This window comes from Chromobacterium piscinae, assembly GCF_021129175.1.
Lineage (GTDB): Bacteria > Pseudomonadota > Gammaproteobacteria > Burkholderiales > Chromobacteriaceae > Chromobacterium > Chromobacterium piscinae.
In genome coordinates this window covers 166,762-224,432 of the sequence record NZ_JAJOHV010000020.1, presented here as the reverse complement: position 1 = coordinate 224,432, position 57,671 = coordinate 166,762, and the positions used below count along the sequence as shown (strand labels likewise).

49 protein-coding genes and 1 pseudogene (2 of these 50 only partly in view) are annotated in these 57,671 nt (G+C 55.6%); 24 read left to right on the top strand and 26 right to left on the bottom strand.

The window, feature by feature from the left end; all coding sequences use genetic code 11:
- The 4 genes from LQR33_RS07130 to LQR33_RS07115 form a co-directional block, all read left to right on the top strand.
- Window positions 1–406: the 3' portion of a transaldolase family protein gene (locus LQR33_RS07130; RefSeq protein WP_231468153.1), read on the top strand. Its footprint begins 269 nt before the window's first position; the window shows 406 of its 675 coding nt (coding positions 270–675); its start codon lies beyond the left edge, outside the window; the stop codon is at window positions 404–406.
- 16 nt (window positions 407–422) lie between these two features.
- Window positions 423–1,649 (top strand): sugar MFS transporter, encoded by a 1,227-nt coding sequence (locus tag LQR33_RS07125; protein WP_231468151.1) that lies wholly within the window; start codon window positions 423–425, stop codon window positions 1,647–1,649.
- A gap of 226 nt (window positions 1,650–1,875) precedes the next feature.
- The gene (locus LQR33_RS07120) at window positions 1,876–2,100 is read left to right on the top strand and encodes a hypothetical protein (protein WP_166440584.1); all 225 of its coding nucleotides are present in this window, start codon (window positions 1,876–1,878) and stop codon (window positions 2,098–2,100) included.
- 659 nt (window positions 2,101–2,759) lie between these two features.
- Window positions 2,760–4,073, top strand: coding sequence for an aerolysin family beta-barrel pore-forming toxin (locus LQR33_RS07115; protein WP_231468150.1), 1,314 nt, complete (start codon window positions 2,760–2,762; stop codon window positions 4,071–4,073).
- A gap of 72 nt (window positions 4,074–4,145) precedes the next feature.
- On the opposite strand, the gene LQR33_RS07110 is transcribed toward LQR33_RS07115, so the two are convergent.
- The 5 genes from LQR33_RS07110 to LQR33_RS07090 all read right to left on the bottom strand — a co-directional run bounded on the left by LQR33_RS07110 (window position 4,146) and on the right by LQR33_RS07090 (window position 9,945).
- Complete coding sequence (locus LQR33_RS07110; protein WP_231468148.1) at window positions 4,146–5,204, bottom strand: RNA methyltransferase; 1,059 nt, start codon at window positions 5,202–5,204, stop codon at window positions 4,146–4,148.
- Window positions 5,205–5,440: 236 nt separating this feature from the next.
- Window positions 5,441–6,115 carry a hypothetical protein gene (locus tag LQR33_RS07105; RefSeq protein WP_231468146.1) on the bottom strand — a complete coding sequence of 225 codons (675 nt, stop codon included), beginning with the start codon at window positions 6,113–6,115 and terminating at the stop codon, window positions 5,441–5,443.
- Window positions 6,116–6,434: 319 nt separating this feature from the next.
- Entirely contained in the window at window positions 6,435–7,571 is a 1,137-nt protein-coding gene (locus LQR33_RS07100) for a ferritin-like domain-containing protein (RefSeq protein WP_221667654.1), read from the bottom strand.
- Window positions 7,564–9,462, bottom strand: coding sequence for a GMC family oxidoreductase (locus tag LQR33_RS07095; RefSeq protein ID WP_221667655.1), 1,899 nt, complete (start codon window positions 9,460–9,462; stop codon window positions 7,564–7,566). Before LQR33_RS07095 ends, LQR33_RS07100 begins: the two co-directional genes overlap by 8 nt.
- Window positions 9,463–9,498: 36 nt before the next feature.
- Window positions 9,499–9,945 (bottom strand): hypothetical protein, encoded by a 447-nt coding sequence (locus LQR33_RS07090; RefSeq protein WP_221667656.1) that lies wholly within the window; start codon window positions 9,943–9,945, stop codon window positions 9,499–9,501.
- Between the two features lie 601 nt (window positions 9,946–10,546).
- Between LQR33_RS07090 and LQR33_RS07085 the strand changes: the two genes are divergently transcribed.
- Window positions 10,547–11,524, top strand: a complete 978-nt coding sequence (locus LQR33_RS07085; protein ID WP_231468144.1) for an alpha/beta hydrolase — start codon at window positions 10,547–10,549, stop codon at window positions 11,522–11,524.
- A 73-nt stretch (window positions 11,525–11,597) separates the two neighbouring features.
- Here the strand turns inward: LQR33_RS07085 and LQR33_RS07080 are convergent, their stop codons facing one another.
- Both LQR33_RS07080 and LQR33_RS07075 read right to left on the bottom strand, forming a co-directional pair.
- On the bottom strand, window positions 11,598–12,020 hold the full coding sequence (locus LQR33_RS07080) for an SRPBCC domain-containing protein (protein WP_166440576.1): 423 nt from the start codon (window positions 12,018–12,020) through the stop codon (window positions 11,598–11,600).
- A 210-nt stretch (window positions 12,021–12,230) separates the two neighbouring features.
- Complete coding sequence (locus tag LQR33_RS07075) at window positions 12,231–12,689, bottom strand: hypothetical protein (RefSeq protein WP_221668955.1); 459 nt, start codon at window positions 12,687–12,689, stop codon at window positions 12,231–12,233.
- 150 nt (window positions 12,690–12,839) lie between these two features.
- Here LQR33_RS07075 and LQR33_RS07070 point away from each other — a divergent pair, with 150 nt between their 5' ends.
- Both LQR33_RS07070 and LQR33_RS07065 read left to right on the top strand, forming a co-directional pair.
- On the top strand, window positions 12,840–13,304 hold the full coding sequence (locus LQR33_RS07070) for a MarR family winged helix-turn-helix transcriptional regulator (RefSeq protein WP_231468141.1): 465 nt from the start codon (window positions 12,840–12,842) through the stop codon (window positions 13,302–13,304).
- Window positions 13,305–13,715: 411 nt separating this feature from the next.
- On the top strand, window positions 13,716–14,138 hold the full coding sequence (locus tag LQR33_RS07065) for a hypothetical protein (RefSeq protein ID WP_221668953.1): 423 nt from the start codon (window positions 13,716–13,718) through the stop codon (window positions 14,136–14,138).
- A gap of 78 nt (window positions 14,139–14,216) precedes the next feature.
- Here LQR33_RS07065 and LQR33_RS07060 read toward each other — a convergent pair whose 3' ends face one another.
- Window positions 14,217–14,885: a BRO-N domain-containing protein gene (locus LQR33_RS07060; protein WP_231468140.1), complete on the bottom strand. Its 669-nt coding sequence runs from the start codon at window positions 14,883–14,885 to the stop codon at window positions 14,217–14,219.
- Between the two features lie 210 nt (window positions 14,886–15,095).
- Between LQR33_RS07060 and LQR33_RS07055 the strand changes: the two genes are divergently transcribed.
- Window positions 15,096–16,682: a hypothetical protein gene (locus LQR33_RS07055; protein WP_231468138.1), complete on the top strand. Its 1,587-nt coding sequence runs from the start codon at window positions 15,096–15,098 to the stop codon at window positions 16,680–16,682.
- A 47-nt stretch (window positions 16,683–16,729) separates the two neighbouring features.
- Here the strand turns inward: LQR33_RS07055 and LQR33_RS07050 are convergent, their stop codons facing one another.
- Window positions 16,730–17,398: a BRO-N domain-containing protein gene (locus tag LQR33_RS07050; RefSeq protein ID WP_231468174.1), complete on the bottom strand. Its 669-nt coding sequence runs from the start codon at window positions 17,396–17,398 to the stop codon at window positions 16,730–16,732.
- Between the two features lie 677 nt (window positions 17,399–18,075).
- Between LQR33_RS07050 and LQR33_RS07045 the strand changes: the two genes are divergently transcribed.
- Both LQR33_RS07045 and LQR33_RS07040 read left to right on the top strand, forming a co-directional pair.
- Window positions 18,076–18,288 (top strand): hypothetical protein, encoded by a 213-nt coding sequence (locus tag LQR33_RS07045; protein WP_231468136.1) that lies wholly within the window; start codon window positions 18,076–18,078, stop codon window positions 18,286–18,288.
- A complete protein-coding gene (locus LQR33_RS07040) occupies window positions 18,285–18,689 on the top strand; it encodes a hypothetical protein (protein ID WP_231468134.1) in 405 nt (134 codons plus the stop codon). Before LQR33_RS07045 ends, LQR33_RS07040 begins: the two co-directional genes overlap by 4 nt.
- A 389-nt stretch (window positions 18,690–19,078) precedes the next feature.
- Here LQR33_RS07040 and LQR33_RS07035 read toward each other — a convergent pair whose 3' ends face one another.
- The 9 genes from LQR33_RS07035 to LQR33_RS06995 form a co-directional block, all read right to left on the bottom strand.
- Window positions 19,079–19,627 (bottom strand): hypothetical protein, encoded by a 549-nt coding sequence (locus tag LQR33_RS07035; protein ID WP_231468132.1) that lies wholly within the window; start codon window positions 19,625–19,627, stop codon window positions 19,079–19,081.
- Between the two features lie 721 nt (window positions 19,628–20,348).
- On the bottom strand, window positions 20,349–20,972 hold the full coding sequence (locus tag LQR33_RS07030) for a hypothetical protein (protein WP_231468130.1): 624 nt from the start codon (window positions 20,970–20,972) through the stop codon (window positions 20,349–20,351).
- Window positions 20,973–20,981: 9 nt separating this feature from the next.
- Window positions 20,982–22,073, bottom strand: coding sequence for a ComEC/Rec2 family competence protein (locus tag LQR33_RS07025; RefSeq protein WP_231468128.1), 1,092 nt, complete (start codon window positions 22,071–22,073; stop codon window positions 20,982–20,984).
- A 1,220-nt stretch (window positions 22,074–23,293) separates the two neighbouring features.
- Complete coding sequence (locus tag LQR33_RS07020; protein ID WP_231468126.1) at window positions 23,294–24,823, bottom strand: hypothetical protein; 1,530 nt, start codon at window positions 24,821–24,823, stop codon at window positions 23,294–23,296.
- A gap of 515 nt (window positions 24,824–25,338) precedes the next feature.
- Window positions 25,339–27,423 (bottom strand): TniQ family protein, encoded by a 2,085-nt coding sequence (locus tag LQR33_RS07015; protein ID WP_231468124.1) that lies wholly within the window; start codon window positions 27,421–27,423, stop codon window positions 25,339–25,341.
- A complete protein-coding gene (locus LQR33_RS07010) occupies window positions 27,420–28,388 on the bottom strand; it encodes a TniB family NTP-binding protein (protein WP_231468122.1) in 969 nt (322 codons plus the stop codon). The genes LQR33_RS07015 and LQR33_RS07010 overlap by 4 nt, the downstream gene beginning before the upstream one ends.
- Before the next feature lie 5 nt (window positions 28,389–28,393).
- Complete coding sequence (locus LQR33_RS07005; protein WP_231468120.1) at window positions 28,394–30,367, bottom strand: Mu transposase C-terminal domain-containing protein; 1,974 nt, start codon at window positions 30,365–30,367, stop codon at window positions 28,394–28,396.
- On the bottom strand, window positions 30,364–31,083 hold the full coding sequence (locus LQR33_RS07000) for a TnsA endonuclease N-terminal domain-containing protein (RefSeq protein WP_231468118.1): 720 nt from the start codon (window positions 31,081–31,083) through the stop codon (window positions 30,364–30,366). The genes LQR33_RS07005 and LQR33_RS07000 overlap by 4 nt, the downstream gene beginning before the upstream one ends.
- 239 nt (window positions 31,084–31,322) lie before the next feature.
- Window positions 31,323–31,748: a helix-turn-helix domain-containing protein gene (locus LQR33_RS06995; RefSeq protein ID WP_331282862.1), complete on the bottom strand. Its 426-nt coding sequence runs from the start codon at window positions 31,746–31,748 to the stop codon at window positions 31,323–31,325.
- 657 nt (window positions 31,749–32,405) lie between these two features.
- Here LQR33_RS06995 and LQR33_RS06990 point away from each other — a divergent pair.
- From LQR33_RS06990 to LQR33_RS06950, 9 genes and pseudogenes are all read left to right on the top strand, one after another.
- Window positions 32,406–32,621 carry a hypothetical protein gene (locus tag LQR33_RS06990; RefSeq protein WP_231468114.1) on the top strand — a complete coding sequence of 72 codons (216 nt, stop codon included), beginning with the start codon at window positions 32,406–32,408 and terminating at the stop codon, window positions 32,619–32,621.
- Between the two features lie 17 nt (window positions 32,622–32,638).
- Window positions 32,639–34,195 (top strand): B12-binding domain-containing radical SAM protein, encoded by a 1,557-nt coding sequence (locus LQR33_RS06985; protein WP_231468112.1) that lies wholly within the window; start codon window positions 32,639–32,641, stop codon window positions 34,193–34,195.
- Complete coding sequence (locus LQR33_RS06980; RefSeq protein ID WP_231468110.1) at window positions 34,195–34,893, top strand: SDR family NAD(P)-dependent oxidoreductase; 699 nt, start codon at window positions 34,195–34,197, stop codon at window positions 34,891–34,893. The genes LQR33_RS06985 and LQR33_RS06980 overlap by 1 nt, the downstream gene beginning before the upstream one ends.
- Window positions 34,886–35,665, top strand: a complete 780-nt coding sequence (locus LQR33_RS06975; protein WP_231468108.1) for a class I SAM-dependent methyltransferase — start codon at window positions 34,886–34,888, stop codon at window positions 35,663–35,665. Before LQR33_RS06980 ends, LQR33_RS06975 begins: the two co-directional genes overlap by 8 nt.
- A complete protein-coding gene (locus LQR33_RS06970) occupies window positions 35,658–36,686 on the top strand; it encodes a class II aldolase/adducin family protein (protein ID WP_231468106.1) in 1,029 nt (342 codons plus the stop codon). The genes LQR33_RS06975 and LQR33_RS06970 overlap by 8 nt, the downstream gene beginning before the upstream one ends.
- Before the next feature lie 139 nt (window positions 36,687–36,825).
- Window positions 36,826–37,605, top strand: a pseudogene (istA, locus tag LQR33_RS06965) (IS21 family transposase); the annotation flags it as partial.
- 506 nt (window positions 37,606–38,111) lie between these two features.
- Window positions 38,112–39,332, top strand: coding sequence for an exonuclease subunit SbcD (gene sbcD / locus LQR33_RS06960; protein ID WP_269326214.1), 1,221 nt, complete (start codon window positions 38,112–38,114; stop codon window positions 39,330–39,332).
- The gene (locus LQR33_RS06955) at window positions 39,329–42,748 is read left to right on the top strand and encodes an AAA family ATPase (protein WP_231468100.1); all 3,420 of its coding nucleotides are present in this window, start codon (window positions 39,329–39,331) and stop codon (window positions 42,746–42,748) included. The genes sbcD and LQR33_RS06955 overlap by 4 nt, the downstream gene beginning before the upstream one ends.
- Before the next feature lie 21 nt (window positions 42,749–42,769).
- Window positions 42,770–44,530 (top strand): ATP-dependent nuclease, encoded by a 1,761-nt coding sequence (locus LQR33_RS06950; RefSeq protein ID WP_231468098.1) that lies wholly within the window; start codon window positions 42,770–42,772, stop codon window positions 44,528–44,530.
- Between the two features lie 288 nt (window positions 44,531–44,818).
- On the opposite strand, the gene LQR33_RS06945 is transcribed toward LQR33_RS06950, so the two are convergent.
- From LQR33_RS06945 to LQR33_RS06910, 8 genes are all read right to left on the bottom strand, one after another.
- Complete coding sequence (locus LQR33_RS06945) at window positions 44,819–45,901, bottom strand: ribonucleotide-diphosphate reductase subunit beta (protein WP_021476702.1); 1,083 nt, start codon at window positions 45,899–45,901, stop codon at window positions 44,819–44,821.
- 46 nt (window positions 45,902–45,947) lie between these two features.
- A complete protein-coding gene (locus LQR33_RS06940) occupies window positions 45,948–46,169 on the bottom strand; it encodes a hypothetical protein (RefSeq protein ID WP_021476703.1) in 222 nt (73 codons plus the stop codon).
- Window positions 46,170–46,183: 14 nt separating this feature from the next.
- Window positions 46,184–46,579 (bottom strand): hypothetical protein, encoded by a 396-nt coding sequence (locus tag LQR33_RS06935; RefSeq protein ID WP_166440561.1) that lies wholly within the window; start codon window positions 46,577–46,579, stop codon window positions 46,184–46,186.
- A gap of 61 nt (window positions 46,580–46,640) precedes the next feature.
- Window positions 46,641–47,066, bottom strand: a complete 426-nt coding sequence (locus LQR33_RS06930; protein ID WP_231468096.1) for a nuclear transport factor 2 family protein — start codon at window positions 47,064–47,066, stop codon at window positions 46,641–46,643.
- A gap of 350 nt (window positions 47,067–47,416) precedes the next feature.
- Window positions 47,417–50,263, bottom strand: coding sequence for a ribonucleoside-diphosphate reductase subunit alpha (locus LQR33_RS06925; RefSeq protein WP_231468095.1), 2,847 nt, complete (start codon window positions 50,261–50,263; stop codon window positions 47,417–47,419).
- A 924-nt stretch (window positions 50,264–51,187) separates the two neighbouring features.
- Window positions 51,188–51,649: an RICIN domain-containing protein gene (locus tag LQR33_RS06920; protein WP_166440558.1), complete on the bottom strand. Its 462-nt coding sequence runs from the start codon at window positions 51,647–51,649 to the stop codon at window positions 51,188–51,190.
- Window positions 51,650–51,869: 220 nt separating this feature from the next.
- Window positions 51,870–53,132: a Y-family DNA polymerase gene (locus LQR33_RS06915; RefSeq protein ID WP_231468093.1), complete on the bottom strand. Its 1,263-nt coding sequence runs from the start codon at window positions 53,130–53,132 to the stop codon at window positions 51,870–51,872.
- Window positions 53,129–53,539 (bottom strand): LexA family protein, encoded by a 411-nt coding sequence (locus tag LQR33_RS06910; RefSeq protein WP_231178190.1) that lies wholly within the window; start codon window positions 53,537–53,539, stop codon window positions 53,129–53,131. The genes LQR33_RS06915 and LQR33_RS06910 overlap by 4 nt, the downstream gene beginning before the upstream one ends.
- 321 nt (window positions 53,540–53,860) lie before the next feature.
- Here LQR33_RS06910 and LQR33_RS06905 point away from each other — a divergent pair, with 321 nt between their 5' ends.
- The 5 genes from LQR33_RS06905 to gyrA all read left to right on the top strand — a co-directional run.
- Window positions 53,861–54,610 (top strand): endonuclease/exonuclease/phosphatase family protein, encoded by a 750-nt coding sequence (locus LQR33_RS06905; protein WP_021476761.1) that lies wholly within the window; start codon window positions 53,861–53,863, stop codon window positions 54,608–54,610.
- Between the two features lie 310 nt (window positions 54,611–54,920).
- Complete coding sequence (locus LQR33_RS06900; protein WP_166439269.1) at window positions 54,921–55,658, top strand: methionine ABC transporter ATP-binding protein; 738 nt, start codon at window positions 54,921–54,923, stop codon at window positions 55,656–55,658.
- Window positions 55,659–56,345 carry a methionine ABC transporter permease gene (locus tag LQR33_RS06895; protein WP_021476763.1) on the top strand — a complete coding sequence of 229 codons (687 nt, stop codon included), beginning with the start codon at window positions 55,659–55,661 and terminating at the stop codon, window positions 56,343–56,345. It begins immediately after the preceding gene.
- A 24-nt stretch (window positions 56,346–56,369) separates the two neighbouring features.
- Window positions 56,370–57,179: a MetQ/NlpA family ABC transporter substrate-binding protein gene (locus tag LQR33_RS06890; RefSeq protein WP_166439268.1), complete on the top strand. Its 810-nt coding sequence runs from the start codon at window positions 56,370–56,372 to the stop codon at window positions 57,177–57,179.
- 279 nt (window positions 57,180–57,458) lie between these two features.
- Window positions 57,459–57,671 carry the 5' portion of a DNA gyrase subunit A gene (gene gyrA, locus LQR33_RS06885; RefSeq protein WP_221668933.1) on the top strand. It continues 2,493 nt past the right edge of the window, so 213 of the gene's 2,706 nt are visible here — the first part of the coding sequence; its start codon is at window positions 57,459–57,461; its stop codon lies off the right edge, out of view.

Below are 57,671 nucleotides of genomic sequence, written 5' to 3'. Positions count from 1 at the left end.
CTTCCGCGCGATATCTATTCTCGAGCGCGAAGGCATCGCCACATTGGCGACCACCATTTTCGAAACCCGGCAGCTGGCGCTGGCGGCGCTGGCGGGCGCCAGCTACGCGGCGCCGTATGTGAACCGGATCGAGCTTTCCACTGGCAACGCCTTCGAGGTGCTGGAGCAGTCGCAGCGGCTGTTGGATGCTTACGGCTACAAGACCTCCATCCTGGCGGCGGCGGTCAAAACGGTGGATCAGTTCCTGCGCTGCGCGCAAACCGGGGTGGCCGCAGTCACGCTGCCGGTGGCGGTGTTCCAGCAGCTCCACGCGTCCAGCGAGGACATCGAGCAGAGCCTGCGCAAGTTCGACGCGGCCTGGCAGAGCAACGGACTGACGCGGGACGCCGCGCTGTTCAAGGCGTGAGAAGGCAAGAAAGCAAATGATGAATCGTGATGACGCGCTGTTGAAGAAAACCATCATCCTGGTGACCTGCACCTTCTTCCTGTGGGGCATGTCCTACGGCTTGCTGGATGTGTTGAACAAGCATTTCCAGCAGGCGATGCAGTTGTCCAAGGCGGATTCCGGCTGGCTGCAGACTGCTTATTTCCTGGCTTATTTCGTGATCTCCATCCCGGCGGCCTTGTTCAACGAGCGCTTCGGCTACAAGCGCGGGCTGATCGCCGGCTTGTGCTTCTTCGCCGCCGGCGCGCTGTTGTTCATCCCGTCGCTGCTGAACGCCAGCTTCCTAGCCTTCGTGCTGTCGCTGTTCGTGCTGGCTTGCGGATCGGGCTTCCTGGAAACCACCGCCAACCCCTATATTTCTCTGCTGGGCGACGAGAACCGCTCCGAGCGACGGCTGAACATGGCCCAGGCTTTTTGCGGGCTGGGCACGGTGGTGGGGCCGCTGATCGGCGGGGCCTTCTTCTTCAAGCTGGGCAATAGCGCGCCCTCTGGCGCGCAGCACGACATGGTGATGCAAGTCTACGTGTGGATCGCCGCATTCGTGGCGCTGCTGGCGCTGGCCATCGCCAGAACGCCGATGCCGGATGTGGGGCGGTATGAGGCGATCGACCGGGAGGAGGGCCGGCCGTTGATCCGCAACGGGCGCTTCGTGTTCGGGGTGCTGGCGCAGTTCCTCTACGTGGCGGCGCAGGTGGGGATCGGGGCCTTCTTCATTAATTACGCGATGGAGAGCGGCATGCGGCTGAACGCGCAGTCAGCGGCCTGGCTGCTGTCGCTGGCGATGATGCTGTTCATGGCGGGGCGTTTCGTCGGCACTTTCGCCATTGGCCGCCTGTCTGCCGGCCGCTTGCTGATGCTGTTCGCCTTCGCCGACATTCTGCTGTCGCTGGTGGTGGTGACTATGGGCGGAGCCATCGCGGTGGGGGCGTTGACCTTGATGTTCTTTTTCATGTCCATCATGTTCCCCACCATTTTCTCGCTGGCGATCAAGGGTCTGGAGCGCCAGACCAAGCGGGCGAGCTCCATCCTGGCGATGTCGGTGAGCGGCGGGGCCGTTTATCCCTATTTGATGGGCTATGTGTCCGACCATTACGGCACGTCGCTGGCGTATGCGATCCCCTTGGCCAGCTTTATCGTGATTTTCCTATACAGCGTATATCTGGAGAAGGAGAGGACCGCTCAGGTCGTGGTCGGCTCGATTTGAAGTAGTAGGCGCAAGGAAGCCGGCGAAAGCCGGCTTTATTTGTTTTGGCGCGCAAACTTTCGCAGTTGCTCGGCTTTTGGGACAGGAAGAGGGAAGACTACAGAAATCTGTACTTATTTGCCGGCGCGGCATGGGATATCTTGGCGTCGTAAGATTTTTTTCATGCTGCACGGCAGTTTGATTAAGTACTGAACGATGCAGGAAAATCCCACTAGGAGCAACAGTGATGAATCCAAGCAGACTTGTCAAGAAAATAGCGGACGATGATTATGCTCTGGATGTGATTCAGGGCGACCACGTGCTGGTCACCAGTCCGGTGATCGTCGGCGAACAAGGATCGGAATGGGAAGGCTCGCTGGTATTCACCAAGGAGTACTTGCTTTCCCTGATGCAGCTGGGGCTTAAGCACCGGCTATTGAATCCGGACGATATTCATACCCCCTCCCTGTGATGTCGTAGCCCGTCCTATTGTCGTCGGAATGGACTGGCGGCTGTCTTACCCCAAGCGCTGCGGCGGGATGTCCGCGCAGCGCCAGCTTACCATCTGCATGCCGGCGACCCTCCGGCCGACATAGCCTGCTCTTCATGACTCCCGTCCACACGCGCGAGCGCAGTCCAGCGCTGCGCCCAGTTTCCCACCAGTAATCCCCCGCAGCCATTGGAAGACATCCGCTAACTACGCATGGAGTCGTCCAAGGTTGGCGTACTTTTGCGCTGCCAGACACGGACGTTGTGGCCATGTCTGGGCGGCCAATTATGTGGCGAATGCGACACCTGTTCTAAAGGATGGATTTGGTGCGACGCAATGCATGGGGACGCGGCTAGGCGATTACTGACTTTCTGCGCGGGTTAACCTGCCACTGCTAGCTTCAGGACATAAGCATTTTTACTTAGCCTTTTTCATTCTGGCAATATGTAAATAAATTTTGGTGAATGTTTACAAAAGCGGCGTTAAGAATTATTGCGATTCATATCCGGTGCTAATTAGGATTCTTCATGCAAAGTAAAGTATTTGCTCTGCATCGCAATGGTGTAAAAGCCGGGGTATTCCATTGGCAGATTGGATGACCGGCGCTTGCATTGATTCATTTCTTACGCAGGGAATAAAACATGAAATTGATAAAAGCCACGCTTCCCGCTTCAATATTGTTCATTGCTTGCCAGCAGCAGGCATGGGCGGCGGATACCGTGCCACAATTCAGCGACGTGGTGTATACGGAGATGTCCCCGGATAATGAGTCCACCATTCAGAAAATTGTGACGTCGGACGCATTTTTCAAACCATGGGCGTTACTGGCGCATTATCTCGGTTATGGCTGGGTAGGCGGCAATACCAACGGTAATACCGCCGTGGGCAAGGAGTTTGAATACCGGCGCATCGACACCATGCTGGATAATCTGTCGATGCCCGACAATAAATACCGCTACATGATGAATGCCAAGTACGATCCGAAGGGGCCGGGCGGGTATTGGGCGGACAAGCGTTTCCGCATGGCCTTTTCCAACATCCAGTGGATGATGGAACCGGACGACATGAAACTGGGCTCGCCGGAGCTGTATAACAAGAAACCGCTGAAAGTGGTGACGGTGGTGCTGGAAAATCACAGCGACCAGTCCGACACCGGCGTGGCCAACCTGAAATACGATTCCACGGTCAGTTGGTCCAAAGCCGACAAGATCAGCGTCAGCGGCAAGGTGACGATGACCAACAAGTGGACGGGCGGTCTGCCGCTGATCGGCGGGGCGGAAACCTCGGTAGCGGTAGAGATCGCTTCCGGGGCGGACTGGACCACCACCAACGGCACCAGCAGCACCACTTCGCAAACGGCGGAGTACCGGGCGGTGTTGCCGCCCAAGAGCAAACGCCTGATCACGCTGACGCTGTTCGAGCAGAAAGCCAATATTCCCTATACCTCCAAGATGTTCCTGACTTACGAGGCGGAGCTGTACAACTTCCTGCGCTACAGCGACAACGCGCTGAACGGCCATCCGTCCAACCGTCCGTTTTATCTGAGCAAGTTCGGCGGCAAGGACGGCCTGAACGGCGCGCAGGATCTGCTGTCGCAATACCTGAATCCGGCGACGTCGAAATGGGATTGGCCGTGGGCGGTGAACCAGTACTCGCGAAGCACCATCGAGTACTACATCGGCTCGATTTCCAAACGCAAGTTCAAGCAGCAGTTCACCGGGGTCTTCAGCGCGGTGGACTCCACGGCCTACACCATCACGGCCGGTCCGGTGGAACCGCTGAGCGCGCAGGCGCAGACCGCCCGCTCGGCCAGCCTGGGCGCGGCGGCCTCCGGCGGAATCCAGTATCGCGTGGTGAGCGGGGACCTGAAGGATGTGCCGGGCCGCTTGAAGAACCTGCGCTTCACAGTGGGCAAGCCGCAGGCTGCGCCATCCGCCGCATCGCCGATCCGGTGATCAGACCCAGAAAGGTTTGATTTGCCGCAACAGCGCCTGTGTCCGGACAGACATGCCGGGCGCAGGCGTATTTTATTGACTGGGGGGGGATTCGCCGCGGCGTTTTCGCAGCCGGCTGGTATCGATGACGCCGGCCGCCCGCGCGCGCAGCTGGCCACAGCCGCCGTCCACGTCCTGGCCGGCCGAGTCGCGCACCTTGGTCAACACGCCGCTGTCGTGCAGATAGCGTTTGAACTGGGCGATGCGTTCGTCGCTGGGGCGCTGGTAATCGTCGCCCTCCACGCTGTTGTAGGGAATGATATTGAGCACACCGTACTTGCCCTTGAGCAGGCGCGCGGCGGCATCCATCTCTTCCATGCTGTCGTTGACGCCGGCCAGCAGCGTCCACTGGTATTGGATGGGATAGCCTGAACCACGGGCATAGGCCTCGCCCAGCTCCACCAGCTCGTCCGGCGCGATGCGCGGCGCGCGCGGCAGCAGCTGTTCGCGCAGATCGGCGCGGGTGGTGTGCAGCGACAGCGCCAACGCTGGCTTCACCTGCAACTGGGGCAGGCGTTCGAACACGCGCGGATCGCCCACGGTGGAAAACACCAGGTTCTTGTGTCCGATATTGCCGTCGGTGCCCAGCCATTGAATGGCCTCCAGCACGTTTTCCATATTGTGGGCCGGCTCGCCCATGCCCATGAACACCACTTTTTTCACCGGACGGATGCGCCGCGCCAGCGCCATCTGCGCGGCGATCTCCGCGCTGCCCAGCTGGCGGAGCAGGCCGCTTTTCCCGGTCATGCAGAAGGTGCAGCCCACCGCGCAGCCAACTTGGCTGGACACGCACAAGCCATCGCGGGGCAGCAATACGCTTTCCACCATCTGGCCATCGTTCAGTTCGACCAGCAGCCGCAGCGAGCCATCGTCCGCCGTGTGTTGCGAATGGATGCGGGCCAATGCCTCCACCTGGGAGGCGATGGGAGGCAGGCCGTCGCGCACGGATAGCGGAAAGTAGTTTTCGCTCTTCTGATGGCGGGTGCCGGCGTCCAAGGGCTGCCCCTTGAGCCAGGCGCGGTTGATGCGGCCGATATGGCAGGGGCGGGCGCCGATGCCGGCGAGGGCTTGATGGAATTCCTGGATACGCATGCGCTGCTTCTGAATACGGTTGCTGCCCGCGCGGCGACGGCGCGCGTTTCGGCACAAAGCGCGTAGCGTAGCGCAAGTTGATCCGGCGCGGGTGGGGATTTTCGCCGGCGTCGGGTGGCGAGGTGGGGACGGGCTGAAAACCGCGGCTGAAAAGCAGATTTGGATAAAACCGGCGGCCGCATCTTGTGATGGATGCGGCCGCCGGTTTCAGGCTTGAACGGCCGGGGAGGCCTAGATCAGTTTTCGCGCGGGTGGCGCAGCTGCACGAAGATCGCCGGGTCGCCGGCCTCCTTGGTGATGAAGACGGCCGGGATGTGGAACGGCTTGCCGGTGGCGACGTTGGTGCCGCTGATGGTGGCGGTCATGCCTGGGTGCAGCGGATTCACGCGTTCGCCGCCGGCCACGCTGACCGACCACGAGCCTCCCGGCAGCAGGCCGGCGAAAGTGGCGACGCCCTTGCCGCCCTCGATCAGCGGGATCAGCAGCGGCTCGGTCGGCGGCACGTAAGCATTCACTGCGATATCCGACAGGTGGATCTGGTAGGCGATGTCGGGGCTGGCGACCGCCGCGTCGGAACCGGCGTCGGCTCCGGTCTGATGCATGGGATGACCCAGATGGGTGGTGCGTCCGAACTGGGGCTGCGGGCCGGCCTTCAGGCAGGTCATCCACGGCGTGGTGAATTCCTTGCCGGAGGCGTCTTTGCACACGGCGTAATACTTGTTGCCCGCGTGGGGGCCGCCGTTTTCGGCTTCTCCGGAGGTGAGGTCGAGATTGTAGAAAATGTTCGTCGTCAGCGTGCCTACCGAGTAGGTGCCGGCTCCGCCGGTGAAGACCGGAGGCACGATGATGGGCGCATCCGGGATGTAGGGGTAGACGCGGACTTGGGTGACGGGTGTAGGAAAGGGGGCCACGGTTATCTCCAGAAGGCCTGCGGTTGACGTGGATTTCGTTGATGCGGAACGCTGCGTTGCGCCTATGGCGGGAAGCGGCGGCAAATCCGGGCAGAAATGGCTCTGCGAGGCCTGGGCAAGGGAGGCCGCCTTCCGGCGTCGAGCCGGTTTCCCGCGTCAATGACCAATCAACAGTAGATCAGGAAGAGCAGGAAGGCCCTGCCCTAAAAGATGGATTCGGCATTCTTGCGGTTACTACTGAGTTCATTCCGCCATGATCTGGCAGGCGCTGGAGCCTTGCCCCGGCGGCGCCCATTCCGGCGCGCCGTCGAGGCAAGGCCTAGGCGATGTATTCAAAGCTGGGCCCGGCGCGCCCGCCGCGGCCGTTGGGCAGGTTCAGCAGCGCCTGGGCCTGGTATTTCAGCTGGTACATGATGGGGATGGCCCCGGACAGGCTGGCCGGCTGGCCGTTGCAGGCGATGTGCAATTGGTCGAGCAGGCTGGTGTAGATGCGATTGAACTCCCGGGTTTGCTTCCATACCGGCGAACCTTCCGGATAGTCGGCCATCTTGGGGTTCGGCGCCATGTCCGCCGCCGCTTGCCAGTCCACCTCCACCGCCGGCCCGGTGGGCGGATATTTGGCATTGTCGTCGGGCCGGTAGCGCCGGCCATATTTGACCTCGTTGAAGCGGAAGTAATGGGCGTATTCCACGTCCTGGCCGAACAGAACGCTGTCGGTGTCGATGATGGTGCCATCCACCCCTTCGCCCTGGCCGACGATTTCTTCTATGCCCAGCAAGGCGTCCTGCAACTCATGCACCGGCAGCAGTTTGCCGCCGCCGCCGTAGTAATGTTCGGGCAGCACCTGGCGGGCGGGATCGCCGGTGAAAATGCCGGGGCCGCCGTGCAGCCGGTTATGCGCGTCCAGCTCCACCAGCGCGATCCGGATCGCGTGGTAGAACTGGCCGATGGTGGCGTAGTGGTTGGCTTCCGGAGGCGCGCACTTGCCGGCGGGCATTTCTATCTTCAGGAAGGTGTCGATGGCGTCGGGCGAGAATTTCTGCAGCGACACCAGGAAGGCGTCGTCGCTGTGCGGCAGGGGCGTCGGATATTTTGGGATGAAGTCCGGCTTGTTGATGGCGGGGCAACCTCCCACCGCGTTCAGGATGTTGCACACCTGGATCATGTGCAGCATCTCTTCCATCGCCACGCCCTGAATGGCCTGGCAGGCGAACCGGTTTTTGCGTTCGTCCAGCGTGTACAGCGTGGTCAGGTAGACGGGGATGGTGGAATGCTCCAGCTCGATGGCGGTTTGCAGATGCTCGCGCAGCTGCTCGATGGTTTTGATGGTGCCGCTGATGCGGAAGCCTTCCGGCACGGGCGAGAGCAGCAGCGCTTGCAGCGCCGGCTCCAGAGGCCGGATCAGGCGCTGGCGGAGGCGGCCGCGGGAGGTTTGCGTCGCGTAATTGTTATTCATGGCTTCCTCCTTGGCGGGCCGGCGCATCCAGCTGCCTGATGATGTTTTCCGCGGCCATGAAGGCGAGCGCGGTTAGGGTGAGGGTGGGATTGGAGGTGCCGAGAGTGGGCATGTTGCCGCAGCCCACCAGGTATAGATTGTCGTGGTCCCAGGTTTGTTGCGTCGGCTTCACCACCGAGGTGGCCGCGTCGCTGCCCATGCGATGGGTGCCGACGATGTGGCCGGCGCCCCAGAATTCATACCATACGCCCTCCCATTGCACCGAATCCGGCTGGCCGGACTGGTATTGGGTGAAGTCGTGGATCTGCGCCTGGGCGAAGATCTGGTCGGACGCCTGCTTGGCGGCGGCGAAGGCTTTGCGCTCGTAGTCCGAGACGCTGTAGTGGATGACCGGCCTGGGATTGCCCAGCTTGTCCTTGAAGCGAGCGTCTATCGTGATCCGGTTGTCCGGCGACGGCAGCTGCTCGCACTCGAAGTGCAGCAGCGCCTGGCGCGGCACGCGGTCCGCCAGATAGGCGCGCAGCTCCTTGCCGAACAGGCCTTCCTTCATGCCCTGGCTCACATCGCTGCCCGGCGCATTGGTCGGCCACGACCAGCCCCAGTTGTCCACCGGCGAGATCCAGGCCGCGAAATCGCTGCGGAAGGCGCCGTCGCGGAAGGTGGGGATGTAGGTGGTACAGCCCGGTCCGCGGTAGGGATAGACCTTCTCGTGCTTGAACAGGCCCCAGGTCAGCATGACCAGGTGGTCCATCAGGTTGCGGCCCACTTGATCGCTGGAGTTGGCGACGCCGGACATCAGCAGCAGCTTGGCGTTTTCCAGCGCGTTGGCCGCCAGCACGTACAGCGCGCCATGCGCGGTATGCGTGGCGTAGTCGCCGACGTCCGGGTGGCGGTAATGCTTGTACTCGATGCCGGTCACCTGTTTGGTGGCGGGGTCGACCAATACTTTGGACGCCACCGCCTGGGTGATGACGACAAGCCGGTTCATGTCGGCCTGCTTCAGGGTTTTCAGCGCGTTGTACTTGGCCTGGACCGGACAGAGCGGCACGCAGCTGGCGTTGCCCTCGCAGCGTTCGCCGGTGTAAGGCGACCAAGTCGAGCCGACAACCTGGTAAACGCCGCGGGTTTTCTCGATGACGAAGCGCTGCGTCGCCGGCGACCACTGGATAGCCCCCTGGCCGTATGCAGGGTTGGGGTTGGAATTGCGGCCCTGCGGCATGCTGACGAAGCTTACCTGGTAATCCACCCCGTCGACGCTTACCTTGGCGCCGTCCGCGTTCCTGATCCACGCCAAATCCTGATAGGACTGCGGGATCGCGTGCATCGGGAACACATAGCGCTCGCCGTAATTGGCGCGGCTCATGTCCGGGCCCACTTGGGCGGCCACGTCGCCGGACACGCCTATCTCCAGCTCGGCCAGCTCGTAATAGGGCTTGAGGTCGTCATAGCTGATCGGCCAGTCCACCGCGCGGCCATACAGGGTGCGCATGCGGAAATCGTTGGGCAGCATGCGCGGCACGTTGCCCAGCCAGTGCAGCGTGGTGCCGCCGGGCGTGCGCAGGCAGTCGCTGCCGAAGGCCTGCGGCCCCATTTGCACCAGATAACCAGGCTGTTCCGCCGGGATGTCTAGCGTGATGTCCAGCACATTGGGCGCCGGCGCGTCCTCCAGCGCGGGATAAGGGCCGTTGGTGGCCGGGGCGGCCTTGTAATGGAAGGTGTCCAGATAGGACTGGTAATTGGAGAAGGCGGCCTCCGCGTCCAGCTCCATCCCGGCTTTCAGGCCTGCCTCCAGCATCAGCACCCGCTTGCCTGCCCGGGTGAGATTCTTGGCCAGCACGGCTCCGGCAATGCCCGTGCCGACGATGACGACATCGAAATGTTGATCGCTCATGGTGTGCTCGCTTGATGGTGTTCTTGATCGCGCCGTTCAACCGTCGCCGAGCGGTTTTTCCGCCCAGGAGCCGAAGCCGGGTTGCTTGGCGCCGGGTGGGTGGGTTTGCGACGCGTTCCACACTAGGCCCTGGACATAGGCCTCGGGGCTGACGTTGTGCTGCATGGCCAGGCTGAGGTTCTGGTTGGCCGGCGGCCATTGGCCGAAGTACCAGAGATTGATGATGTTCTGCGCCAGCCCATCGAACTTGTCGGTGGGAAACAGCTGCGAGGCGATCATCTGGTGGATTTCTTTCTCGTTGTCGCGGCCATCTTTCAGGATTTGCCTGGAGCAGTTCAGGAAACCGTCGAGTGTTGTCGGCGCGTTCTGGTATTGGACGGTGTCCCAGTAGACGCCGGACATGCCGGTGGCTTCCAACTCCGTTACGCTGAAGCCGGTGAGATGAGATGAAATATCCAAAAACAAAGGCAGGGGCTCGTTCATTGGCTTCTCCCTCTAGATGCGTGGATGGCGGCATGCCTGCGCTGGAAACGCCAGGCGCGGTCCTGGCGGGCATGGCGCGGGCGAGTGTTGATTTTTACGGACTGATTCGGTCGGAGCGGCGCGGTGTGGATGAAGCTGAATGAAGAGTATGCCGCCATATGACAAAAACGGATATGCGACTCATTTGTATTCGACCCCTCTTGTTGTTCTATGAATGGCCAAGCTTGCCGGGCATTTTCTTTTCACGACATCTTGGTTATAAATTTCGCCGCGCCGGAAATTCAATTGGTACTAATACGCAGCAATAAAGCCTTAAAACGTCGGCGTGGAGTTTGAAAAGAGTCCGGAGAGCGAAAACCATGCGCGCTTATACGGCGCTGGCTTTCCAGTTGGCTTATCATTTCGTCGCTGCGCTTATATGAACCGCCCATAAAGCCGCGCTGAATGGCATTGCCGCCGACGCTGCTTGCTTATGTTGGCGTTTTGTAAAATCACACGGGGAGGCGGGGAATGCGAATGACAGAAGATGAGGGGTTTGGGACAATATATTCATTCTTTTGTCATTTTGCGGCGCGCTTGAGGCGCCGTGGGGGAGCGGACAATGAGCGATTACGTCATGTCGGTGCGGGCGGTTGACGGCGATGCTTTTACTGCCAGCGTGGGAGAGACGAGATTTCTGCTGGTGCCGGACGGCCAAAGCCCCGCGCCTTCGCAGGCGATTCCCGCGGCTACCTGGTTTGATAGGGTCAGACAGGATGCCATGTGGAGCAATAACGATGACGAGCCCAGAGGCGACGTGTTGTTCGTGGTGCATGGCTACAATATGGACGCGGCCGATGTCATGGATCGCCACCGCCGCCTGCGCGGCGATCTGGAGCATTGGGGATTCAAAGGCGCGCTGGTGTCGTTTGATTGGCCCAGCGGCAATAAGGCGCTGGCCTATCTGCCGGATCGGTGCAATGCCAAGCAATCGGCCTTGCGCCTGGTTTCGGACGGCATCGCCTACCTGTCCGCGCAGCAAAGCCAGGACTGCGCGATCAACATCCATGTGCTCGGGCATTCAACTGGCGCGCTGGTGATCCGGGAGGCGTTTGACGACGCGGACGACAACCACTTCCAGAACATGGCCTGGCTGGTAAGCCAAGTGGTCTTCGCCGCGGGCGACGTGTCCGCCGCGTCCATGTCGCGGAGCGACGGCGGCGCCGAGTCTGTCTATCGCCATTGCGTGCAGCTCACCAACTATTCCAACCATCACGACATGGCGCTGGATCTGTCCAACGTGAAGCGCGTAGGCCTGGCGCCTAGGGTGGGGCGGGAGGGTTTGCCGGCGGACGCGCCGCCAAAGGCGATCAATGTGGATTGCACCGCCTACTACCAGCAACTGGACGCGCCAGACAGCGTCGTCGCGGCCACGGATCAGCCACGCACGCCGCCTTTTGTCGGCGTGCAGAGCCATTCCTGGTTTTTTGGCAACCGGACCTTCGCCCGCGACCTGTTCTGCGTGCTGATCGGGCAGGACAGCCACGTCATTCCGACGCGGTTGCGGGCGGATGGGGCGTGGACGCTGCGGCAAGTTTGATCGGTGCAGGGGGAAGAAATGGCAAAAGGGACTTCCCGAGAAGCCCCCTTTGTTCGCCGGACGGCCTCGCGCGCTAGCGGCCCAAGACCTCCGCTTCCAGCCGTTTCAGGTTTTGCTCATTGGCGGGGATGACGATGGACGACATGCGCTCGGCCAGGCCGGCATCCTCGAACTGCTGGGACCAGAGCACCCGGGTGGCGCCCAGCCGGACTTCCAGCGCAATCGTCAGGCGGAATTCCGGGCTGGATACATGCTGCACCACCACTCTTTCCGGCTCGGTGACTTCGGCGAACACGCTTTCATTGGGGTAGCTCATGCCATCCGGGCCATGCATGGTGAACACCCAGCGTCCGCCGGTTTGAAGCTCGCATATGTCGAAGGTATTGCTGAAACCTGCGGGGCCCCACCAGCGCGCCAGCCGCTCGGGCGAGCTGATCGCGGAGAACACTTGCTCCCGACTGGCGGGAATTTCGCGGGAAGCGGTGAAAGTGGTCATCGTTTGCTCCATCTTTGGTGGAAGTCAGGGAGAGACATCTACTGCTCGAGCTTCATCGTATTCTAGCAGCATGCGGGCAGCGCCGTTTTCTGCGTGGTTGGATAAGAGCGGAAGGGCTGTTCAGCGTCGATCGGCCAAGCGTCATGCAGCGGCTGCTTTCTGTTATGAGAAAAGCCCCGCCATGGCGGGGCTTTCGCTTTCGAGGCGGTTTCAGATCGCCTGCGGGCGAGCGCGCAGTTTGCCGGCCAGCTTTAGGCCATCGCGGAAGTTTTTCCCCATCATCGTCAACTGCGCCAGCCCCACTGCCAGCTCCAGTGCCTGGACCGCGTAGAACGCCGAGTCGAAAACGCCGGCTTGCGCGCGCAAGTTTAGAAACAGCGCGCAGGGGATCATGATCAACAGGCCGTTCATGGCGATGAGCGGCATCCGCTTCTTTTTGCTCTCCACCAGTTTGCCTTTTCGACCCTTGGCCAGCATGGCCCCGCTGGCGCCCGTCAACGCCATGGCTGTTACCAATATCGGCACACCGATGAAGGCGATGGCATGTTTGACGGCGGCGATGCCGCCATGGCCTAGGAACAGCTCGGAGGCGACGGTGGCGCTCCAGAAGACGGCAATGGCCAGGGCGGCTACCGTGGCGGCGACGGCGTGAAGAAGAGATTTGTTCATGCTTGAATCCTTGCTGCGAATGAAACGAAACGGCAGTGTCGCCGCGCGCGCAGACAACAAGCGCGACATCGGTTAACATGGTTCATGTTTTCATATTGACATCATGATGTCAAAAAAGACATTTTGTTGTCTGTTTGCAAGGTGGGGGAAATGCAACAGCAAAACGAAAGAACGGCCGCCGGCGCGGCGTTGTCGGATGTGGTGCTAGATTTGTTCAGGGTAAACAACGGCTTGCTGGCGCAGGGTGACAGGCTGGTGGCGCCGTTGGGCCTCACCAGCGCCCGCTGGCAGGTGCTGGGCACGATAGTCGCGGCTGAGCGCCCGCAGCCGGTGGCATGGCTGGCGCGAGACATGGGCGGCAATCGCCAGAATGTGCAGCGCATCGTCAATGATCTGGCGAAAGAAGGCTGGGTGGCGTTTGCCGACAACCCCCACCATCGCCGCGCCTCGCTGATTGTGCTGACCGATCTGGGCCGGGAGGCCTACAACGCCGCGATGAAGCTGCAAGCGCCGTGGATCAACCGGCTGGCGGAGGGCATGGGCCTGGAGGAAATCGCCGTGCTGCGGCGGGTGCTGTCCATGCTGCAGGCGCGGTTGGCGGAGGACGTGGTTTGAGCCGTTCGTTCCGTCAGCTTTTGCCGATTCCGCGCCATAGACGCAGGGCATGACTGATAGGCAGAGATGAATATCCATAGGACGGGCTTGGCGAGATGCGGATAACCCGGCTCCGGACTGGCGATAGGCATCTTGCCGGGTTCGGCAATCAGCTCCGTCATGTCCCCCAGGGGGCAATGCTGGGCAGGCAGTTCAACCTGCCGCGCGGCCGGCGCAGCTTGTTATGCGGCGCGTAACACGGGTTCCATCACTGTGCGGTTGGCTTGCCGCGCTAGCCTCATGCAGCAAGGCCGGGCAAGCTTCTTCTTTTGATAGGGCATCGATTTCTAAATGATCAGGGCTGGTTGATAATGAAATGCTCACGTTGCCGCATAAGGGATTGAATCGAGCACCATGCGCAAAGGAGGAGAAATGCTGTTATCCGCAATTTCAAAGCAAGAAACGATAGCGACTAGGCCCATTTTTGAACGCGGGGCTACACCCAGTTTCTTCCAGCTACTGGATGCTGCAAAGCCTAAAATTAATTTTCCCGCGGTGGCGGCGCCATCTGAGCATCTCAACCTGAAAAGCATTACGACGGGAGAGGCTTATGATGTGTTGTCAGGCTTGGCCAATACGGGAAAGTTGAGTTCGGAAGAGTTCCAGAGCATTGTGCCTGCGGTTTATCTCCGCTTATTTAACGAACAGCAAGGCGCGCCGCAAGCGGAACGGTTTGATTTGCTGGCCGGTACGCAAAGCCTGATAGACAGCAGCAAGGCGTTTGGAACCCTGACCCAAGTGCGCGACGAAAGTCGTGGCCTGGAAGTGTTGAAGGCTTACCAGGCCAATAGCTGATGCTTGTGCTGGCGCCCCGCATAAAATGAAAACACCGCTTCGCAACGCTGAAGCGGTGTTTCTTATTGAGATTCGCGCTTAACTGGCGAACTTGTCTATCCGCTCCGACAAACGCAGCTGGCAGGCGGTGGCCAGCTTGAGCAGCTCCGCGCTGGTGGCCGGCATCTTGCCGGGCGGGGCAATCAACTCCTCCATGCCGCTTAGCGTGGAGACGCTGCTGTTTAGGCCGATCAGCCTGCCGTGCGGCCAGCGCTGTTTGTTATTGGGCGCGTAGTCCAGCGCTACCACCCAGCGAGAGTGCTGCCAAGTGCCAGGCTCGCGCAGCACCGCCTCCATCACCGCGCGACTGACCTGCTGCGCCGCCTCCGCGGCGAGGGCCAGCGCCAGATGCAAGGTGTCCGCAGTACTGGCCGCGCCGGCCTCCTGCAGCAAGGCCGGACGGGTTGCTTCCCGCCACCAGCGTCGCAACCGCCGCGCGCCGGGCTTCTTGATGCGGCGGAACACCTCGTCCAGCTCGCCTTCGGACAGGCACAACACCGGCTCCGCCTCGTCCGCCAGCCGCAAGGGCCGGCCCAGCGGCTCGCCCAAAGCCTTCAGCAAATCCTTCACCTCCAGCTTCATGGACGCCGCCACCTCCGCGGCCACCAGCCAAAACCCCTCCGGCCGCCGCACCACCCGCATGGCCAAACCCTTGGCGAAATCCAGCCGCAGCGGTGCACTCGTCTCCATCTCGATAACAGCTGTCATGGAGAGCCCTCATTGGGAAGTGCGTCAGGAGGACGAGCCGGGGATGCCGAGTGATGACAGGAATCAGAGCAGCATCAAACAATTAAAAGCTAATTTGCGCAGGAATTTTCTAAATTGCAAAGATATGTTAATGTATGACATTTTCATTTTTATGGGTGGCTCGTCCACAGGGCCGCTTAGAGCAACGCATCCTTAAGATGGGGAAGTGCTTTGAAATATCAATTTGCAACATATGGCTTGATTGCACTAGCACTCAGCGCATGCGGCGGTGGAGGTGGGGGCACGGCTTCTGGCGAAGCAAATACAAAGGCGGATATCAAAACTGACACATTAAATGAAGCCGATGGCTTAGGCAGCTCAGGACAAGCCGCAGGAACAGCAAACTTGGGTTCCGCGGCGCTACCCAATTATTTCCAATACCAGCCTGCAATCACCGTAGCGCTGTCTGACCAAGGACAGGCACTCGCAGCTTGGCATGTTGTAGCGCCCAGCGACCAGAGTGATACTGCGTCATGGGCGCAAGCATCTTCAGATGGAAAGTGGAGCTCAGCACAACCCGTTCCTGAAGCACGCAATATCGACAATCTCTATGGCATGACTTTGAGAATGAATACTGCTGGAAATGCGGTTCTCGGCTGGGTCAATCGGGAGCAAAAAGCCCCATCTACAGAAAAATCTGGTTATCGTGCAACTCGGTATATTCAAAATAAGGGTTGGGAGGCCAAGGTTTTTGATGCAGGAGGCGGATCTTCAGCCTCGACTTGGGGAAGCATGAATACTTGGGATCTAGCGCTGCTAGACGATAACTCGTTTACAGCATCCGTCATCTTGTCAGGCTTTGGAGCCTACGGTAGTAGTGCGGTGCTGAGGACTAGTCTTGATGGATTGAATAGCGTGCACTTCCGGGCTGACGGCCAGCAGGCTATCAGTTATTACCCCTATGCCGCTTTTAAGCCAAAGAGCAGCGACGGCTTTGGATTGCTATATCAACTCAGTAACTCCCTTATCAAGCCAGGTCAAATCGATATCAATGTCAGAATGGCGAGCGTCAATGGCTCCAGCTTTCTTGCCTTTCCGGTCGCAACCTACCCAGGACTTTGCTATACCTCGGCGCATGATGGGGGACTGGTCGCGGCAGGCACACCCCACACAGGAGGCGTGCTAGCTGCGTTGGTTGCAAAAGAACTGCCCAATAACGTGGCAAGTTGCGACACAAATAGCCTGCAGGTTAGCCGCATTAGTACAAGGGACTCCCTCCGTGTCGATTCGATACGTTTAAGCGCAGAGGATGCCTCCGTACCGATTGCGCCAGCATTGGCGGTGGATCAGTCAAACAATGCTCTGATTGTCTGGAAGGAGACAACGGGCAAAGCTTTCTATGATGCAACACCGAGCACCACGCGGCTTATGTGGTCTCAATCGATTAATGGCGGAGCTTGGACCACGCCGGCATCTATTGATTTAAGCTCACTTGGCAAGCTATCCCGTGATGGCCATATTTCGCTAGCTATGAATGTGGGAGGTGATGCTGTAGTAAGTTTGAAATTGAATGATAAGAACAACAACGCTGTATGGAACCAGGTAATTGCGCTGGGGCGTTTCAATTTTGCTAGTGGCTGGGCGTCATGGCGCGCCGTCGCAAACAAGCATGATATGTCTGACCCTCAAGTAGCGATTAACTCTTTCGGCAAAGCCATTGTCGCTTACACCGCGTTACCCACAGTACGAATCAATGGAAAAGTGCCTGATAGTTATAGTGGAAGTCCGCTTCCATATGCTTTTGCATACCTGTTTTGATTAATGCGGTAAAAGCCGCTCTGGTGAGCGGCTTTTTTTGACATCCCTTATTCAGAGATGCGGCCGACCCGCTCGGACAAGCGCAGCTGGCAGGCGGTGGCCAGCTTGAGCAGCTCCGCGCTGGTGGCCGGCATCTTGCCGGGCGGGGCAATCAACTCCGCCATGCCGCTTAGCGTGGAGACGCTGCTGGATAGGCCGATCAGCCTGCCGCGCGGCCAGCGCTGCTTGTTATTGGGCGCGTAGTCCAGCGCCACCACCCAGCGCGAATGCTGCCAAGTGCCGGGCTCGCGCAGCACTGCCTCCATCACCGCGCGGCTGATCTGCTGCGCCGCCTCCGCGGCGAGGGCCAGTGCCAGGTGCAGGGTCTCCGTCGTGCTGGCCGCGCCGGCCTCATGTAGCAAGGCCGGGCGGGTTTCTTCCAGCCACCAGCGCCGCAGCCGCCGCGCGCCGGGCTTCTTGACGCGGCGGAACACGTCGTCCAGCTCGCCTTCAGACAAGCACAGCACCGGTTCCGCCTCATCCGCCAGCCGCAAGGGCCGCCCTAGCGGCTCGCCCAAGGCCTTCAGCAAATCCTTCACCTCCAGCTTCATGGACGCCGCCACCTCCGCGGCCACCAGCCAAAACCCCTCCGGCCGCCGTACCACCCGCATGGCCAAACCCTTGGCGAAATCCAGCCGCAGTGGCGTGTTCACCTGCTGATCGATAGCCGCGCTCATGGCCGAGCCTCCCCAATCAAACGCGCAAACCGCGCTGTCAAAAACGCAGGGCGATATGCAGCGCGTAGGCGCAATGATGAACGTGATAAGCGGCGAAGAGGGCGAATTGGGGAAGGGGAGATAGGCACGACAAACACAAGACGAGCATCCATGATCATGGACTCCTGACGGTTTTGTCTAAAGCGCCCCCTGTTGAGAGGGGCGGCCGGGTACTTCAACACCGCCGTCAGACGGCCCGCAGATTTCCCCCGTTGCCGGGGTCTTGTATGGCTGCACGCTACCCGGCCATAAGCTTTGGGCGCGCCGGGATAGCGGCACGACAGGAAACCTATGGACGCAAAAAAGCCACGACTTACGGGCGCAGGCTAGACCGCTGACGGAAAGGTGTGTTGAGCACCAGACCTCAATTTAACAGCGGCGCTGCTTGGGGTCAATCCAGTCAGGTAGAATGGACAGTAACTTGGCTTTGGAGATGGCTATGTCAGTTTTATTTGCCGAATGTTTGCAAGCTTTGGGCGGTGATGCGAAGGTTATAAGTGCCAGCGATGCTGAGGTTATTTTTTCTGATATTGAAGAGAAATTTCGATTTTCAATATCTGGCAGTCTTCAAATTGGTGATGGGTGCCTCTCGAGGAGAGGAGAGGTCAGGAGGCTGCTAGACCAGTTCAATAAGGAAAGTGGAAGACTCTATATTTTTTTGGGATGATGCTGCTGTTCCAGTTTTAGAAATTCCAGCTTCGTGCATTTCAAAAGTTATAAGTTTTATTGATGATATTCTTGCCGTTGGATTCAAAACTTACATCTATCAATCTGAGGTAGTGGCAATTATGGAAGCATCGTCATCTGGAACTGGGCTTTTGGTTAGCCATAACTCTGCTGGAGAGGAGTGAGAGCGTTGTTAGTGGATGAGCGGGAGAGGTTAAAAGCGCAGCTTAATGAATTTCATGAAAATTTCTATGGGATGGGAGTTGCTGCTATTTGGTGTCAGATTGAACCAACTCTAAGTATGGAAAAGAAAAGGGAGATATTTCTTTACATCTTACGTTTGTTGTTTGATTCAAATCTAGTTAAATGGGGTTGTCGATCTGAGATTGTCCAAGATTTTAGTCTTGTTCTTGAGATGATGGAGAGCTGCTGGCCTGATGATGATGAGTTTGATGATGATCAATTTTTGACTGTACTGCCATACGACAGTGATGGAGTATTAAAGACGCATGCTTGGATAGAGGGTGATTTAGTCTGGGTTGATGATTGTGGGAAGTATTTATGGTCTACGGATGCTGAATTATAAGCTTAGAAGGGTGATCGAACCAATTTGCCAGCAACCCCCTTCAGCGCAAGCCGGCTTCCGAACCAGATTCGGGGTTTTAAGCTGCCGGCTGTTCGACGCGGCGAGACGGTAGCGCGCCGCTAGTTCCGGCAGCTCCCCGAGGCTGATTTGAAAGCCGGGGTTTCGCAGCGCTGTAGGGGCGCCTGGGGTTGCAAGGGGATTGGCCGCGCAATCCCCTTGCCCGTCCGCTGGACGGAACCGGCATGCCAAATATTATCCGAGAAGCGGACTCAAAAATATAACGGCTATTTCAATGGATTGCCGCAATTTCGCAGTAAATGTTAGGCTTCACAAGATCTGCCTAATCTACCGTACTGGCGTAAGTGACAACCTGGTTTTTAGGTTTTAATTTATTTGCGAATAAGACCTTGGCAGGCTTCTTCAAATAGCTTTACTGTACCAGTCTTTGCATTTATTTCTTGGCATACTTTTATGTTTTCCTCAGTTGGAGGGATAGATGCCTTTGAGCATGCCGCATATTTTTGCGGATGCCTTGTCTCACTTAGTGATGCGGTTTGATCCAACTCTGCGATGCAAACTTCCGACATCATTTTGTCTTGTGGTAGATTGTAATTAAAAATGGGTGCGTAAAATTTTCCTGCTGCCACTTTAAACGTTACATCATAGTATCCTTGGAAGTTTCTTATTGACATGTTGGTTAGATTTGGCGCAATGATCGCGGGAATCACATTGTCAAAATCCTGAAATGTAATTCTTACGGTTTTCTCTCCGGGCAGCATCCCGATATAAGGTCCAAATGGATGGTCTGGTGGAAAGTATGTCTTAATTATCTTACCGTCAATGTGAGTGGTCGTGATTGATGGGCCATTAAAGTCTGCTCTGTTCAGTGGGGAGTAAATTGCAATTTCACTATTAGGGCGAGTATCGCCACCGTACATGTTTGATATGTTGGTTGCACAGCCTGCTATGGATGTGACGGTTAATATTATTAGTATGGTTTTTAGCTTCATTATGGTAAAAATATTTATTGATTGGTTATGCTGGCAGGTTAAAGTGAATAAGCTGGTGGTAAATCTTAATTTTACGTAAGGTAGACGTTGACGTTCAAGAAAATTAGGGTGTTTTGTTGGCTTTTTGAGAGTTGAAACCGAACTAACTTATCAATTTCCTTTCGGGCAAGCCGGCTTTCGAATCAGACTCGGGGTTTTAAGCTGCAGGTTGTTTGACGCGGCGCGACGGTAGCGCCTATCGCTGAGCGAATCAAAGATTCGCACGCATGTAGTTCCGGCAGCTCCCCGAGTCTGGTTTGAAAGACGGGGTTTCGCAGCGCTGTAGGGGCGGCCTGGGGTTGCAAGGGGATTGGCCGCGTAATCCCCTTGCCCGTTTGCCGGGTGGAACCGGCATGTCAAACATTATCCGCGTAGCGGATTCCAAAAGATAATGACGATCTCAATGGATTGCTTCAATTTCGCGGTAAACGTTGGGCTTCACACGTTCAGCCCAACCTACCGTGCTATTGTGCTTGCATGTTCGGCGGAATGCCCCGATGAAATCGGTGCTTCCACCCTACGCGAAGTATGCTGTAGGACGGAAGCCTCGAAGAGGCATTTCGCCGCGATATGCGAATACTGAATCCGACGTGTGCGATGCTTTTCGATTTTATACGGACTCTACAATGGCATTTACAACCATGCGATTCCCTGAATTTTGGGCACTTACAATGGCAATGATGAGAATAATCGCTTGGATGAATAATGCGGGCAGTTCAATCGATCCTAGTAGTGGAAATTTATAATTACTCCAATAACAAGCTAGGCTTGCAATGAAGATAATTAACATGCCAGAAGTGGCGTCTCGGTACAATAGAAAGTTTTTGTGAGAGCTTTCTACTTGTGGTCGATCTCTTACTTTTCGATAAATTTCATGATACCAAAGGCTATTTCTTTTGGATTTTGGTGTGCTATCACTAAATATGCTTGGCCATTTAGCATTTATTGCGTTGAAGTCTAGTCTATTGTCTTTTTTGCAGATTACATGACAGCGACAGCCCGGAAGTTCATCACGTATTCGCAAAAATACCAATTTATGTTTTATCGCTTGCGGTATTAGATTGGCGACCATTGTTAAGATGGTTGTTGCTATTAGAGTCAATCCAATCAACTTTCCAGCGTTTAATATATCGATGACTTTTTGATAGCCAAGTTGTATGGCGAGTGTAATTAGTATTGGCGTTCCAATTAGAATTGAAAGCTGGAGTTTGTTTTCATCTTTTAGACTTTTCATAGGAAACCTCTACTCTTCACTTTCATACGTGTAATGGTATGGTTCCGGGTTGAGGCTTGTCCATCCTGAGCGATTAGGCGCGTCATTTTTATGACGAATACCATCTCCTCTTGTTGCTAATACTTTAGCTCCTCGGTGGGTGAATGCATTGAGGACTGCCTTATGTGGATGTTTTGGTTCCCCTTCTTTTGCAGTTGACGCGATAGCTGTTATGCCTTTCTGCTCATTTTCTTGAACAGGTTCACCAAGAATACGATTAAGCACTGATGGGCCAACATTTCTACGACTACCATGGTGTGGAATTTGAATAAAACTCAATTTTGCACCAGACATGCATGCGTCAATTTCGTCAGCAGCCTTGTGCAGTGCCGTTATTCCTGCATCGCCCGTGAATATTAGACGCTTTCCGTCGATAATAATTTGCGTTATTACGCTGGAATTATTTTTTGCAGAAGTTTCATCTTTATCATCAAGCTGATCCTCTCCCCAGGCAGAGAAAATTTTCTTGATGGTTTTAACTGTCGAGTCAATGACGCTGTCAAGCCACGATCGCTGTTCTGCTGCAACTTTAAGAGCGGGCATTCCATCAAATAATGGAATCAGCTCTTCATAGTAATCTAATGTTGGACCTATAACCTTTACATTTCCGAAACTTATTCCTGTGAAAGGCTCTTTAATTTTGATGCCTTTTTTCTTGGCTTGCTCTGTAATTTGATAGGCAGTCTCTAAATTTTCCTTAAGGCGTTCGCCTATGCTGCTATCTGTTATTCGGCCATCATTGAATTTGCTTGCCAATCCTTTATTGTGGTTCCAGGGTTGATGAATCCAGAGTTCGGCAACATCCATCTGTTCAATAACAGCGCTTAATCCATTTATATGATCTTGATCTGGGTGTGTAGAGATAATGAGATCAATTTTTTCTGTTTGATAGTGCGTCTTTAAGTGGTCAACTAATTTTTGACCATTTTCTTTGTAGCCACCGTCAATGACAATTACAGTCTGCTCATGACGTTGTCCATGTAAATTCCCATACCTCACGGTGATAGCGTCGCCACTATTGGATTTTTCACCAACACCAAGAACATCGATTTCGTATCCCATAATAAACATCCTTTCTTCAGCACTGAACTGCATGTCTATTGTTGATTTCGCATGAGGCGTATTTAGATTACGCCTCATGCCTTACCGATTGAATCGACCCGTTGGGTGGCAGAATCGCTGAGCGACACATAAGCTAGCACTGCCTACCTATGTGAATCAGTTACTTACTAGGTGTGGTGACAGATGAAGCATCAAGCCAGCGACACATAACCATGCATATTTTTTATGAGCGACAGATAAGGTTGCCTATTCTGATATGGCAGAGCAGCTGCAGGTTTGTGATTGTTGAATTCAGCTTCTCTGCAACTCTATTGCTGACTTAATTTTAAGAATTTCTTACATAAATCTTGCTCTTAGGAAAGCCATATCGTCCGGAACTGATCCGTGAAATGAGAGACTGAAAGGTAAGTTTAACAGATAAAATCCATGGAAGATTTCCTTTGCAGAAAAATGTTCTACCGCACTCAAGTTGTACGCAATAACCGTATGTACTTTGTTTTTTAGGAAATTCAGGGCCATGCACTACAGTGCAGAGATAAGTGCTGCGCGGATCTATCCTGATTGGGTATTTAACATGCTTATTCTCACGATATTCACCCAAATCAGTTAGTCATTTAATACCTCCGGCGAGGTTTACATGACCTACGGCAGAAATGCCCACGGGAAATGAGGCGTCATTATTAATTGATAATATATCGTGATAATAATTTTTCCGATAATCAATGGCGGTGCGTAAACGATGCATGTCCTTTTTGAAGGTGAAAATAAGTGCGATTGATGAAAATATTATAGAGATAATAGATATATAGATTTGCATGAAAATCCTGGATTGATGTTTTTGATATGCAGTATGAAAATCAACTACACCTGAACGGCATCTCAGATGGTGGTCAAGATATGTGATCCTGAGTAGACGCTCAGAGAGTATTATGGGGAGGATCGATCTGTTCAACTTGCGGCTGACCAAGGGGTATCACAGGCAGATCGTTGCCATTTCTGCCATTCGGCCTCTCCAGTTTGAAGGGCCAGTTTGGGCTGCAATACCGACAAGCCGGTAATGTGGCACCAAATATGGACAGGTTGGACTAATAAAAAAAGTAGTGGAGTTGTCGGGAAGTTGATAGGTCCCCGTTGTTGAACAAGAATTTCGTTGACCTATCTTCTCGTAAGAATAATTAAATCCTGTCTTATATTTGATAATGGATTAGGTTTTGATTTGATTAAATTATGCTATTCTCCCTTTTTGAATATTCACGTCTTTCCATGCGATTTATCATGTCTTCGTCGTATGAGAAGTGTAGTTTTCCTGCGTGAAAGTTTTCGAATTTAATAATCCGGTCTGAGACCCACTGCCCGTCAGGCTTTCTGAATCGAGCAAACACACCAATTTTTCCGTCGACGTTATCTTCAACAAGCATCAATGAGCTGGCACAATCGTCATTATTGATTTTCCCATATGTCTCTCCAGTTAGAGTTGCTTGGCCAATGTCGTACCGAAGTGCCAACGAAGTTCCTTGTTTTGATTTTGCAGTTATTGCGCCAATGAGCCATTCTGGGCTTTTGTTGTTTTTTAAAGAAAGAGATAATAGCCCGGAAATGATTTCATTGTTTCCAAAAAGGTAGCGTGGATTGGTTACAGTAATGGTTGAGTTTCCTTTTTCTACACATATCTCTTCTGGTTGTTGTGCATCTCCACATATTTTTATTTTCCCGCCCGTAGATATTATCTCGTATAGATATGATGCTGCTTGATTATTTGCTGCTTTCTTACTGTTGATTGCATCAAGAGAGTTTATTAGTTTGTTGGATGCGGAATTTAATGCTATTGCATATTTGATGGATATGTCTTCTTTTCCGGGAATTTTAAACCATTCATCTAGCTCTTTGCTGTGCTCGCTCCTTCTTGCTAGATATTTGGCCAGTTCAATCTGCATGAAATTGTTCTCGTCTTTTAAGATATTGTTGTTGGCAAAATCATAGGCTTTTTTATCATTGAATATGGCGATATTATGAAATGCGTCTGCCCGCCAGTTAGGAGGGGCATCTTTATCGTCAATTACCTGCGTGGCGTATGGGTAGGTGCCGATATAGTTCCGTAATGCAGAGATTAATATATCCCTTTTCTCGTCCTGGTAATTCTTTGTCGTGAAAACATCCTTTAATAATCCATCAATCTTTGGATTGGATCTGTGGCCTCCAAAAGGCCCCATGAGTGCTCCTAAGATATTAGCTCCATCGCGAAATGCAAATATGCTGGTGGTCGGTTCTTGCATGTATGCAATAACTCTAGCCTCCTCCGCTTCAGAAATATCAAACCCGAGGCCTGAACGTCCGTCAAGCTTTGCTTTTTCTAGTCGAATAGTCAGAGCATTAAGTACAGCTTCCATTCTTACTTGTCCAAGAGACTCTTTCAAGATAGATCCTTTTGCCTCAAGAGACATCCAGTCGTCTAATTTTGTCTCAATATATTTCTGAGCAGTGGAAGAAATGCTAGAATAACTTAGGCCGCAAAGCCCAAGAACTGCCACTGTTCCTGTAATCATCACGCCTACGACCCAGTTTTTTAAATGCCCATTTATGGTGTGCATTTTGTCAATTGCAGCCTCCCCAATGTTGACTTTCGCATCGGCGACAGCCTGTATGAGCTCTACCTTTGTGTCAGCAATTAAGAGCGTCAACTCTCCCTTGGCTTTTTCAAACTCTTTTTCTATTGTTATCTTTGATAGTTCGGTTCTGTCATTTCTATTCAATTAAGAGCACCTCTAGTATGTTTTGCACGGTATGTCGGCCTTTATTGCTTCTGCCTGACAATGTGGAGTGCATATTATATCATTTGCATGTTGCCGGTCTAGCTTGATGTTATATTGGTTGTTGTTGGCGTGCTGTATAGAGACGATTTTTTGAGTACCTACTTTGGTTTCAGGTATCGTGTTGATAATTTCCTGGTAAAGAGGTATGCTTTTTTAAGGTGTAACTTATCTTCTTAACTGTATTTTTGTAATAATGGTGCTTCTATGGGAAATTCAGCAAAGCCATTTATGGTTCTTGGGGTCCCGCTGCAGAATTTTATTCAACAAGCTCAGCTGGCTGGGGAAGATGCTATAAGGAATAGATTTTCCAAAGGGCTTTACATTTCCGGTCTCGATCATCAAGGTAGACTGGTTCGCGTTTACCCAGATGGGAGAAGGGACATTTGTGAGGTCTCGGCTAAAGATGAACAGTAGTGTCCGGATGCAAAAAGAGGGAAAATAATCTTCCCTCTTTTTTATTGCGTTACCGTAAGCGCTTCGACATCCTTCCGTGGATAAAGCCTTAAACGCCTAGATCCCTGAAGCACGAGAGCCTTAATTAACCCTTTTCTCTCAAGATTTGGTACATGACTCCGGTGGACATTGAGCAACTTCCCAGCCTGTGAGGCGGTATAGTAATTCCTTTGTAGCTCCAAAACTCGTTCCAGGTCATCTTTGCGAACAAATCTCCAGTGTACAAAATTTAAAATTTTTAGTACGCCTGTATGCACCCATTGTAAGTAGACCACTACCTCACTTGTTCCTATTATATTGACCACCTGGCTTATAGGAACCAGGTCCGGGTCAGCTAAAGATTGGATTAGTCCTTCCAGGGATGCTTTTGTGATGCGTACGTTACGCCCCACTGATGATTCTTTTTCTAAAATACCTTTTCTGATCAACATGAGCGTCTGCTGAATATTTTCTAAGCCTAATAATTTTGTTACTTCCGAAAGAAGGATTCCAGAAGGACCGCCATCTTTTGCCCCCTTGTGCCTTCGACCTGATGGTGCTTTAAATTTATTGAGGGATTTCAAGGCGCTCAGATCTACGCATTGCAAGTCCGTTCTTTTGAAAAGATATACCATCATTCCATCGATGGTTGGACCTGCTATTGGCTTAACTCCCACGTGCATCAGTTTATGTGCAAATGTAAGCTGACTAGCGCCTATGGAACGAGCTAACCGGCCTGCTGTTACAAAATTGGCATCGAATACCTCTATGTCTCTAATATGGACTACATTTTTCTTACTTCGGCCTATTATTTTCTGTTTCGCCGGGAAGGTTCCATGTTTAATCATGCTCCATGCTACGACAGGATGAATGCCCAGCTTCGTTGCGACCTCAGGAATAGTCAGCCAATCTGGATCAGATGACACCATCTCAACCATTCCGGAGAATTGCAATGTCATCAACCCTTCGGCCAGGTCATACCCATCTGTGCGCGCGTAGCCCGCAAGGATATTTTTAATGATCCCAGTCAAGCTGTGGCGACCAGATAATCGTTGATGTGAGCGCTCATTTTGTTGGGTTTCGCTTAGTTGGCGTAAAACTCGCTCAATCTCATTTGGCGAAATCAACTTTGCGCGACCAAGATGAGCTGTAATGAATTTTATTTGACCTGCTTTAATCATTTTTCTTACTTGCCAGGACGTTATCCCTAATGCTGCAGCAGCTTCTTCTTGGCTTAGCTGGCCTTCATGTTTCCGTGGGGGCGTAGCGAATATGAAGGCTGAATGTCGTTTCAAAATTCGTTTAGCAAAGTCACATAAATCACCCTTTTCGCGAAGAAAGGGTAACAGTTGAAGCCGTGGATGGATGTATGGAGCGCGGGATTCAATTACGGCTAGCACTTCATCAATGCATTGGTCACCACGGTACCACTTCATCGTAGTGTTAAGACGCCGCGCCTCAGCTGCAGTGCCATTTTCCAATCCATCGACCTCTCGCAATGCTGACCAGAACCACAGCATTCGGTCGAGTGCGTCTTGGTCTTGAGCAGTAATAAGGGAAAGCAACCACTGAGTACCTGTGGGATCCGCCATCTTGGTGTTCCCCTGGCGGAGGTCATACCCACATGGGCAATAAAGTAAGCGGTTTCTGGTCAGGGATAACGGCTGCTTACATGAGGGGCAATCCTGCAGGAGGCGAATGCAATGCTTATTGCACGTTGCGAATGGGAGAATAAACCAGGCTTTACGCCAGTATGGATGTTCTTTAAGGCATTCTGGACAATACACATTGGCGCCATTGCGGAAAAGTCGTTCTGCTAGGCCAATGCCATTCATTTCGCGTGGAGACTTACTTGTTGGCCCCATCCGACGATAGGCCAAGCTAATGCAATCTTTGTGCAAGCCCATTGCATGAATAATCTTAGCAAAGCGGGTTTGATCAACAAATGAGGCGACTAGCCACTCATCGCTTTGGGAGGGGAATCTATAGGCTGAAAGCAATTGTAGGACGCTGACGAAGCCATTGTTTTCCGCCGCGCGTATCAAGAGGCTGGCCGGTGATTCATCCAAATAGGGAATAGGTCGAATTGGTAGTGCGAGTGGTGTCATTTCAGCCTCCTAAACACAGCTGATAGCTGACTTTTAGTCATTCTAAAGGGGTTGCTCCGTGCAATGCTTACTGTTGTGGTAATGCCAAGATCCCAGGCTCGCGCAAAGTCATCAATAACGATGGAGTTTCGATGTTCTTGCAGCGCAATGAGTAGCGCCTGCTTAATCAAGAACATAATGAATTCTGGATTGCCGCTGGTGGCAGCATAAATCTTTAGCGACTCCAGCTGGTTGCCAAGTGCAGGTATATGATCCAATTCCACACGTCGAACAGCTTCGTGACAGATATGTTCAAGAAATATCTGAAGTGAACCTTTATCTTCGGTTGTTCCTGGTTTTAATGGTCTTAGGTGAAATTTGAATTTGAAGCGCCTGGAAAACTGTATATCTGAATCAATGATCAGAGCACAGTCTGGTGTGCCAACCAAACAGATCGTTACGCCGGATTCGTTAACGATATTACGCAACCAACGGCAAACCTCTGTGTTGACAGAAGTCGATCTTTTCCCGATTTTCAAGAGGTTATGAAACTCGTCAAGAAAAATGACTTTTGTTCCGCATGCTTTTAGCAATCTGATAAGGCGTTCAGTCATATGCGGCGTACTACCCAGTAGAGGCCGTGGATCGCCAAGCTTGCTGAGCATCATTGCAGCAACTGCCTTAACGGTGGCAGGAGCAGGGGCCTCCAAGTAGAAGGCCGGCCTTTTGGTGACTTCCATCCCATCTTCAACTACAACCTCACCTTTGTAGCCTGCCATGACGATTTTGCAGGCTAATGTTTTTCCCATGCCGCCGTCGGCCAGCAGCATGCATCCGACCGCTTCGCGATAATGTGACGATTGAAGAATGGCATGTTGGATTCCCTGGATGGCGTGATCGAGGTCTGTATGGCGCACAATCGCCTTATCTAGACGTGCAACGCGTTCGACTGCCGACCCCCGGGGTTCTTTCGAGCTTTGTTCCATGGTTTTTACTCCAGATCGATGACTTCGTAGCTGGTTACCGCGTTGCCAGCTGGCGCTGATGGCAAGTCACCCGGGTGGGGCGGAAGTTGCGGGGACGGTTGTTCTGGTAGTACAGAGGCGATGGTTTGCTGCTGTTCTAAGAAGAGTGGGGATAAAGCCTCGATCGGAGCGGCCGGTATCTGTGGTTGTTGCCGGCCCTTGCCATTGGTGAGGCGAGCAATCTGACGTCGTGCCAAGGTGGAGTCTGCTTGGATCTTCTGAAACAAGGTCCACCGCGCTAGAAGATCGCAGTAGGGGCCCAGGCGCTGTCGGTCCGATTCAGTTAAGGCCGCCTTGATTCTTTGAGCTTCCTGATGCTCATACCAAGTCAGCCCGTGCGTGTAGTCGGGGTTTGTAGATTCGGCGCGGATCAGCACACCGCGTTCGGACGGGTGCTCAATATAGACTTCATGAAGATCCAGTTCATTGACTAATACGGTGACACGCGTCTCCTTGAGTGCTTCCAGTGTTGCGAGTGCATGTGAAAAGTATTCAATGTGGTCAACAACAACACGCCCGCGATGAATTGTGCGTGTTTCAGGGCGGCGAGCGATGGCGTCAACTTCTTCCGGTTCAAAGATCGGTGCCTCCCAATTTTGAGTGGCATCTTTCCAGGCAAGGATTGGCGCTCGTCCGGTACGGGTGTGAATGGTTTGGTGGTAGACATTGTCGATCCATTCGTTGATGTACTCGATCAATTTTTCGAGCATCAAGGCCGCCTTACGGTGCGAGTCGTAATCGCCACGTGCAACGGGGTTGGAAAAGGTTGTTCCTGCGCACTTTTGGACGAGGAAATAGGTCAGGGTGCGGAAAAACGATTCAACATGCGGCTTATCGTTGGGGTCACGAATCTCGGCAGGATTGATAATGATCCCTAGCCGAGCGCACAACCTGACGAAGGCAGAGTTTTTGAATTCAACGCCATTGTCCGGGATGATTTTGACCGGGACGCCTCCTGGCAACCCACGGCCGAGCCGGGTCAGCATGTCCTTGACGGCCGCTAAGGTAGTGGTGGCCGATGGCGGCAGCATGCTGATGTAAACTCCCACTACTACCCGTGTGTGCACATCAATGATGCAAACTAGGTAAGGCCGGCCAATGATCTCACCGGTATCCGGATCTCGGAGGGTGATATCCAAGTAGTGGGTATCGATCTGAACCAGGAACATTGGCCTGGGGCTGATGATCTGTCTACCGGCCGCGCGTGCAATTCGTTCCGCGGCCTCTTTGCCTTTTCGTGCACGCGCCACGACGTAGGGATCGAGCGCTTTCACTCGGCGCTGTATTGTGCGCAACGTCGGTATGCGAAGTGAGGTCCCACCCTTTGTCAGCACTCCCTGTTCCGCGAGTTTGCCGACAACGAATGCCAAAACGTCCTTGCAGTCTCGTCTCTCTGGCTGTAGATAGATCTGCTGAATACCCTCGGTGATTAAAATTTCCACATCGGGAGGAAACCGCAGAGTGCGGTTGCCCCGCTTGTTTTTTTGGCTAACAAATGCATTAGAGACCCGACCGGCATCAAAATATTTTTTCACCCATAGACAAACCATGCGCGGGGTGGGTGGGGTGGCATCTTCCAGCTGTGAAGCCAGTGCCGGGATAAATGCAGTAAGCTGCTTGATTGAACGAGGGTGGGTCAACTGTGCTATGGCAGCTTCAACGTAACGGGCTCTTCGTATCGTGGCTCGCGTCTCTTCCTCGGTTTGCTCCGAAATTTTCAAAGCATGGCCTTCAGCCGAGATTCGCGCAGATTCTTGTGGTCGAATCTGGAGTGAGCCAGATCCTTGCATCTCCACGAAGCGCTCGTACGGGATGCGATAAGGTTTTCCACCGATTGTCCCGGCATAGCGGACCCAGCCATGGGCTACGTATGTGATTTCGAATTCGCAGCCATGAATGATGAACCGCATTCCTGTTTTGGGGCTGTGGGTCTGACTCATGCCACACTCCACACCGGTGTGCCTAGTTGGATAAGCCTGTCAAAGTTGGCTGCCAGCTGACCGTGAAAAAGCAGGTATTCCACAAGCGATGGAGGGAGCCCTTCGCGTATGAGTTGTGATTGGGCTTCCCCGAACGTCGTGGGGTGGGAGTGATTACTGAGAAGCTGCTGTGCCAACTCGATTTCTTGAGCTGCCCAGGAGCGAGTGGCAGATCGGCAATACAACCAGTACAGGTTATCTAGATGCGTACCTCTTGGCAGGTCGTTATTATCCACCAGGTAGAACTCAAAACCGCAATGAGCCAATAGAGTACTAACGGTCTCAAAGCGCTGCTGGTTTTCTACATCAAGGTGCCGCTTATCGGGTTTAATTTCACTCACGCGCCAGCGTCCATCGTGGGTGCGGGTCAAAAAATCTGGGTAATAGCGCCGTCCTGGCGCGTATGGTATTTCGAGGGGTTGGCACCGATACCCGATGACATGCTTGTTTTGCTCGAGCAAAAGACAATGGGATGCTTCCGCCTGGCTCTCGAGGGCGATCGTGATCCCATTTTTACGGCTTGGAAACAGCGACGTCCGACGACCTCGTGCCCCTTGCGTAATGCGTCGTCGGCCATGGACTACGCCTGCCTGGTCAGGCTGTTCGGCGAATGCCTCCTCTGCCTGTTGTAATAACTGTTCTGCAAGCTTCTGCATTGGATGAAATGGGTGCAGCATGACACGTCTCCAGTAGGCCCTGACAGGGCGCAGTTAGCCCCATCAGTGCCATTACACGGATTGGATATGCCTGAAATTAGGCGTAACAATGCCCATCCTCGGGTGAGATACCCGAGGTTTTCAGGTTGAGAAGAGAGCGTGCGGCTTGACGAGTGTGCGTGGGGTGACGATACTGGAGTTGCTAAACTGAGTGTCGTCAGATACTTACCCACGGGGCAAGCCGCAAGGTTTGTCCCGTTTTACATTTCAATGTCCTCCTTGTTCTGCCGACGTCTAAGCCTTCTTACCGGTTCGGATACGTTACGGCCGAGTTCGCTCTGGATACCCAAAATCTCCCGGATCAACCGGATCTGTACTGGGCGCAATTCTGCAAGATGCGCACGAAAGTCTTGTAGCAACCAATAGGTCTCTTCAGGGACGTCAGCGGGGATGACGAGTTTTCGATGGGAGGCTGCAGCAGCCTTGCGCAGCTCGTCTTGTTCGGTGGGGTTGAGTTCTATCGATTGGATGAGCCGTTCGACGAACTCCTCAGTTGGTGGCCCCTTGCTGCCAACCTCCAACGCAGAGATGTAGCTCTGCTCATAACCAATCAGCTCAGCAAGCTCAGACTGGCGAATTCCATACTGCATACGGAGCTGATGTAGGTATCTGGAAAAGGGACTCACGACTGAATCTCTGGTGGTGCTATCAAGTACGACCAGAGTAGTTATAACTAGATGATATGTCAAACGTAAGTTATTGATCCATAATGCAATATATATTGCATTTTCACCAGTGGAAACACTTGTTCAGGGTGAGCAACTTCGACGCCCCCGGCACGGAGCAAGAGGGGCGGCAAGGAAACGAACGAAAAACAGCTGAAATTAACTTAATTGCATGTTTTGTAAGGAGATTTCAACATCACACAACCCGATCTCCGGCTCAACGTTTTTGGACTGCATCACAGTGGTGTTGCCGTACTGCTATGAAAGGGCGATGTACTATAAAACCCGCGCCGAACAAGGCTTTTCAGGCATAAGGCGTGATAACTCGTGATTATCCCGCCTGATAAATCCCGGCAAGCGACCGGAATCGAGCTGCTGAAACGGTATGTAATTACATGGTACGTATCACGGTACGATTGCAACGGCTGTTTTTCGTGAATCCCTGCCAACCCTCAATGGGAGGCGCCTGAAATATCTGACCAGTCAGCTCAGCGAAAAATGGACGGAAGGCCGACGGTGGGTGGTGGTCAAGGCGAAAAAGTCCGATAAAGGGTTTGTATGCCTCCTGCATTTGTACTAGGTTGATTTACATAATGTGCAGCCCAACAGGAGAAGTCCATGCCTAAAGCGAAGAGCCCCTACACACTAGCACTGGACGGAGGTTCGCTCGCCTCTGTGTCACCCGCGACCTATGCGGCCCTACAGAAAGTGATCGCCAAAGTTATGGCGGAATCAGGTGCAACGGGCATTCATATTCAAGTTCAGCAGAGTTCCGCAGCAGGTGCTGACGCCAATACTCGCTCTCTCTTCATTGGCGACGTTGTTGGCCCATGACTGCCGCTAGAATGCACTTGCGATTCATCCGCGCCCCTCATACGTCGTCTTACAGCATGGCCGATGTACGTGAGGACGCGATCATCACGTATGCGCTTGGCTATCTGGATGCAGTGGGGGTTCGAGAGTATGACGTACACGACTTCCATCTAGACCGTCGATGCAACTTCAACGCGCTGATCGATCCTCATGTGTCCGCTTATGTACTTAGTGTGCGGGAGACCGGATCGAATGTGCATTACGCTCGACGGCTTGCTGCATCCCTGGCTGTTGAAACGGACACGCCCATCCTGCTCTATGGTCAGACTGCGCGCTTACATGCTTTCTACGACTGGTCGTCGAATGTCCGACTGGTTCAGCACGACGAGAGGATGCTTGCAAATGCATTGGGCGTTAGCACTGATGGTCCGTCGTTTACATCCGGGCTGAGGGCGCTACCGTATCTGCCGACGATTCCGCTGGCTCCGCATCAGTACGCTAGACGTCGCGCTTCTCTCGAATCATCTCGCGGATGCCACTTCAAGTGCGGCTTTTGTTTCATCAACGCGGGCGAGAATTATCCCTCTAGATGGTCGCTGCGTACCGTTTCTGACATTCTGCATGATTTGATGATGTACGAGTCTATCGGGATTACGAATATCCTCTTTCACGATTCTGAATTCTTTGGTGCGCTAGAAAACGATCGGCAGAGGACTATTACGCTGCTGAACGAACTTGCTAGGCGAGTACCAACCGTCAAATTCGGTATTTTCGCAAGGGCGGACACGATTTCGAAGTTTGGGGATCTCAATCTGCTGCAACGGGCCGGTCTCGTATATGTGTTTATTGGTGTCGAGTCTTTGGCGGACGTAGATCTGCGGGCGCTAAAAAAGGGAGTGCGTGCCGACGACGTTGTGGCTTGCGTGGAACGCCTCACCAGCCATGGGATACTGGTGAACTTGAGCTTCATGTTGTTCAACCGCTCCACGACGGTTGACACGCTCCGAGAGAACTTAAAGCGTCTGAAACGGCTGGCCCGAGGCAACACCAAAATGCTCGGGATACCGAATTTCCTCTTCAGTTTCGAGTCAAGCTGGCGGGATGAACTGCTTCGTCCTCTTAGCGAACAGACGTATCTGCGCTGGATGGTATACAAGAGGGGACAGCCCAATCACTTAGGCGTTACCTTCGACCCGCAGCTTGAACCACTAATTGAGGTTTGCCGACTCGGGTTCTATGAGATTGCAACGAAAATCGCAGAGCTCAATGAAGCCCGAGAGTGCTCTAGTGAGGGAGATGTAGTCGCAATGGACAAATGGTTCAATATACTTTGGCCACTTGGGGTCGAGATACTTGAGTATGCACTATCCCAATTTGAGCAGGGCAACATGCAGATAAACCGCTTGAGCTCATCAATTAATTGGGTCTACGAAAAGGTCATGGCAACCTACGCTATGCTGCCAGAGCGGTTCCGAGAGACCATGACCTATCCTGACCATGCTGTCCATATCGCCCGTGGTGGCCTAACCATCGCACTGGAAGATCACGGCTGGGACTCTGTGATTCCGGGTGGAGTTGTAGCAGAGGCAAAGTGATGAGGATGGTCATTCTGGGGGCAAGCTCTGGCCTAGGTGCGGGACTCGCTGAGGGGCTGCCGATAGCCGGTGATCGTGTCTGGCTGGTGAACAGATCTGAGCCAACAGCATTGCATCTGCAAGATGGGGTCGACCGCATTTGGATCCCTTGCGATTTGGCCAACCCTTCCGAAGTCGCTGCGATCACGTCCTGTATTGGAGAAGAAGGTGTTGATCTGCTGCTGTTTTGTACAGGTACTTGGGAAACAAATCCTGATATCGCGACTGCTTCGGATGAAGAGATCTATCGGGTCCTGGCGATCAATACATCTGCGTTCGTGGCTTCGGTGAAATCCTTGGCTCCAAACTTGCGTAAATCACGCGGTAAGGTCGTTGCTATTGCTTCCACTGCTGCACTGGAGAATGCCACTGGTCCTCGTGCGGCATATGCGGCCTCTAAGTTCGGTTTACGGGGAGCGGTGCACTCGTTTCGCCAGTACTTCCGGCCCGATGGAGTGACCGTCACTGTCATATCACCTGGAGGCATAGCATCTGACGTGCCATGGCGCGATGGGATAGATGCAGCCTTAGAGAGATACGGTAGTAGACGTATTCCCATTGAAGACTTCAGGGCTGTTATCCGATTGATCCTAAGCGTGTCATCTGCATGCTGCCTTAAGGAGATTGACATGCCGGCAATGGGAGATCTAGATGCTTGAGTGCCGAAAAGACATTGCCTCCTTTTATGAGAACGATGCCCATCTATATGAAGTTTTATCTCGAGACAGAGATTTTTCTCTTCAATGCGAATTCTTGGGAGATCTGATTACATCACAGAAGCCTCTACGAGTACTCGAACTGTTTGCAGGTCCTGCCTATCACGGAATCCATTTTGCACGGACGCATCAGGCTAAGGTGACCTGTATAGATAGCTCCCCTGCTATGGCGCGACTTGCCAGTTCATCTGGAGTCATCGACCGGTACTTAGTGGGACTGCTGCCGCAAGCGGTCTGGGAATTGGACCCAACTGACGAGTATGACCTCATACTCGGCCTTCGATACTCACTGGGATACATCGAGCCGGATTTACTGCCTAACTTCTTCGCAACCTTGGTGACTCGACTTGCGCCAGGTGGATGCATAGTGCTTGAGCTCCACAATCTCCCCATGCTCCTTAATGGTTTGGAGGAGCTGGAGATACGCGAGCGACAGGTAGCCATGGGGGCCGAGCAGATCTGTTGTATCTGGCCATATAACAAGATCGAATGGGGCAGAGAAGACTTGCTAGCGCAGATGGTAGTGCGTATTGAGCGTCGCCAAAGTGATCGCGTGATATCGATACAAGACTATCTGTCCACCGAATGGATCCACTCGATTGGTGCGATCAAAAGGGTCACACCTCCTCACTTAAGCGTAGAGGTGCTAACGGATGAGGCCGGAGCATTCTTGGGATCCGAAGTTCTTGTCATACGGGAGCAAAACGATGTTTGATTACCGGCGTCCATTGAGACGCGAGGAGGTTTTTGTCACATTGGTAGACAATACGCCAGATAATGGCACCCTAGCTGACGCAATCGCCAGGGCGGGAGTGATATTCGGATTCAAATTTGTCCCGGAGGAAGAGCTTCCTTCAAGCGCACCCAAGGGCGTTCTCATTCAACACATGATCTGGCGCTGCAATGGGCCTTATCAGGTGAATCTTGTGCAGGCGGCAGCTACCGCACTAGAAAGATTCACAACGATTAGTCTGGCCTTTTCCTACAGGGATGAGATGGAAATGCTTGGATTCGAAGATGCGGTTGAGCAATCCAAGTCGGCCTACAAAGGTCGGATTAACTTCATTCGACCGGACGAAAAATCCGCGGCTGGTCGCCTGTGTGTGTCTGTCCATAAGCTAGTAGAGAACGCAGTCTGCGACTCGGTACGCGTAAAGTACCGGGCCCGCTGTTTATCTGTTGAGCCGGTATTAGACGGCTCCACTTCAGATGCGCGTGACTTTTTCCTTTCCGCATCGGAGGTGTACCGCCGCCACCACTTGTACTTGCGCGCTCCAAGTGATGGGTATTTCGCGATCCGAACCAATGATGGATTTTTGATCACAGCTACCAAGACCAATAAGGCTAATCTTGATCTTCGCCGCGTATCGAAGGTCACGCATTTCGACCCTGATCGTAACGAGATAACATACTCCGGCGAGTTTCTTCCCTCGTCAGATGCAGTCGAAGCAGCTGTGATCTTTGCCTCCTGCCCGGCTGTGTCGTGCCTACTGCATACTCATGCGAGTCGACTCTTCACTCGGAATCCGCGCTATCGAGATCACGTAACAGTACCTGTCCTGCCATATGGGGATCAGCGGCTTGGGCACGCGGTCTCTCAGAGCATCCGAGATCAAGGAAGGAGTTTCGTTATTATGGAAGAGCACGGGGAAGTGTTCAGCGACGAGGGGCGAGGTTGGCCGAGCCTGCTCACCGTCATCGACGATTATTCTCGTCGCGCAGCAGCTGACCTGTAAGGGGAGACCGAGCTCGTACCCAATTTGACTCGCCGATACTGCGACTGCAAGTACCTTAGGGGAGTAAGGTCTGTTAAACAGCGTGCAAAAGTGACCAGGTTCCCGGGGTAAACAGCATCCAATTTTGACCACCCCGGGCATGTGCCACACTTCGCCTTTTTGGCGAGGGCAAACCTGGAGTGATTTGCATGGAAACCATCGGCAAGATCCGACGCCGTCACCTGGTGGCAACGAGAGCATCAGCGCCGTTGCCCACTCCCTCAACCTCTCCCGCAACACCGTCAAGAAATACCTCAAGACCACCGACGCTCCGCAATATCAGCGTCAGCCGCGCCATCCACGACTCGGCGCCTTCATCGAAACATTGACCCAATGGCTTGAGCGCGATAGCCATCTGCCCAAGGCACAGCGGCGTACCGCCCGTCGCCTGCTCGAATGCCTGCAGGCCGAAGGCTATGCCGGTGCCTACGACAGCATTCAACGCCACGTCAAAGCCAGGAAGGCCTCCAAGCCCGGCACCCTCACGCCGAAGCAGGCCTTCGTCCCGCTGCTCTTCGCGCCCGGCGAGGTCTGCCAATTCGACTGGAGCTACGAACAGGTGGTACTCGGCGGCATCACCCAGACCATCAAGCTGGCGCACTTCCGGCTGGCCTATAGCCGCCAGCCTTTCGTCATCGCCTATCCGCGCGAAACCCAGGAAATGGTGCTGGATGCCCACGTCCAGGTTTTCGCCTTCTTTGGCGGCACTCCGCGCAAGATGATCTACGACAACCTTAAGACGGTGGTGGACGCCATCTTTACCGGCAAGTCCCGCCGCTTCAACAGTCGCCACCTGGCTTTGGCCAATCACTACCTGTTCGAGCCGGTGGCCTGCACGCCGGCTTCGGGCTGGGAGAAAGGGCAAGTGGAGAATCAGGTCGAGGGTTGGCAGGGATTCACGAAAAACAGCCGTTGCAATCGTACCGTGATACGTACCATGTAATTACATACCGTTTCAGCAGCTCGATTCCGGTCGTTTGCCGGGATTTATCAGGCGGGATAATCACGAGTTATCACGCCTTATGCCTGAAAAGCCTTGTTCGGCGCGGGTTTTATAGTACATCGCCCTTTCATAGCAGTACGGCAACACCACTGTGATGCAGTCCAAAAACGTTGAGCCGGAGATCGGGTTGTGCGATGTTGAAATCTCCTTGCAAAACATGCAATTAAGTTAATTTCAGCTGTTTTTCGTTCGTTTCCTTGCCGCCCCTCAGCAACGACCAACCCGGGACTGCTAAGCGTTTAGCCAGCTAAATGATGGGGAGGGTGGCGTAGATAATCCAGAATGCATGACAAAGATCATGTTGTTGAGATCGGAGAACAGTTATGCTGTTGGCACGTCAGGGTTGTTAGAATGTCCTCAACGTCTAATTTGCCTATATCCCGATGCGCATTCTCCATACCTCCGACTGGCACCTTGGTCAGCACTTCATGGGCAAGACCCGCCAAGCTGAGCACCAAGCCTTCATCGACTGGCTGATCCAGCAAGTCCGTGACCATGCCGTCGACGCCGTGATCATCGCCGGCGACATCTTCGATACCGGCGCGCCGCCCAGCTATGCGCGTGAGCTGTATAACCAGCTGGTAGTCGAGCTACACAACACCGGTACCTCCTTGCTCATGCTGGGCGGTAACCACGATTCGGTCGCTACCCTGGGTGAGAGCCGGCCTTTGCTGTCCTATCTCAGTACCACCGTCATCCCCGCGGTCGAAGAAAACCTTGATAACCAGGTGCTGGTGCTGAACAAACGTGATGGCAGTCCTGGGGCCATCGTCTGTGCGATACCGTTTATTCGCCCGCGCGACGTGCTTCAAAGCCAAGCCGGGCAGAGCGCGGAAGAAAAGCAGCTTTCGCTGCAGGAAGCTATCCATCAGCACTACCAGGCCGTGTACCAACGGGCCTGCGCCAAGCGCGACACGCTACGCCTGCCATTGCCCATCATCGCTACCGGGCACCTGACGACTGTGGGCGCCAGCGCCAGCGAGTCAGTGCGCGAGATCTATGTCGGTGCCCTAGAGGCTTTCCCGACCACCGCTTTCCCTCCGGCCGATTACATCGCACTCGGCCATATCCACCGGCCACAAAAGGTAGGCGGGCTGGATCACATCCGCTACAGCGGTTCACCCATCCCCTTAGGCTTTGACGAAGCCAGCCAACAAAAGGAAGTGTTGTTGGTGGACGTGGACGATATCGGCCTAATGGGGGTGACGGCGCTACCGGTTCCGCGTTTCCAGCAATTGGTCTCGATCAAGGGTGACCTTAAAGAACTGGAAGCTGCAATCCAGGAGGCGGCCCAGCAGGGCCGTGCCGAGCAGCCGGTCTGGCTGGAAGTGATGGTGAAAGGGGACGACTATCTGTCGGATCTGCAAACTCGAATCCAGAGCATGACCGAAGGCTTGCCGGTGGAGTTGCTGCGCTTGCGCCGGGATCGCGGCAATGCGGTGGCCGCCCTGCAAGCCGCCGCCAAAGAGACGCTAGATGAGTTGACGCCATTCGACGTGTTCAACAAGCGGCTGGAACAGGAGGAGCTGGATGAAGCGTTGCGGGGACAGCTGGAAACACGCTACCGCAGCATTGTGACCAGCTTGCAGGAGGGAACAGCATGAAGATCCTGACCCTGCGCCTGAAGAATCTCAACTCGCTCAAGGGCGAGTGGAAAATCGACTTCACTCAGCCACCGTTCAAGGACAACGGACTGTTTGCCATTACCGGGCCTACCGGGGCTGGTAAGTCCACGCTGCTGGACGCTATCTGTCTCGCGCTGTACCACGAAACGCCTCGTCTCAAGACCATCTCTGCCTCCTCCAACGAGATCATGACCCGCCACACGGCGGACTGCTTGGCCGAGGTGGAATTCGAGGTAAAGGGGCAGGTATACCGCGCGTTCTGGAGCCAGCGTCGAGCCCGCGACAAGGCCGATGGTGCTTTACAGGCACCCAAGGTCGAACTGGCCGATAGTGCCGGCAACATCCTGACAAGCCAGATCAACGACAAACTGAAGCGTATTGAGGCAATTACCGGCCTGGATTTTGCCCGTTTCACCAAGTCCATGATGCTGGCGCAAGGCGGCTTTGCTGCCTTCCTCAATGCCAGCGCCAATGAACGTGCCGAATTGCTGGAAGAGCTGACCGGCACAGATATCTATGGCCAGATCTCCCAACGCGTATTCGAGCAGGCCCGCGACGCCAAGCAGGCGCTGGACCAGTTGAAAGCCCGGGCGGATGGTGTGGAACTGCTGCCGGAAGAGCGGCGGCAATCCATGCTGCAGCAAATCGACACGCTGACTCAGCAGTTGGTCGAGCTGCAGAGTCAGCAAACGCAGACGCAAGCCTTGCGCCAGTGGCGTCATGAGCTGATTCAGGCAGAACAGGCAGCTGCACTGGCACGAGAGGGCGAACAGGCGGCCCGGATGGCACTGGATGAAGCTGAACCCGAATTGCAACGCCTGCAACAGAGCGAGCCTGCCGAGGCGATGCGCCCCGTCTATCAGGCTTGGCAAGACGCGCAGGCAAGACGGGATCAGACCCGAAGTGCGCTGGACAAAGTGCAGGCCACACTGACTGATAGCCAGCAACAGACCGTTATCGCCCACTGGCAGGCCAACACCATCGCAACTGGGCTGGCTGATCACGCCAGGCAGCAGTACACAGCCGCACATGACGAATTGCAGGCCTTGCAAACCTGGCTGGCAGAACATGGCCATTTTGCAGTACTAGGCGAACAGCTCAGCGGTTGGCAGAGCCAATTCAGCCAGATTCAGCAGGCTCAGCACGCCGTACAGCAGTTGCATAACCAGTTACAGGCACAGCAGCGCGAACTGGAAGCGACCGAACTCAGCCTGGGCGAACAGAAAACACTGCTGAATGCAGCCCAAAAGGAGCACGAGCAAAAACTGCTTGTCGCCCAAGCCGCTGAACAGGTTGTGGCCAACATTTGCCACGGCCAAACACTTGCCGAGCTGCGCACCAGCTGGATGGGCGCACAGCAACAGGTGCAGTCTTGGCGACAGCTGCTGCAGTTGGCCGCACAGCAGCGTCAACACGCCAACCAGCAAGCACAGCAGCAAGCCGCGATCACTGAGACTCAGCAGCAACTGGCTGCGCAGCAGACACTGCTCGACACGCTGCGCCGCGATTACCGCCAGATGAAAGAACAGGTAGACGACAAACGCAAGTTGCTGGCGCAGGAGCAACGCATCCAGAGCCTGGAAGCACACCGTGCCGCGCTGCAGCCGGGCGAGGCCTGCCCCTTGTGCGGCTCGCACGAACACCCTGGCATCCAAACCTACCAACAGCTGAACGTGTCCGATACCGAGCGTGCACTGCAGGAAAAAGAGGCCGCACTCACGCAGCTGGAAGAGCAAGGCAATGCTGCCAAAGGCGAGCTGGCCAAGCTGGAAGGCCGTTTGCAACAGCAGCAGGAAGCAGTGCAGTCGTTGGAGCAGGCACAACTGCAGGCCGCAACTGCTTGGCGCGACCAGGCTACGCCGCTTGGGCTAGGCGACAACGACTGGCCGCAGGAAGACAAACTGCAGCAAGGGCTGGCCAAGGCAGTACAGCACGAAGCCGAATTGAAAGCCCAGTTGGCGCAAGCGGAGCAAGCAGAACAGAAGTTGGCTGTTGCCCAGCAGCAAGTTCACCATAGTGTCCAGATGTTGCAGGAGGTAGGAAAGCAGTATGAGCTGCTACAGCAGGCCACTTTGCATGCCATGCAAGATATGAAGGCGCTGACCGCACAACAAGGGCAGGCAAGCCGGGCAGCGCAGCAAGCCCGCGAGCAACTGCAAGAAGCCATCGCTGGCAGCGGCTTTGCCGTGGCGGACGACATGGCGCAATGGCTGGTCGATCGTCAGCAGGACTGGCAGGCATGGCAAACCAGGCAGCGTGCACAGCAATTGCAGCAGGCTGAGCTGCTCCAGCTGCAAAGCCGCCATGAGCAAGCAGCCCAGCTTGCTGAAGGCTGGCAGAGCCGCTGGCGTAAACAGAATGCCGAAGCGCCAAGCGGCCAAGCCAAACCTGAGATCGACGAGCCATCCCTTGTCCGCTGCGCCGAAGAGATAGAGGCGCTGACTGCGCAAGTCGCCAAGCTGCAGGGCCAGCAAAGCCAGTTAAGCGCGGACCTGGCCTTGCTGCATCAGCAGTGCGGCGAGGCGGAGGCTGCTTGGTCGGCCACGCTGCAAACCAGCCCCTTCGCCGATACAGATGCTTTCCTGCTGGCACAGCTGCCCGCCGAAGAACGCCTGCGTCTGCGCAGCCGGCAGCAACAGCTGACTGCAGCGCTGGAACGCAGCGCGGCAGTACGCCAAAGCGCAGATGCCAGCCTACATGCGCTACAGCAGCAAAATCGCACACCGCTGAGCCTAAGCGAGCTGGATGAGGCGCTGGCGGCGCAAGACGGGCAGCGACAAACCCTGTCCAGCGAACAGGGCGCTCTGCATGCCTTGCTGCGGGACGACGCGCAGCGCCGCGAAAACCAGCAAGCGCTATTCCAGCAGATCGAGCAACAGGCCGCCGACGTAGACATCTGGCAAAGGCTCAATAGTCTGATCGGCTCGAAAGAGGGCGACAAATACCGCAAGTTTGCCCAAGGGCTGACGCTTGACCACCTGATGCATCTGGCCAACCGTCATCTGGAGCGGCTGCACGGCCGCTATCTCTTGCAGCGCAAGAGCAGCGGTGAGTTGGAACTGGAAATTGTGGATACCTGGCAAGCCGACGTCACCCGTGACACCCGAACATTGTCTGGCGGAGAGAGCTTCTTGGTCAGCTTGGCGCTGGCTTTGGCGCTGTCTGATTTGGTGAGTCATAAGACATCGATTGATTCGCTGTTTTTGGATGAGGGTTTTGGCACGCTTGATGCCGAGACTTTGGAAATCGCACTTGATGCGCTGGACATAGTTAACTCTTCAGGGAAGATGATTGGTGTTATTAGTCATGTAGATGCCATGAAAGAAAGAATCGCTGTGCAGGTGAAAATAACAAAATCTAGTGGTGCAGGATTCTCCGCAATTAACTTTCAGTAACAACCAAGCAAAGGAAAATATATGTTTGTCAAGTTGGAAAAATTAATTATTAAAAACTTCAGATCAATCGGATCGAACCCCATAGAAGTAAGTTTGGATGATATCGTTGTTCTTGTCGGGGAGAACAATGCTGGGAAAAGCACTATCCTAAGGGCGTATGAAGCGGCAGTGGGAGGCGAGCAGCTATCAATTGATGATTACCCAGGCATGGAACCTGATGCTAGTAACCTGCCGGAAGTGGAAATTCATACTTTGGTCGACCAAGAGGCGGCTCCGGATCTGGCTTCTTGGTGTGAAAAAATCAATGACGACCCTTTGCTATATAGAGTTAAGGAGAGATGGACATGGCCATTTAAAGCCGGGAGTAAGCCGGTTAGATTGGGCTTCCGTGTAGATTTGGCTGAATGGGCAGATGATAGCAGCAAGCCTAAACAACCGTGGGCAACTGATAATGTTGCAATGGCCAGGAGGCCAAAAGTACATAGAATTGGTACCTTCGATAACCCACAAGAGCAGTCTGATGCTATTAAATCCTTGGTAATGGATATTTTGCTAGAGGAAAAAATAAAGTCCTACATCCCTAAAGATGGAGAAGCCGGAATATCTGGTTTGACAGAACGTTTTACAGCAATAAAAAAAGAATTCATCGAGGCGAGCAAGGAAGGGTTGAGTGATATTGCAGAGAATATTAATAAATATGTTTCAAAGGTTATAGCTGGACACCAATTAACACTTGGTGTTGGCGATGCAGAAAAAGAGATCGGATTGAAAATATTTGATGCCGAAGATCTTGAAATTTCATTTGGAACGCCCAATGAGTTATATCCTATAGAAAATCATGGCAGCGGGGCGCGCAGAACTCTTATGTGGGCAGTTCTTAAGGCTTTGGCTGATATGGGCTACTCTGCCTCGGGAAAGGTTAAGGGCAAGAAGTATGAAACCATTCAAAATAGAAGTGGCCATGTGCTGCTTCTTGATGAACCTGAGATAAGCCTTCACCCACAGGCCGTGAGGGATGCTTGTGATGTTCTGTATAGTTTACCGAGTGGTTCAGACTGGCAGGTGATGATAACGACTCACTCCCCAAGTTTCATCGATCTATCCAAGGATCACACAAAGATAATCCGGGTCGAGAAAATTGGTGCTAGCGTAGCATCTACAACGTTGTTTTCCGCTGATGAGGTAAAGCTCTCCGCTGATGAACGAGAGAACATGAAGCTTCTCAATTTGATTGACCCGCATGTTCTTGAGTTCTTTTTTGGTGGCAGAGTAATTTTGGTCGAAGGAGACACGGAGTATACTGCTTTCAATGAATTGATTCAAAAGATGGATGAGCTAAAAGATATACTGGTGGTTCGGGCACGTGGAAAAGTGCAAGTTGCATCTCTAATGAAGGTTCTCAATCACTTCAAAAAACAATATGTCGTATTGCACGACACCGACACCCCCAAGGCAAAGAAAACAAAAAAAACCAAGTTGCCCGATGGGAATTACAAGATAGAAGAGCAAGAAATTGTGAATCCTGCCTGGACTAATAATTGGAAAATATTAGATGCTATGTCGGCTCACTCCAAGGTTTTTGCCTCTATTCATAATTTTGAAAGTGCATACTTTGGAGAGATTATTGATAGTGGGAAGCCAGAGAACGCAATGGAGATGATGAAAGATCCTGATAAACATGAGATTATCAAGAAACTTCTACTGGGTCTGCTGGGACTTGGGGAGCTCCCAGAGGGTGTTATAAATTGGACAAGCAGAGCGGAATTGGAAGGATTGTTCTGATTTGTTTGAAAACCCGTGCTGACATACGGGAATTTCAATTAAAAAGCCCGCATATGCGGTAATGCCGTTCACTTAAGAGAAAAGCACCGTCTCCATGCATGGAAAACGGTGCTCTTTTTGTGGATTCCTGTGCTCTCAAGGCCAGAAAAGTCGCCCGGAAATCCTTAAATGAACGGCATTACCGCATATGCGGGCTTTTTAATGTGGCGTGCAGCCATATGTGTCGTCGAGTGTGAGCTTATCTGTCGTTCTGGCAAGCTTATGTGTCGCTCGACGCAGAAAAACAAATCAATCCCAGCTCAACGCCCCGCCGGTCTGATACTCGGTGACGCGAGTCTCGAAGAAGTTCTTCTCCTTCTTCAAGTCGATCATCTCGCTCATCCACGGGAAGGGGTTGTTCACGCCCGGGAACAGCGGGTCAAGGCCAATCTGCTGCATGCGGCGGTTGGCGATGAAGCGCAGGTATTCCTTGAACATGCTGGCGTTCAGGCCCAGCACGCCGCGCGGCATGGTGTCTTCGGCGTAGGCGTATTCCAGCTCCACGGCTTGCTTGAACAGCTCGACAATCTCGGCCTTGAAGCTGTCGGTCCACAGCAGCGGATTTTCCAGCTTGATGGTGTTGATCAGGTCGATGCCGAAGTTGCAGTGCATGGACTCGTCGCGCAGGATGTACTGGTACTGCTCGGCGGCGCCGGTCATCTTGTTTTGGCGGCCCAGGGCCAGGATCTGCACGAAGCCGACATAGAAGAACAGGCCTTCCATGATGCAGGCGAACACGATCAGGGACTTCAGCAGCTTCTGGTCGTTTTCGACGGTGCCGGTTTTGAATTCCGGGTTGCACAGCACGTCGATGAACGGGATCAGGAATTCGTCCTTGTCGCGGATAGACTTCACTTCGTGATAGGCGTTGAACACTTCGCCTTCGTCCAGGCCCAGGCTTTCCACGATGTACTGGTAGGCGTGGGTGTGGATGGCTTCGTCAAAGGCCTGGCGCAGCAGGAACTGGCGGCATTCCGGGCTGGTGATCTGGCGGTAGGTGCCCAGCACGATGTTGTTGGCGGCCAGGGAGTCGGCGGTGACGAAGAAACCCAGGTTGCGCTTGACGACGCGCATTTCGTCTTCGGTCAGTTGGCCGGTTTTCCATTGTTCGATGTCGCGCTGCATGTTCACTTCCTGCGGCATCCAGTGGTTGGCGCACTGCGCCAGGTACTTTTCCCAAGCCCATTTGTGCTTGAACGGTACCAGCTGGTTGACGTCGGTTGTGCCGTTGATCACCTTCTTGTCCACCACGTTTACGCGGCCGTTGCCATGGGCGTCCATGGAGGAGGGGGCGGCGGACGGGGCGGGGACGGCGTCTTCGAAATTCAGCATGGGTGCTCCTGATTCTTGGTTTTGCCGCGCGGGGCGCGGCGGTTGCTTATGCGGATTTTACGGCTTTTTCCGGCTGCGGGGCCTGGGCCTGCATGGCCTGGGCCGGCTGCAGCTGGCTTTGCCGGGTGATTTCTATGCTGCCGGGCGCGGAAGGCGTTTCGTCCGGCGGCGCGGCCTGCACGCTGAGGGTATGGGCGCCGGCGTCGGCCACCAGGGGCCTGCGGCCGCTCACGCTCTTGCGCAGCAGGTAATAGGCGGTGGTGCTCATGGCGTCTCCCGCGGCTAAAAGCGCAGTTGCTGGGCCAGTTGGCGGATCAGGCTGCGTTCACAGGCCTCTTCCTGCTCCACTTGCTCTTGCAGCCGCCGGCGCTGGATGCGCAGCGCCTGTAATTGGCGGTATTGCTGATTGGCCACGGCCAGGTCTTCCTTCAACTCTTCGATTTCCTGCTGCAGCTCTTCCGGCTGGCAGTACACCACCAGGGTGTCGCCTTCTATCCAGGCCTTGCGCCACAGTTGGGCGCGGGGCAGGCGGCGGGATTCGCTGAAAAAGTCTTTCCACTCGTTGGGCGGCGCGGCGCTCAGGTGCAGGTACATGTTGAATAGCAGGAACTGCTTGTCCGGGTTGTGCGATTTTTCTTCGCAAAATCCGGTAATGCCGATGTTTTCAAATGTCTGCATCTGACCCTCCCATGGCGCTGCCTGTTGCCGTGCCAGCCGGACCCGGCCGGCACGTTTCGCGTCAGCCGGCTTCGACTGGCGGCTGCGACGACGGCTGGGCCATCGTCTGCTGTTCCGGCGCGGTGTCGTATTGCACCACGCCGTAAATCTTCCATTGGCCGGCCGTCCGTTTCAGGTGGTAGCCGGTGCGGTAGCGCCAGGGCGGCTGGCCGTTGCGCTCCACGGTCCAGATCAGGGTGGCGCAGGCGGCGTCGTTGCCCATCGGCAGCACGCCTTCCACTTGGTGCGTCGCGCCGGCGAAGCCTTGGGCGCGGTACCACTCCAGCAGGGCCGAGGTGGTGGCGCGCAATGAATACATGTCTTGCCAGCAGGCCAGGTCGCCGTGGTGGATGGTGGTGAAGGGCACGGTGAAGTGCGACATCACGGCATCCACGTCCAGCTGCGAATAGCCTTGTCGGTATTGCTCGAAAAATGCTTCCAGGCTCATTGCGGGGCTTTCGTCTCGTCACTGTGTCGGGGTACGGCATTTTTCCAGTCCGCTTCTATCCGCGCGGGGCCGGGTCTTGCATCCCGAAACCGCCTGGAGGCCAAGCGGCTTGAGGATGGGGAGGCTTGCGCCTCCCGGTTTGGCTTAACCTCGCGAGAGGTTTTGCCCATTCGGTGGAACGCCCCTTGCGGGGTATCCACCCTGCGAGTTTTGTTTCTTGGCTGTCGGGCGCGGGCCCTTGGCCTGGTTTGCTCATCCCGAAACCGCCTGCTTGGCAAGCGGCTTGAGGATGGCCTTGTCCGAGTCGGTGGAACGCCCCTTGCGGGGTGTTCCACCCTACGAAACCTGCCTTATTGGCAGCTCTCGCAATCGGGGTTGTCGATGCTGCAGAACTTGGCGTCGGTGGCCGGGGTGTTGTCCACCGCGGCTGCCGGCGCGGCTTGCGCCTGGCTGGATACGGCGTTCAGCTCGCCGCCGCGGCCGGTGGATTTCTCGGCGCTGGTGGCGGCCAGGGTGCGCAGGTAGTAGGTGGTCTTCAGGCCGCGCAGCCAGGCATGCTTGTACAGCTCGTCCAGTTTCTTGCCGGAAGCGCCAGCCATGTACAGGTTCAGCGACTGAGCCTGGTCGATCCACTTCTGGCGGCGGGAGGCCGCTTCCACCAGCCATTTCGGGTCCACTTCGAAGGCGGTGGCGTAGATGGCTTTCAGTTCGGCCGGCACGCGGTCGATCTGGCCCAGGCTGCCGTCGAAGTACTTCAGGTCGGCAACCATCACTTCATCCCACAGGCCGGCGGCTTTCAGATCGCGCACCAGGTATTCGTTGGTGACGGTGAATTCGCCGGACAGGTTGGACTTCACGAACAGGTTCTGGTAGGTCGGCTCGATGGACGCGGACACGCCGATGATGTTGGCGATGGTCGCGGTCGGGGCGATGGCCAGGCAGTTGCTGTTGCGCATGCCGTGCTGCTTGATGCGCTCGCGCAGCTTGTTCCAGTCCATGCGCTCGGTGCGGTCCACTTCCAGGTAGCCGCCGCGCTCGGCCGCCAGCAGGTTGATGCTGTCGTGCGGCAGCACGCCGCGGTCCCACAGGCTGCCGCTGTACGACGGGTAGCGGCCGCGCTCTTCGGCCAGCTCGGTGGAGGCCAGGTAGGCGAAGTAGGCCACCATTTCCATGGATTCGTCGGCGAATTCCACGGCGGCGTTGGAACCGTACGGCACGCGCTTGATGTGCAGGCAGTCTTGGAAGCCCATCACGCCCATGCCTACCGGACGGTGCTTCAGGTTGGAGTTGCGCGCCTTCTTCACCGGGTAGAAGTTGATGTCGATCACGTTGTCCAGCATGCGCAGCGCGGTGCGAACGGTGCGCTGCAGCTTGTCGGCGTCCATGCTGCCATCGGCTTTCAGGTGCACGGACAGGTTCACGGAACCCAGGTTGCAGACGGCGATTTCGTCGTCATTGGTGTTCAGCGTGATCTCGGTGCACAGGTTGGAGCTGTGAACCACGCCCATGTGCTGCTGCGGGCTGCGGATGTTGCACGGGTCTTTGAAAGTGACCCACGGGTGGCCGGTTTCAAACAGCATGGTCAGCATCTTGCGCCACAGGCTCAGGGCCGGGATGCGCTTGTGCACCTTCAGTTCGCCGCGCGCGGCCTTGGCTTCGTAGGCGGTGTAGGCTTTTTCGAAAGCCTGGCCGTACAGGTCGTGCAGGTCCGGGGTTTCGGACGGGGAGAACAGGCTCCACTCGCCGCCTTCCATCACGCGCTTCATGAACAGGTCCGGAATCCAGTTGGCGGTGTTCATGTCGTGGGTGCGGCGGCGGTCGTCGCCGGTGTTCTTGCGCAGCTCGAGGAATTCCTCGATGTCGGCGTGCCAGGTTTCCAGGTAGGCGCAGACGGCGCCCTTGCGCTTGCCGCCCTGGTTCACCGCCACGGCGGTGTCGTTGACTACCTTCAGGAAGGGCACTACGCCTTGCGATTTGCCGTTGGTGCCCTTGATGTGGCTGCCCATGGCGCGCACCGGGGTCCAGTCGTTGCCCAGGCCGCCGGCGAACTTGGACAGCAGGGCGTTTTCCTTGATGCCTTCGTAGATGCCGTCCAGGTCATCCGCGATGGTGGTCAGGTAGCAGCTGGACAGCTGGCTGCGGCGGGTGCCGGAGTTGAACAGCGTCGGGGTGGACGACATGAAGTCGAAGCTGGACAGCACGTTGTAGAACTCGATGGCGCGGTCTTCGCGGTGCACTTCGTTCAGCGCCAGGCCCATGGCGACGCGCATGTAGAAAGCCTGCGGCATTTCGATGCGGGTGCCGTCCACGTGCAGGAAGTAGCGGTCGTACAGGGTTTGCAGGCCCAGGTAGCCGAATTGCAGGTCGCGTTCGGCGTCCAGCGCCGCACCCAGCTTTTTCAGGTCGTATTCGGCCAGCTTTTCGTCCAGCAGCTCGGCGGCGATGCCCTTCTTGATGTAGTCGGCGAAGTAGGGCGCGTATTGCGTGCCCATTTCGTCCTGGCTCACGGCTTCGCCCAGGATTTCCAGGCGGATGTTGCCCATCAGCAGGCGCGCGGTCACGTAATCGTAGGCCGGGTCCAGTTCGATCATCGAGCGGGCGGCCAGGATGGCGGACTTGCCCACTTCTTCTTCCGGCACGCCGTCGTAGATGTTCTTCAGGGTTTCGGCCAGGATGGCGTCCACGTCGATGCCGGCCAGGTTCTTGCTGGCGGCTTCGATGTTGGCGCGCAGGCGGGCCACGTCCAGCGGCAGCTTGCGGCCGTCCTTGCGCAGCACGTTGATCTGCACGCTGGTCAGCGCTTCGCCGCGGGCGGCGCGCTCTTGCGAGCGTTGTTCGCGGTACAGCACGTAGGCGCGGGCCACGTCGTGCTCGCCAAAGCGCATCAGCGACAGTTCAACCTGGTCCTGGATGTCTTCGATGTGGATGGCGCCGCCTTCCGGCTTGCGGCGCATCAGCGCGTTGACCACCTGTTCGGTCAGCTGGGCCACCTTGTCGCGGATGCTGGCGGAGGTGGCGCCTTGATTCCCCATCACCGCCAGAAAGGCCTTGGTCATGGCGATGGAGATCTTGACGGGTTCGAACGGCACCACCGCGCCATTGCGTCGGATGGTTTTGTACAGGCTGAAGTCGGCTTGCGGCGCTGCTGCGCGGCCGAGTTCCGCGGCGGTTTGCCCTTCAAAGGTGGTCAGTTGCATGTATCCCTCGATAAAGAGAAGTTTACGTCCGGCTGCGCTGCGTTCTTGAGGACAGGTCAGCTTGTGGACAATTCTGTTGAAAAGCTGTGTGCGGGCTGTGGGTAAACACAAGATGTACCGTCAGCACCGTCAAATCTGCCCAAATTCTAGTGGTGGGGGGGATGTAGTTCAAGTCTTGACTTTGGCCGGGAATCTGGCTGCGGGGAGGAAAGCCGCGCCGTTATTGGCTTTGCGGGGCGGGAAAATTTTTGGCGGATAAAATGGCGCGCGGATGAGGCTGTCAGAAAATTGCAGGAAACGCTGGATACGCTAGCAGCTGTTGCCCATGATTGGACGGCCACAAGATGTTGTAGACATGCACTGTTGCGTGGCCGCTACGACCATGGCGTGAAAGTTGCGGGCGCGGCGATGCCGGCGCGAGACGGCATGCCGGGTTCGTGGCGGGAGATCGGCTTTCTTCCGGCGCTGCGCGGAGGAGCTGTTGTCCAAGCTGTTGGATGATCTGATTAGCAGGCGGAATGGCAGGCCTCCGGCGGCGCGCCGGCGCTTCGGGAGGTCTAGGTTGTCTGGTTGGCGGCGTGGTAGCGGGTGGTTCCATGCGGGGGGCGACGGGAAAGAGCAGCGTTGACGGCGCGGGCCTGGAATGGGATCCATTTGAAGTGGCAATGAGCGGCGGGGGTGGCCGCCGCTCTGGATTGCCAAACATCCTGATAAGGAATGGCTGCGTTTGCGCAAGGGATTGAAATAACTTCGCCGGCCATCGAAATATGCTTGGGGCTGGGTATTGCCAGCCAAGCAGCAGGCGGCGTTTTCCGCGGGCAATGCGGTTATGGCGGCGCAGCAAAGCGCCGAGGCGTTTCCTGTACGGAAATCATCGTTCCCTTGATATTGCTGGCACATCCTGCCGGCAACGGCCGCGCGATATTATTTCGCGCCTGCGGCTTCCTCTTCGGCGACTGTCTTGAACAGCGCGACTTCCACCACCTGGAATTCCCAGTGCTGGTTGTTGCCATTGTGATCGGTATACAGAATGATGGGATTGCCCAGCTCCACGACGGCGCCTTGATTGTCCACCACCATGCCGTTTCCGCTATTGATGATGGTTTGCGGCTTTTTCACCCAATCCCAAGTCTGGCTTTTCTTGCCGAACTGATAATTGGTGACGGTCAGTTGGGTGCCTTGCGTTTGGGGCGTGGCGTCCAGAACCAGTTGTTCCGACGAAGCCAAGCGAATCAGGCCGGTGAACGGATCCAGGGTCCAGCGGGTGCGGGTGGTGCCGCCCCTTTCGTACTTGGCCAATACGACTTTTCCGCCATTGGTGTCGTCGACGACGCCGATGCAGTAGCGGTTGTCTTGGGTGGAGCGGATAACGTAGCGTTGTTCCATGATGGACTCCTCGAATTAATGAGCATATGCCCTTAGCAAGGATAGTTAATGCTCATGCTTTATCCATATGAGGAACTGCTTAGGTTTAAATGCTTAATTGGTTTCTCGCTTGTAAGTTTTACTTATACGCAAGGTTATGATTTGGCGCATTGAATTAAACATCTCAATTTTGTTTTTATTGAGAGGCTGATTTAATACTGATTGGCATGGATGATGCGAGCTAGCGGATGAGCAATAGCTCGCTTAGTTGGGTGGTGTATCGGGGAGACCGCACGTCCTGCCGCATTTCCCAATTGGGCGTCAGCGCTTCGGATGCCAGTTTGACGCAACCGTGGCCGTAGGTTTGGTTGATCGAATCCAGCGTCCGCATCAGCCGCTGCCGGCGCGGATCTGGCGCGGCGGCGAACAAATCGGCCTGCCGCCGCTCGCGCGTGGACAGCTCCATCAGCACCACGCCGGCTTTCTGATAGCGCAAGCCGCGGCGGTAGACGGCGCGCAGGCCCGCGATCGCGGCGCCGGCCAGCGCCATGGTGTCGTCGCTGGGGTGGATCAGCGGCACCACGGTGTAGCCGTGGTAGGGATCGTCGCCGAAAGGGCTGGTGCGCACGCTGACGCCGACCAGCCGCGCCGCGCTGCCTTGTTCGCGCAGCTTTTGGCCGGCGCGGGCGATGTGATGGCTGACGGCGGCGGTGAGCACGGCGAGGTCGGCGGTTTTTTCGCCGAAGGAGCGGCTGGAGATGATCTGCTGGCGCGGCTGCGCTGCGTCTTCCAGGCTAAGGCAGCTGGCGCCGTTCAGCTCCGCCGCCGTGCGTTCCAGCGTCACGCTGAAATTCCGCTGCAGCCAGCGCGGGTCGGCGCGCTTCAGCTTCAGGGCGGTATCGATATGTTCGTCGATCAGCTTGGCCGCCAACTTGCGGCCGACGCCCCAGACCTTGCCGACCGGCAGCCGCGCCATCAGCGCGTCGATTTCGGCCGGGGAGAGCCAGCTCCAGTCGAATACGCCGTCGTCCCAGCCCTCCACCCGCTTGGAGACGTGGTTGGCCAGCTTGGCCAGCGTTTTGCTGGGGCCGATGCCGACGCTGACCGGAATGCCGATGCGGCGCCATACGTCTTCCCGCATCCGCCGAGCCAGCGCATCGGTGTCGGACACGCCGGCCAGATCCAGGAAGCACTCGTCAATCGAATAGACTTCCTGGCTGGGGGCGTGCTGGGCCAGTATCGCCATCATGCGCCGGCTCATGTCGCCGTACAGCGCGTAATTGCTGGAAAACACCGTGACGCCGTGTTTCCGGCACAGGCCGGCGATTTCGAAGTAAGGGCCGAACATCTGGAAGCCCAGTGCCTTGGCTTCGGCGCTGGCGGCCACTACACAGCCGTCGTTGTTGCTCAACACGACGATGGGCTTGTCCGTTAGGTCGGGCCGGAACACTCTCTCGCAGCTGGCGTAGAAATTATTGCCGTCCACCAGGGCGAAAACGCTCATTTCAGCTTCCTCACGCAGGCGGTCACCACACCCCAGATCTGCAACTCCTGGCCATCCGCGGGCTCAATGGCAGGGTAGGCCGGGTTGGCGGCGAGCAGCAGGCATCGGCCCTCCTTGCTGTGCAGCCGCTTGACGGTGAACTCGCCGTCGATCACGGCGATCACGATGTCGCCATGCCGGGGAGGCAGGCCTTTGTCGACCACCAGGATGTCGTTGTCCAGGATGCCGGCGTCGCGCATCGAGTCGCCCCGCACCCGCACCATGAAGGTGGCCGGCGGGTCGGCCACCAGGTAGTCGTGCAGGTTGATGGCGTTATCCATGTGATCGCTGGCCGGGGAGGGGAAGCCGGCGCGCACCGGGTGCCCGGCCATGGGGATGGCGGCTGGCTGGCGATGGATGGTCAGCATGCTGGGAATGTCCATAGCGCTTTATTTGAAATTGTACAAATTCAAATTACTATAGGCGTCGCCTGTTTGCCAAGCGGAATTCGATGAGCGGCGACTTTATGCGCTCGCGGTTTGAGCTTGCATGGCGAGGTGGTCTATTCCGAATGACGGGCGCGCGGCGGCGGCTCGCATCGGAGGTCGGGGCGTGTCGTAAAATATAGGAAGCTGGTTCGTGTGCTTAGGCTGGGAGCGCTGCGCGAGGATTTGATTTTTAATGAATCGATGGGCGCCGCTTTGCTGAGGCTCAACTTTGGATGATTGTTTCAAGTTATTGATAATCATATGAAAAGCATAACGATATGCACTTACAACATCCACAAGGGCATGTCCCCGCTGAACCGGCACGTGAAGGTGGGCGGCATGGCCGAGGCGTTGGCGGATCTGTCGCCGGACATGCTGTTTCTGCAGGAGGTGCAGGGCAAGAACCTGGAGCGGGCTTTGCGCCACCAGATCTGGCCTGTCCAGCCGCAGCACCACTATTTGGCCGGCAGGCTGGCGCATCGCGCGGTGTACGGGCTGAACGCCAGTTATCGGCACGGCCATCATGGCAATGCCTTGCTGACGCGCTTTCATGTCCGCGAGTGGTGCAACCGCGATATCTCGGTCAATCGTTTCGAGAGCCGCGGCGTGCTGCAGTGTTTGCTGCAGCCGGATGGCTGGCCGCAACCGGTGGTGGCGCTGTGCGGCCATTTCAATCTGCTGGCTTTCGACCGGCGCAGGCAATATCGCGGGCTGGCCGATTACGTGCGGCAGGGGATAGCGGACCATCTGCCGCTGATCCTGGCCGGGGACTTCAATGACTGGCGCGGCGAGGCCAGCGCGCTGCTGCGGCAGGAGCTGGGCCTGGAGGAGGCGTTTTTGACGCTGCATGGCCGCCATGCGCAAAGCTTTCCGGCGCGTATGCCGATGCTGGCGCTGGACCGCATCTACGTGCGCGGCCTGAAGGTGGAGTCGGCCAGGGTGTTGGGCGGCCGGCCGTGGTCCGGTTTGTCGGACCATTTGCCGCTGTGCGCGGAGATCCGTCCGTTGTAGTGATAAATATAACCAAGAAGAATATGCAAATTTCTTGCAATTATATTTCAAAGAATTTTTCGCAATAACGAGACGATTGCTTATATTTTTTCAAAAGGGTGTTGACGCTAAGCGAAAAAAGATGTTCAATCTCAATCAAATTTATCGCCGATTTGAACACAGCTTGCGGGCGTAAAACAGCTAAAGCGTGGGTAGACAGACCCAGCAACACCTAAACCTGTCTACATAAGTCTCCCGGAATATTCCGAAGATTTCCACAGCAAAGCCCGCCGCAGCAATCGGTGGGCTTTATGCTTTGGGAGTGTTTGGAATGATTCATCTGCAAAATATCCGTAAACGGTTCCGTCGCCCCGAGGGCGGCTGGTTCGACGCTGTCGCGGAAACCTCATTGACCATCAAGGCAGGCGAAGTCTTCGGCCTGATCGGTTTCTCCGGCGCCGGCAAGTCCACCTTGCTGCGCCTGATCAATCTGCTGGAGCGCCCGGACGCCGGCGCCGTGATCGTCGACGGCCAGGATTTGACCAGCCTGTCTCCCAAGGAGCTGCGCGCGGCTCGCCAAAACATCGGCATGGTGTTCCAGCAATTCAATCTGCTGGCCAACCGCACCGTCGCCGGCAATGTCGCCTTCCCGCTGGAAATCGCCGGCTGGAGCAAAGCCGACATTGAAAAGCGCGTCGCCGAGTGCCTGGCCGTGGTCGGCCTGGAAGACCGCGCCAACCATTATCCGGCCCAGCTGTCTGGCGGCCAGAAGCAGCGCGTCGGCATCGCCCGCGCCCTGGCCCCGCGTCCGCATGTGATCCTGGCCGACGAGCCCACCTCGGCGCTGGACCCGAAAACCACTCAATCCATTCTGGACTGCCTGCAGGACATCAACGCGCGCTTCGGCGTCACTGTGGTGATTGTCACCCATGAAATGAATGTGGTGCGCAGCATCTGCCACCGCGCCGCCGTGCTGGACCAGGGCCGCGTGGTGGAGGTAGTCGATGTGAACAATCGCGAAGTGGAGGCGGATTCCGATCTGGCCCGCTCGCTGCTGGAGGCCGCGTAAATGGATGCCGCAACCCTGAACGAAGCGCTGCAGAACCTGCAATCCATGGGCCCGGAAATCTGGCAGGCCATTCTGGAAACCGGCGTGATGCTGGGCGTGGGCCTGGCCGCCGCCATCCTGCTGGGTGGCCCCTTGGGCGTGATCCTCTATCTGTCCCAGCCTGGCCAGATGTTCGCCAACCGCACCGTCAACGGCGTGTTGAGCTGGCTGGTGAATCTGGTGCGCTCCTTCCCCTTCATCATCTTGATGGTGGTATTGATTCCGCTGACCCGCGCGCTGGTGGGCAGCACCATCGGCCCGGTGGCCGCGTCGGTGCCGCTGTCCTTCGCCGCCATCCCGTACTTCGCCCGCCTGGTGGAGCAGACGCTGCGCGAGATTCCGCGCGGCGTGGTGGAAGCCGCCGAGGCGATGGGCGCCAGTCCGGCCCAGATCATTTTCAAGGTGTTGGTGAACGAGGCCCGTTCCGGCCTGATCTCCAGCCTCACCATCCTGACCATCAGCTTCCTCAGCTACACCGCGGTGGCGGGCGTGGTGGGCGGCGGCGGCATCGGCGACCTCGCCATCCGCTACGGCTATTACCGCTTCCAGACCGACGTGATGGTGGCCATGGTGCTGCTGCTGGTGGTGCTGGTGCAAATCATCCAGCTGCTGGGCAACCGCCTGGCGGCAAAACTCGACAAGCGCTGATTTCAAAATTTAAAGGAGAGAATAATGCGTAGATTCGTGATCAAGGCAGTTGCCGCATCCATCGTGGGCCTGGCCCTGGCCGGCCAGGTTCTGGCCGCCGACCCGGCCAAGAAGCAGATCGTCATCGGCACCACCGTCGGCGACTTCGGCGACATGGTCAAGCAATCGATCAAGCCCCAACTGGAAAAGCAGGGCTACACCGTGAAGCTGGTGGAGTTCACCGACTATGTCCGCCCGAACCTGGCGCTGCAGGAAGGCTCGCTGGACGTGAATGTGTTCCAGCACAAGCCCTACCTCGACAACTTCGCCAAAGAGCACAAGCTGTCGCTGAAAGAGGCGTTCCAGGTGCCGACCGCGCCGCTGGGCATCTACCCGGGCAAGCTGAAGTCGCTGAAGGACGCGAAGCCGGGCGTGACCATCGCCGCGCCTAACGATCCGTCCAACTTCGCCCGCGCGCTGGTGATGCTGAGCGATCTGGGCTGGGTGAAGCTGAAGCCGGGCATCAATCCGCTGACCGCTTCCGAGCGCGACATCGCCGACAACGTGAAGAAAGTGAAGATCGTGCCGCTGGAAGCCGCCCAGCTGCCGCGCTCCCGCAGCGACGTGGACTTCGCCGTGATCAACGGCAACTACGCCACCAGTTCCGGCATCAAGCTGACCGACGCCGTCTTCCAGGAGAAGAGCTACGCCTACGTGAACTGGGGCGTGGTGCGCGCGGCGGACGCCGGCAAGCCCTGGGCCAAGGACGTGGTCGCCGCCTACAATTCGCCGGCGTTCAAGTCCTACACCAAACAGAAGTTCGCCGGCTACAAGCTGCCGCAGAACTGGAACTGAGTTTTTCTTGTAACACTCCTGGCTACAAGACTTGCGGAGGGCTTCGGCCCTCCTTTTTTATGCCCGCCGCGAAGGCGCGCATCCCGATGCCTCGCATATGCCCGACGCCGCGCCGCATGCGGCCCGCCGCGCTTGCGCCGCAGGCATAGGCCATGCCTTTCGTGGTAGAATGGAAAGATTGTCACATCCGTCGGCTAGCGCCGGTGCGGGCGCGAAATCGCACATGCGAAGCGCGCCGCCGCCGCGTTGGCCGGATCATCCTTACGAATCAAGATACTTATGACCGATAACCTGTTCGCCAAGGAAACGCTTCCCATCAGCCTCGAAGAGGAGATGCGCCGTTCTTACCTGGATTACGCGATGAGCGTGATCGTGGGCCGGGCGCTGCCGGACGTGCGCGATGGCCTGAAGCCGGTGCACCGCCGCGTGCTGTTCGCGATGCACGAGCTGTCCAATGACTGGAACCGCGCCTATAAGAAATCGGCCCGTATC

Coding starts and splice junctions, on each gene's coding strand:
- LQR33_RS07125 (WP_231468151.1), top strand. CDS start 423: ATGATGAATCGTGATGACGCGCTGTTGAAGAAAACCATCATCCTGGTG.
- LQR33_RS07120 (WP_166440584.1), top strand. CDS start 1,876: ATGAATCCAAGCAGACTTGTCAAGAAAATAGCGGACGATGATTATGCT.
- LQR33_RS07115 (WP_231468150.1), top strand. CDS start 2,760: ATGAAATTGATAAAAGCCACGCTTCCCGCTTCAATATTGTTCATTGCT.
- LQR33_RS07110 (WP_231468148.1), bottom strand. CDS start 5,204: ATGCGTATCCAGGAATTCCATCAAGCCCTCGCCGGCATCGGCGCCCGC.
- LQR33_RS07100 (WP_221667654.1), bottom strand. CDS start 7,571: ATGAATAACAATTACGCGACGCAAACCTCCCGCGGCCGCCTCCGCCAG.
- LQR33_RS07095 (WP_221667655.1), bottom strand. CDS start 9,462: ATGAGCGATCAACATTTCGATGTCGTCATCGTCGGCACGGGCATTGCC.
- LQR33_RS07090 (WP_221667656.1), bottom strand. CDS start 9,945: ATGAACGAGCCCCTGCCTTTGTTTTTGGATATTTCATCTCATCTCACC.
- LQR33_RS07085 (WP_231468144.1), top strand. CDS start 10,547: ATGAGCGATTACGTCATGTCGGTGCGGGCGGTTGACGGCGATGCTTTT.
- LQR33_RS07080 (WP_166440576.1), bottom strand. CDS start 12,020: ATGACCACTTTCACCGCTTCCCGCGAAATTCCCGCCAGTCGGGAGCAA.
- LQR33_RS07075 (WP_221668955.1), bottom strand. CDS start 12,689: ATGAACAAATCTCTTCTTCACGCCGTCGCCGCCACGGTAGCCGCCCTG.
- LQR33_RS07070 (WP_231468141.1), top strand. CDS start 12,840: ATGCAACAGCAAAACGAAAGAACGGCCGCCGGCGCGGCGTTGTCGGAT.
- LQR33_RS07065 (WP_221668953.1), top strand. CDS start 13,716: ATGCTGTTATCCGCAATTTCAAAGCAAGAAACGATAGCGACTAGGCCC.
- LQR33_RS07060 (WP_231468140.1), bottom strand. CDS start 14,885: ATGACAGCTGTTATCGAGATGGAGACGAGTGCACCGCTGCGGCTGGAT.
- LQR33_RS07050 (WP_231468174.1), bottom strand. CDS start 17,398: ATGAGCGCGGCTATCGATCAGCAGGTGAACACGCCACTGCGGCTGGAT.
- LQR33_RS07035 (WP_231468132.1), bottom strand. CDS start 19,627: ATGTACGGTGGCGATACTCGCCCTAATAGTGAAATTGCAATTTACTCC.
- LQR33_RS07030 (WP_231468130.1), bottom strand. CDS start 20,972: ATGAAAAGTCTAAAAGATGAAAACAAACTCCAGCTTTCAATTCTAATT.
- LQR33_RS07025 (WP_231468128.1), bottom strand. CDS start 22,073: ATGGGATACGAAATCGATGTTCTTGGTGTTGGTGAAAAATCCAATAGT.
- LQR33_RS07015 (WP_231468124.1), bottom strand. CDS start 27,423: ATGACACCACTCGCACTACCAATTCGACCTATTCCCTATTTGGATGAA.
- LQR33_RS07010 (WP_231468122.1), bottom strand. CDS start 28,388: ATGGAACAAAGCTCGAAAGAACCCCGGGGGTCGGCAGTCGAACGCGTT.
- LQR33_RS07005 (WP_231468120.1), bottom strand. CDS start 30,367: ATGAGTCAGACCCACAGCCCCAAAACAGGAATGCGGTTCATCATTCAT.
- LQR33_RS07000 (WP_231468118.1), bottom strand. CDS start 31,083: ATGCTGCACCCATTTCATCCAATGCAGAAGCTTGCAGAACAGTTATTA.
- LQR33_RS06990 (WP_231468114.1), top strand. CDS start 32,406: ATGCCTAAAGCGAAGAGCCCCTACACACTAGCACTGGACGGAGGTTCG.
- LQR33_RS06980 (WP_231468110.1), top strand. CDS start 34,195: ATGAGGATGGTCATTCTGGGGGCAAGCTCTGGCCTAGGTGCGGGACTC.
- LQR33_RS06975 (WP_231468108.1), top strand. CDS start 34,886: ATGCTTGAGTGCCGAAAAGACATTGCCTCCTTTTATGAGAACGATGCC.
- LQR33_RS06970 (WP_231468106.1), top strand. CDS start 35,658: ATGTTTGATTACCGGCGTCCATTGAGACGCGAGGAGGTTTTTGTCACA.
- sbcD (WP_269326214.1), top strand. CDS start 38,112: ATGCGCATTCTCCATACCTCCGACTGGCACCTTGGTCAGCACTTCATG.
- LQR33_RS06955 (WP_231468100.1), top strand. CDS start 39,329: ATGAAGATCCTGACCCTGCGCCTGAAGAATCTCAACTCGCTCAAGGGC.
- LQR33_RS06950 (WP_231468098.1), top strand. CDS start 42,770: ATGTTTGTCAAGTTGGAAAAATTAATTATTAAAAACTTCAGATCAATC.
- LQR33_RS06945 (WP_021476702.1), bottom strand. CDS start 45,901: ATGCTGAATTTCGAAGACGCCGTCCCCGCCCCGTCCGCCGCCCCCTCC.
- LQR33_RS06940 (WP_021476703.1), bottom strand. CDS start 46,169: ATGAGCACCACCGCCTATTACCTGCTGCGCAAGAGCGTGAGCGGCCGC.
- LQR33_RS06935 (WP_166440561.1), bottom strand. CDS start 46,579: ATGCAGACATTTGAAAACATCGGCATTACCGGATTTTGCGAAGAAAAA.
- LQR33_RS06930 (WP_231468096.1), bottom strand. CDS start 47,066: ATGAGCCTGGAAGCATTTTTCGAGCAATACCGACAAGGCTATTCGCAG.
- LQR33_RS06925 (WP_231468095.1), bottom strand. CDS start 50,263: ATGCAACTGACCACCTTTGAAGGGCAAACCGCCGCGGAACTCGGCCGC.
- LQR33_RS06920 (WP_166440558.1), bottom strand. CDS start 51,649: ATGGAACAACGCTACGTTATCCGCTCCACCCAAGACAACCGCTACTGC.
- LQR33_RS06915 (WP_231468093.1), bottom strand. CDS start 53,132: ATGAGCGTTTTCGCCCTGGTGGACGGCAATAATTTCTACGCCAGCTGC.
- LQR33_RS06910 (WP_231178190.1), bottom strand. CDS start 53,539: ATGCTGACCATCCATCGCCAGCCAGCCGCCATCCCCATGGCCGGGCAC.
- LQR33_RS06905 (WP_021476761.1), top strand. CDS start 53,861: ATGAAAAGCATAACGATATGCACTTACAACATCCACAAGGGCATGTCC.
- LQR33_RS06900 (WP_166439269.1), top strand. CDS start 54,921: ATGATTCATCTGCAAAATATCCGTAAACGGTTCCGTCGCCCCGAGGGC.
- LQR33_RS06895 (WP_021476763.1), top strand. CDS start 55,659: ATGGATGCCGCAACCCTGAACGAAGCGCTGCAGAACCTGCAATCCATG.
- LQR33_RS06890 (WP_166439268.1), top strand. CDS start 56,370: ATGCGTAGATTCGTGATCAAGGCAGTTGCCGCATCCATCGTGGGCCTG.